Annotated in this window: 52 protein-coding genes and 2 riboswitches (1 of these 54 running past the window's edge); of the genes, 29 read left to right on the forward strand and 23 right to left on the reverse strand. The window is 53.0% G+C overall.

Annotated elements, in window-relative coordinates:
- Positions 1 to 340 precede the first annotated feature (340 nt).
- The 5 genes from HOM51_00185 to HOM51_00205 all read left to right on the forward strand — a co-directional run bounded on the left by HOM51_00185 (position 341) and on the right by HOM51_00205 (position 6,675).
- Positions 341 to 1,282: a tripartite tricarboxylate transporter substrate binding protein gene (locus HOM51_00185; GenBank protein ID MBT5032908.1), complete on the forward strand. Its 942-nt coding sequence runs from the start codon at positions 341 to 343 to the stop codon at positions 1,280 to 1,282.
- A gap of 147 nt (positions 1,283 to 1,429) precedes the next feature.
- Positions 1,430 to 1,942, forward strand: a complete 513-nt coding sequence (locus tag HOM51_00190; protein ID MBT5032909.1) for a hypothetical protein — start codon at positions 1,430 to 1,432, stop codon at positions 1,940 to 1,942.
- A 31-nt stretch (positions 1,943 to 1,973) separates the two neighbouring features.
- Entirely contained in the window at positions 1,974 to 3,467 is a 1,494-nt protein-coding gene (locus HOM51_00195) for a Tricarboxylate transporter family protein (GenBank protein MBT5032910.1), read from the forward strand.
- A gap of 239 nt (positions 3,468 to 3,706) precedes the next feature.
- Entirely contained in the window at positions 3,707 to 6,082 is a 2,376-nt protein-coding gene (locus tag HOM51_00200; GenBank protein ID MBT5032911.1) for a hypothetical protein, read from the forward strand.
- Positions 6,083 to 6,273: 191 nt separating this feature from the next.
- Entirely contained in the window at positions 6,274 to 6,675 is a 402-nt protein-coding gene (locus tag HOM51_00205; GenBank protein ID MBT5032912.1) for a hypothetical protein, read from the forward strand.
- 6 nt (positions 6,676 to 6,681) lie between these two features.
- Here the strand turns inward: HOM51_00205 and HOM51_00210 are convergent, their stop codons facing one another.
- The 4 genes from HOM51_00210 to HOM51_00225 form a co-directional block, all read right to left on the reverse strand.
- Positions 6,682 to 8,208, reverse strand: coding sequence for a hypothetical protein (locus HOM51_00210; GenBank protein MBT5032913.1), 1,527 nt, complete (start codon positions 8,206 to 8,208; stop codon positions 6,682 to 6,684).
- A 32-nt stretch (positions 8,209 to 8,240) separates the two neighbouring features.
- Positions 8,241 to 8,777, reverse strand: coding sequence for a tripartite tricarboxylate transporter TctB family protein (locus HOM51_00215; protein ID MBT5032914.1), 537 nt, complete (start codon positions 8,775 to 8,777; stop codon positions 8,241 to 8,243).
- A gap of 91 nt (positions 8,778 to 8,868) precedes the next feature.
- Complete coding sequence (locus HOM51_00220) at positions 8,869 to 9,855, reverse strand: tripartite tricarboxylate transporter substrate binding protein (protein MBT5032915.1); 987 nt, start codon at positions 9,853 to 9,855, stop codon at positions 8,869 to 8,871.
- Positions 9,856 to 9,994: 139 nt separating this feature from the next.
- Positions 9,995 to 11,632: a UbiD family decarboxylase gene (locus HOM51_00225; GenBank protein ID MBT5032916.1), complete on the reverse strand. Its 1,638-nt coding sequence runs from the start codon at positions 11,630 to 11,632 to the stop codon at positions 9,995 to 9,997.
- 101 nt (positions 11,633 to 11,733) lie between these two features.
- On the opposite strand from HOM51_00225, the gene HOM51_00230 reads away from it, so the two are divergent.
- Positions 11,734 to 13,983, forward strand: a complete 2,250-nt coding sequence (locus HOM51_00230) for a DUF3604 domain-containing protein (protein MBT5032917.1) — start codon at positions 11,734 to 11,736, stop codon at positions 13,981 to 13,983.
- On the opposite strand, the gene HOM51_00235 is transcribed toward HOM51_00230, so the two are convergent.
- From HOM51_00235 to HOM51_00255, 5 genes are read right to left on the reverse strand one after another with little or no spacing between them, the layout of a single operon-like run.
- Entirely contained in the window at positions 13,984 to 14,835 is an 852-nt protein-coding gene (locus tag HOM51_00235; GenBank protein MBT5032918.1) for a taurine dioxygenase, read from the reverse strand.
- A gap of 8 nt (positions 14,836 to 14,843) precedes the next feature.
- Positions 14,844 to 15,824 carry an amidohydrolase gene (locus HOM51_00240; GenBank protein ID MBT5032919.1) on the reverse strand — a complete coding sequence of 327 codons (981 nt, stop codon included), beginning with the start codon at positions 15,822 to 15,824 and terminating at the stop codon, positions 14,844 to 14,846.
- Positions 15,821 to 18,208, reverse strand: coding sequence for a xanthine dehydrogenase family protein molybdopterin-binding subunit (locus tag HOM51_00245; protein ID MBT5032920.1), 2,388 nt, complete (start codon positions 18,206 to 18,208; stop codon positions 15,821 to 15,823). Before HOM51_00245 ends, HOM51_00240 begins: the two co-directional genes overlap by 4 nt.
- Positions 18,205 to 18,693: a (2Fe-2S)-binding protein gene (locus HOM51_00250; GenBank protein MBT5032921.1), complete on the reverse strand. Its 489-nt coding sequence runs from the start codon at positions 18,691 to 18,693 to the stop codon at positions 18,205 to 18,207. Before HOM51_00250 ends, HOM51_00245 begins: the two co-directional genes overlap by 4 nt.
- The gene (locus HOM51_00255; GenBank protein ID MBT5032922.1) at positions 18,690 to 19,574 is read right to left on the reverse strand and encodes a xanthine dehydrogenase family protein subunit M; all 885 of its coding nucleotides are present in this window, start codon (positions 19,572 to 19,574) and stop codon (positions 18,690 to 18,692) included. The genes HOM51_00250 and HOM51_00255 overlap by 4 nt, the downstream gene beginning before the upstream one ends.
- 322 nt (positions 19,575 to 19,896) lie before the next feature.
- Between HOM51_00255 and HOM51_00260 the strand changes: the two genes are divergently transcribed.
- Complete coding sequence (locus HOM51_00260) at positions 19,897 to 20,247, forward strand: rhodanese-like domain-containing protein (GenBank protein ID MBT5032923.1); 351 nt, start codon at positions 19,897 to 19,899, stop codon at positions 20,245 to 20,247.
- Positions 20,248 to 20,255: 8 nt separating this feature from the next.
- Here the strand turns inward: HOM51_00260 and bluB are convergent, their stop codons facing one another.
- A complete protein-coding gene (gene bluB / locus HOM51_00265; protein MBT5032924.1) occupies positions 20,256 to 20,897 on the reverse strand; it encodes a 5,6-dimethylbenzimidazole synthase in 642 nt (213 codons plus the stop codon).
- Between the two features lie 125 nt (positions 20,898 to 21,022).
- Positions 21,023 to 21,230: riboswitch (cobalamin riboswitch) on the forward strand.
- A gap of 86 nt (positions 21,231 to 21,316) precedes the next feature.
- Between bluB and HOM51_00270 the strand changes: the two genes are divergently transcribed.
- The 4 genes from HOM51_00270 to HOM51_00285 are packed head-to-tail and all read left to right on the forward strand — an operon-like array spanning position 21,317 to position 24,087.
- On the forward strand, positions 21,317 to 21,514 hold the full coding sequence (locus HOM51_00270; protein ID MBT5032925.1) for a CbtB-domain containing protein: 198 nt from the start codon (positions 21,317 to 21,319) through the stop codon (positions 21,512 to 21,514).
- Positions 21,515 to 21,529: 15 nt separating this feature from the next.
- Complete coding sequence (locus HOM51_00275; GenBank protein MBT5032926.1) at positions 21,530 to 22,249, forward strand: hypothetical protein; 720 nt, start codon at positions 21,530 to 21,532, stop codon at positions 22,247 to 22,249.
- Positions 22,250 to 22,309: 60 nt separating this feature from the next.
- Positions 22,310 to 23,392, forward strand: coding sequence for a hypothetical protein (locus HOM51_00280; protein ID MBT5032927.1), 1,083 nt, complete (start codon positions 22,310 to 22,312; stop codon positions 23,390 to 23,392).
- A 5-nt stretch (positions 23,393 to 23,397) separates the two neighbouring features.
- Positions 23,398 to 24,087 (forward strand): urease accessory protein, encoded by a 690-nt coding sequence (locus HOM51_00285; protein MBT5032928.1) that lies wholly within the window; start codon positions 23,398 to 23,400, stop codon positions 24,085 to 24,087.
- Here the strand turns inward: HOM51_00285 and cobT are convergent.
- Positions 24,073 to 25,098, reverse strand: coding sequence for a nicotinate-nucleotide--dimethylbenzimidazole phosphoribosyltransferase (gene cobT / locus HOM51_00290; protein ID MBT5032929.1), 1,026 nt, complete (start codon positions 25,096 to 25,098; stop codon positions 24,073 to 24,075). The genes HOM51_00285 and cobT overlap by 15 nt on opposite strands.
- A gap of 66 nt (positions 25,099 to 25,164) precedes the next feature.
- Positions 25,165 to 25,297: riboswitch (cobalamin riboswitch) on the forward strand.
- A gap of 57 nt (positions 25,298 to 25,354) precedes the next feature.
- Between cobT and cobU the strand changes: the two genes are divergently transcribed.
- Genes cobU through HOM51_00315 form a run of 5 tightly spaced genes read left to right on the forward strand, consistent with a single transcriptional unit; the run spans position 25,355 to position 32,765 of the window.
- Positions 25,355 to 25,888 carry a bifunctional adenosylcobinamide kinase/adenosylcobinamide-phosphate guanylyltransferase gene (gene cobU, locus HOM51_00295; GenBank protein MBT5032930.1) on the forward strand — a complete coding sequence of 178 codons (534 nt, stop codon included), beginning with the start codon at positions 25,355 to 25,357 and terminating at the stop codon, positions 25,886 to 25,888.
- A gap of 8 nt (positions 25,889 to 25,896) precedes the next feature.
- Positions 25,897 to 26,928, forward strand: coding sequence for a cobalamin biosynthesis protein CobW (cobW, locus tag HOM51_00300; GenBank protein MBT5032931.1), 1,032 nt, complete (start codon positions 25,897 to 25,899; stop codon positions 26,926 to 26,928).
- Positions 26,929 to 30,681, forward strand: a complete 3,753-nt coding sequence (gene cobN / locus HOM51_00305) for a cobaltochelatase subunit CobN (GenBank protein MBT5032932.1) — start codon at positions 26,929 to 26,931, stop codon at positions 30,679 to 30,681.
- On the forward strand, positions 30,678 to 31,298 hold the full coding sequence (cobO, locus tag HOM51_00310) for a cob(I)yrinic acid a,c-diamide adenosyltransferase (GenBank protein MBT5032933.1): 621 nt from the start codon (positions 30,678 to 30,680) through the stop codon (positions 31,296 to 31,298). Before cobN ends, cobO begins: the two co-directional genes overlap by 4 nt.
- Positions 31,299 to 31,301: 3 nt before the next feature.
- On the forward strand, positions 31,302 to 32,765 hold the full coding sequence (locus HOM51_00315) for a cobyric acid synthase (GenBank protein ID MBT5032934.1): 1,464 nt from the start codon (positions 31,302 to 31,304) through the stop codon (positions 32,763 to 32,765).
- On the opposite strand, the gene HOM51_00320 is transcribed toward HOM51_00315, so the two are convergent.
- Entirely contained in the window at positions 32,746 to 33,717 is a 972-nt protein-coding gene (locus tag HOM51_00320) for a cobalamin biosynthesis protein (protein ID MBT5032935.1), read from the reverse strand. The genes HOM51_00315 and HOM51_00320 overlap by 20 nt on opposite strands.
- A 131-nt stretch (positions 33,718 to 33,848) precedes the next feature.
- Between HOM51_00320 and HOM51_00325 the strand changes: the two genes are divergently transcribed.
- Genes HOM51_00325 through cobM form a run of 6 tightly spaced genes read left to right on the forward strand, consistent with a single transcriptional unit; the run spans position 33,849 to position 39,983 of the window.
- A complete protein-coding gene (locus HOM51_00325; protein MBT5032936.1) occupies positions 33,849 to 34,865 on the forward strand; it encodes a sirohydrochlorin chelatase in 1,017 nt (338 codons plus the stop codon).
- A 22-nt stretch (positions 34,866 to 34,887) separates the two neighbouring features.
- Complete coding sequence (locus tag HOM51_00330) at positions 34,888 to 35,517, forward strand: precorrin-8X methylmutase (GenBank protein ID MBT5032937.1); 630 nt, start codon at positions 34,888 to 34,890, stop codon at positions 35,515 to 35,517.
- Positions 35,514 to 36,725 (forward strand): precorrin-6y C5,15-methyltransferase (decarboxylating) subunit CbiE, encoded by a 1,212-nt coding sequence (cbiE, locus tag HOM51_00335; protein ID MBT5032938.1) that lies wholly within the window; start codon positions 35,514 to 35,516, stop codon positions 36,723 to 36,725. The genes HOM51_00330 and cbiE overlap by 4 nt, the downstream gene beginning before the upstream one ends.
- Positions 36,722 to 37,429 (forward strand): precorrin-2 C(20)-methyltransferase, encoded by a 708-nt coding sequence (gene cobI / locus HOM51_00340; protein ID MBT5032939.1) that lies wholly within the window; start codon positions 36,722 to 36,724, stop codon positions 37,427 to 37,429. The genes cbiE and cobI overlap by 4 nt, the downstream gene beginning before the upstream one ends.
- Positions 37,426 to 39,231, forward strand: coding sequence for a precorrin-3B C(17)-methyltransferase (cobJ, locus tag HOM51_00345; GenBank protein ID MBT5032940.1), 1,806 nt, complete (start codon positions 37,426 to 37,428; stop codon positions 39,229 to 39,231). Before cobI ends, cobJ begins: the two co-directional genes overlap by 4 nt.
- The gene (gene cobM, locus HOM51_00350) at positions 39,228 to 39,983 is read left to right on the forward strand and encodes a precorrin-4 C(11)-methyltransferase (protein MBT5032941.1); all 756 of its coding nucleotides are present in this window, start codon (positions 39,228 to 39,230) and stop codon (positions 39,981 to 39,983) included. The genes cobJ and cobM overlap by 4 nt, the downstream gene beginning before the upstream one ends.
- Here the strand turns inward: cobM and HOM51_00355 are convergent.
- Together HOM51_00355 and HOM51_00360 are read right to left on the reverse strand one after the other, a co-directional pair.
- Positions 39,980 to 40,705: a cobalt-precorrin-6A reductase gene (locus HOM51_00355; GenBank protein ID MBT5032942.1), complete on the reverse strand. Its 726-nt coding sequence runs from the start codon at positions 40,703 to 40,705 to the stop codon at positions 39,980 to 39,982. The genes cobM and HOM51_00355 overlap by 4 nt on opposite strands.
- Complete coding sequence (locus tag HOM51_00360) at positions 40,702 to 41,811, reverse strand: cobalt-precorrin-5B (C(1))-methyltransferase (GenBank protein MBT5032943.1); 1,110 nt, start codon at positions 41,809 to 41,811, stop codon at positions 40,702 to 40,704. Before HOM51_00360 ends, HOM51_00355 begins: the two co-directional genes overlap by 4 nt.
- 77 nt (positions 41,812 to 41,888) lie before the next feature.
- Here HOM51_00360 and cobA point away from each other — a divergent pair, with 77 nt between their 5' ends.
- The gene (cobA, locus tag HOM51_00365; protein MBT5032944.1) at positions 41,889 to 42,668 is read left to right on the forward strand and encodes a uroporphyrinogen-III C-methyltransferase; all 780 of its coding nucleotides are present in this window, start codon (positions 41,889 to 41,891) and stop codon (positions 42,666 to 42,668) included.
- On the forward strand, positions 42,668 to 43,990 hold the full coding sequence (locus HOM51_00370; GenBank protein ID MBT5032945.1) for a cobyrinate a,c-diamide synthase: 1,323 nt from the start codon (positions 42,668 to 42,670) through the stop codon (positions 43,988 to 43,990). Before cobA ends, HOM51_00370 begins: the two co-directional genes overlap by 1 nt.
- On the opposite strand, the gene HOM51_00375 is transcribed toward HOM51_00370, so the two are convergent.
- Complete coding sequence (locus tag HOM51_00375; GenBank protein MBT5032946.1) at positions 43,947 to 44,963, reverse strand: threonine-phosphate decarboxylase; 1,017 nt, start codon at positions 44,961 to 44,963, stop codon at positions 43,947 to 43,949. The genes HOM51_00370 and HOM51_00375 overlap by 44 nt on opposite strands.
- 271 nt (positions 44,964 to 45,234) lie before the next feature.
- The gene (locus HOM51_00380) at positions 45,235 to 45,987 is read right to left on the reverse strand and encodes a Crp/Fnr family transcriptional regulator (GenBank protein ID MBT5032947.1); all 753 of its coding nucleotides are present in this window, start codon (positions 45,985 to 45,987) and stop codon (positions 45,235 to 45,237) included.
- 272 nt (positions 45,988 to 46,259) lie between these two features.
- Here HOM51_00380 and HOM51_00385 point away from each other — a divergent pair, with 272 nt between their 5' ends.
- Positions 46,260 to 46,502 carry a hypothetical protein gene (locus HOM51_00385; GenBank protein ID MBT5032948.1) on the forward strand — a complete coding sequence of 81 codons (243 nt, stop codon included), beginning with the start codon at positions 46,260 to 46,262 and terminating at the stop codon, positions 46,500 to 46,502.
- A gap of 28 nt (positions 46,503 to 46,530) precedes the next feature.
- Here HOM51_00385 and HOM51_00390 read toward each other — a convergent pair whose 3' ends face one another.
- The 6 genes from HOM51_00390 to HOM51_00415 all read right to left on the reverse strand — a co-directional run bounded on the left by HOM51_00390 (position 46,531) and on the right by HOM51_00415 (position 52,851).
- Entirely contained in the window at positions 46,531 to 48,936 is a 2,406-nt protein-coding gene (locus tag HOM51_00390; GenBank protein ID MBT5032949.1) for a phenylalanine--tRNA ligase subunit beta, read from the reverse strand.
- Positions 48,933 to 50,009 carry a phenylalanine--tRNA ligase subunit alpha gene (pheS, locus tag HOM51_00395; protein MBT5032950.1) on the reverse strand — a complete coding sequence of 359 codons (1,077 nt, stop codon included), beginning with the start codon at positions 50,007 to 50,009 and terminating at the stop codon, positions 48,933 to 48,935. The genes HOM51_00390 and pheS overlap by 4 nt, the downstream gene beginning before the upstream one ends.
- A gap of 36 nt (positions 50,010 to 50,045) precedes the next feature.
- Positions 50,046 to 50,408: a 50S ribosomal protein L20 gene (gene rplT / locus HOM51_00400; protein MBT5032951.1), complete on the reverse strand. Its 363-nt coding sequence runs from the start codon at positions 50,406 to 50,408 to the stop codon at positions 50,046 to 50,048.
- Positions 50,409 to 50,426: 18 nt separating this feature from the next.
- Positions 50,427 to 50,630 carry a 50S ribosomal protein L35 gene (rpmI, locus tag HOM51_00405; GenBank protein MBT5032952.1) on the reverse strand — a complete coding sequence of 68 codons (204 nt, stop codon included), beginning with the start codon at positions 50,628 to 50,630 and terminating at the stop codon, positions 50,427 to 50,429.
- Positions 50,631 to 50,845: 215 nt separating this feature from the next.
- Positions 50,846 to 51,199 carry a RidA family protein gene (locus HOM51_00410; protein ID MBT5032953.1) on the reverse strand — a complete coding sequence of 118 codons (354 nt, stop codon included), beginning with the start codon at positions 51,197 to 51,199 and terminating at the stop codon, positions 50,846 to 50,848.
- 44 nt (positions 51,200 to 51,243) lie between these two features.
- Entirely contained in the window at positions 51,244 to 52,851 is a 1,608-nt protein-coding gene (locus tag HOM51_00415; GenBank protein ID MBT5032954.1) for a thiamine pyrophosphate-binding protein, read from the reverse strand.
- A 119-nt stretch (positions 52,852 to 52,970) separates the two neighbouring features.
- Between HOM51_00415 and HOM51_00420 the strand changes: the two genes are divergently transcribed.
- Together HOM51_00420 and HOM51_00425 are read left to right on the forward strand one after the other, a co-directional pair.
- The gene (locus HOM51_00420) at positions 52,971 to 53,744 is read left to right on the forward strand and encodes a cyclase family protein (GenBank protein MBT5032955.1); all 774 of its coding nucleotides are present in this window, start codon (positions 52,971 to 52,973) and stop codon (positions 53,742 to 53,744) included.
- 51 nt (positions 53,745 to 53,795) lie between these two features.
- Positions 53,796 to 54,626 (forward strand): alpha/beta hydrolase, encoded by an 831-nt coding sequence (locus HOM51_00425; protein MBT5032956.1) that lies wholly within the window; start codon positions 53,796 to 53,798, stop codon positions 54,624 to 54,626.
- A gap of 5 nt (positions 54,627 to 54,631) precedes the next feature.
- On the opposite strand, the gene HOM51_00430 is transcribed toward HOM51_00425, so the two are convergent.
- The gene (locus HOM51_00430; GenBank protein MBT5032957.1) at positions 54,632 to 55,348 is read right to left on the reverse strand and encodes an alpha/beta fold hydrolase; all 717 of its coding nucleotides are present in this window, start codon (positions 55,346 to 55,348) and stop codon (positions 54,632 to 54,634) included.
- 196 nt (positions 55,349 to 55,544) lie between these two features.
- Here HOM51_00430 and HOM51_00435 point away from each other — a divergent pair, with 196 nt between their 5' ends.
- Together HOM51_00435 and HOM51_00440 are read left to right on the forward strand one after the other, a co-directional pair.
- The gene (locus tag HOM51_00435; protein ID MBT5032958.1) at positions 55,545 to 57,104 is read left to right on the forward strand and encodes an NAD(P)/FAD-dependent oxidoreductase; all 1,560 of its coding nucleotides are present in this window, start codon (positions 55,545 to 55,547) and stop codon (positions 57,102 to 57,104) included.
- A 40-nt stretch (positions 57,105 to 57,144) separates the two neighbouring features.
- A protein-coding gene (locus HOM51_00440; protein ID MBT5032959.1) for an NAD-dependent epimerase/dehydratase family protein crosses the window boundary here: on the forward strand, positions 57,145 to 57,671 show its 5' portion. It continues 463 nt past the right edge of the window; 527 of the gene's 990 nt are visible here — the first part of the coding sequence; its start codon is at positions 57,145 to 57,147; its stop codon lies off the right edge, out of view.

Raw genomic sequence — 57,671 nt, forward strand, 5'->3', positions numbered from 1 at the left:
CTTCTGTTATCGATTTCAAATCCGGCAATCGAATTCGTAATGACGCCCGTATTCTCGGCCAATGAACAAAACCTCTCTGCAGCACCGGTTAATATCATTACATATTTGAGAGAGTCGTTGCCAGCGAGATTACCATCAGCGACAAAACCGTAGGCTATAAATTTTCGTTGAAACTTGGTATTATCTGGTTACGCACGTTAATCGAATTAGCTGATATTGTCGTCTGGCCGACATGGGCGTTCGATTCCAGATGATACTGTGCTGATAATTCGGCTCCGTTTTTAGAGGCCGGACAATAACGAACAATGACAATTAAATTTGATGACATGGAGGAACCAAGATGAGAAAAATACTTTCGATTGGGCTTGGTCTGATGCTGACGGGTATGCTCGCAGGGCCCACCGTTGCCGCCGATTATCCAAGCCGTCCTATTACGTTTATGACCATGACGCAGCCTGGCGCGCAGATTGATCGCCTTACCCGCGGTTTGTCACAGCGCTTTAGCAAAATTCTCGGGCAACCGATCAACGTCAAAAACATCACCGGATCTCATGGTACCGTGATGGCAACCTCATTGAGCAGGTCCAAGGCGGACGGATACTCCATCGGCGTCACGTCGTTGACCGCCTACACCTATGCGCTTCACCACGCTAAGCTGACATACAAGATGAGCGATTTCGATTATCTGACCCTGGTGGCACTGAACTCCAGCGGCTTCATCGCCAAGGCCGACGCGCCTTGGAAAACCTTGAAAGAAGCCTTCGCCTGGGCCAGAAAGAACAACAATTCGACGATGCCTGCCATGTTCCACGGTGCCGATGACCGTGACGCGCTTATGCGCATGGCCAAAAAGGAAGGCGTGAAACTTGCGCTGGTTCCGAGTAAGGGCGGACCGTCCGTGATCAAGGCAGTGACCGGTGGCCATGTAAAAATAGGCTATGTTGGTGCCATTCTCTACAAGTTCGTGGAAGCCGGTAAGATCAAACTTATCGCAGCCGCGTTGGGCAACAGGCTTCCGCCGATCCCTGACGTACCGACCTTGAAAGAACAGGGCTATGACGAGCAGGTCGAGATGATCGTCGCTCTGGTTGCGCCGAAGGGCATCGATAAGAATGCCAAGGCAAAACTGCTGGCAGCTGCCGACAAGCTGGCGAAAGACCCCGAAACCAAAACCTTTATCACCAAGAACCTTTTGATGCGCCCGGTGAAGTGGGGTGAAGGTCACGCTGACCAGACGGTAAAGGATCTTTACAAGACCTTCGGCGAACAGGCGAAAAAGTAAAATTTGCAACAAATTGAAGTGATCCGGTTGATTTGACCGGGTCACTTCGTTTGTGGCGAATTAATAAAATATCGATGTCGACAACGCTCAATGAGTGCCGGGCGGCACTGGGCGGTCGATAGACGGTCGATTCCGGGGGAAGATGGTTTGACACGATTACAAAGAGACACGGTTGCATACCTTCTGATATCGGCGTTTTGCATCCTGATGCTGTCTTGGGGAATTCCCACCTACACGCCCCCCTATCCGGGCTACGGCGCGTCACCCGCCCTGGTGCCCAATGTTTCCATATCCGTTATTTTGGTGATGTCGTTTCTTGTCTTGGTGCGCAACGCCGTTGCCAAGTTTAAGGACAAACCATTACCGCCCGGAGAGAGTGAATTTCCTGAAGACGCGCAAACAACAGGGTTCACGCAGGTCGGCAGGGTCAAGCTAGGCCATCTTCTCGGCTTCATGGTTCCCTGTGCCTTGCTTGTCATCGGCATTGAATACATCGGGTACGTACCCGCCGCATTGTTGTTTATGCTCGCCATTCAGTATGTGATCGGCACAAGAACATTCGTACAGCCGGTCATCGTCTCTTTTACCGCCGTCGCGGTTTTGTATGTGACCATGCGTTACGGCTTCGGCGTTCCAATTCCGGGACCTCCGCTTTTTTAAACGAATAAATGAACAACCGAGATTTACAACAATGGAAATGATCGTCGCGGGATTGCTGGATTCCATTTCGCCAACCAGTCTGATGTTCGTATTTCTCGGCGTCGCCATCGGCGTTTTGATCGGCGCGATCCCCGGCATCAATGGTCCAATGGCCATCGCGCTTTTTATACCGGTCACTTATTACATGTCAGCTCTGACCGCGATCGGATTTCTAATTGGCCTGAACAAAGGGGCTTTTTTTGGCGGCGCGGTTTCGGCAGTGCTATTGCGAACACCGGGAACGCCCGAGGCGGCGGCAACGGCGTGGGACGGCTATCCGCTGACCCAGCAGGGCAAGGGCGAAAAAGCGCTCAGGATGGCGCTATACAGTTCTGTTGCCGGCGATTTCATTTCGACAGGTGTTCTAATCGTCATCGCCGCCCCTCTCGCCGCGGTGGCGCTGTTCATGGGGCCGGCAGAGATATTTGCGCTGATCTCTCTGGCGTTAACAGTGATCGCAGGTATCGGTACCAGTTCGATTTGCCGAGGCCTGATGGCCGCAAGTTTAGGCTTGGCTATTGGCATGATCGGTACCGAGCCCGTCACAGCATTACCCAGGCTAACCTTCGACATCTATCAGCTAGGTGCCGGTGTGAAGTTAATTCCCGTGGCAATCGGCCTGCTCGCATTTTCAGAGATATTGATCCAGCTTGAAAGAATCGTTCTCAAAGGCGTCAGTGAGCACGCACCGAATGTGTTCTCGAGTAAGAAAGAAGACCGCTTCCTTTCGTGGAAGGAGTTCATTGGCAATTACAAAACACTCCTACGGGGGACCTCCATCGGCATCGGCGTCGGTGCTATGCCGGGTCTTGGCGCGCCGGTCGCGTCGTTTATGTCTTATGACCAAGCGATGAAGCGCTCACCCCACCGCGATGAATTTGGCAAGGGCCGACTTGAGGGAATTGGGGCATCTGAGTCCGCTAATAGCGCGGTCGTCGCAGCCAGTCTAATTCCCCTGTTTGTCTTGGGGATACCCGGCAACCTAGCCGTTGCCATGCTGATGGGTGCGTTCATGATTCACGGGATGCAGCCCGGGCCGTTGATGTTTCAGGAAAATGCCCAGCTCATGTACGGTGTGTACGGCAGCCTCGTCATCGCCAGTTTTTTCCTTTTCATCATCGGTCGGTTCGGGCTGAGATTCTTTTGCAAGGCCGTCGAAATTCCGGCGTCGATCCTTTACCCCGTTATCATTTTTACCTGCATCATGGGATCCTACCTGGGTCAATCATCGATGTTCGATGTTATGGTCATGCTAATATTTGGCGTCATCGGCTACTTCATGCGTAAATTCGATTTTTCGTATGTTGCCTTCCTAATTGGTTTTATCCTTGCCCCCGAATGGGAGCGCGCCCTACAGCAGGTGGTGATAATTTCACAGCTCGACACCTACATGTTCTTCCGTCGCCCTGTTGCAATAGTGCTAATGGCACTGACATTATTCGTTATTGGAAGGACATTCTGGACCGGTGTGAAAGCAAAAGTATAGCTGCGCAATGCTGACAGTGACGATACCTGATCAATCTTGCCTATTTTGTCGTCTACGCGACAGGAGCGTCCGCAACGTATTGGTACAATCGGGCAATTGACTAATTTTAACAACGTCCCCAAAGGACTCGACCAGGCACCACACCTATTGCCCACGGTCCGGCGGATTAAATAAGAAAAAATAGCGAGGATACGAACATGGCAGAAAATCCCCCAGGTGATGGCTGGTTCCAGCCCTATATGACCGACGCGGAACTGAAGGAAAAATTGGGCGACGACTACGTTGCACCCGTGGGCCTTTATAAGAAAACCAAGGAGATGTCATTCCTGGGTAGTGTCAACTGCACAACGACAGAACTGACCTGTGGTGAATGGACTGAGATCGTTCTTGATTACGAGGTGGGTGCGTCCGGCATTGCCGATGGTGCTTGGATCAAGGCGACATTCAAGTTCTATTCCGATTGGGCTCTGTTCCAAACCACCGATCCGGCAGGTGCGAATTATGTGTCCGCCGAATATCAGGCAGGCCCGTGCGCCGAGGGTCAGGTGCCAGCAACGGTCCAGTCATTAAAGGTTCGTTTCGACCAAAAAGGCCATGAACGGCCGTTCCAGAAAGCCATTATCGTCGATACAGTGGATGGTTACGTGAAGCCGGGCGACCACATCATTATGCGTCTGGGCGACCGCCGTGGCGGCGGCGCGGGGACGCGGGTCCAGACCTTTACCGAAAAGGGTTTTCGCTTTCGCTTCTACATCGACCCCTTGGGCACATCCCGTTTTTGCGATATTCCCGGCGACGTGGTCATCGACATCAATCCGGGTGCGGCGGAGCATCTGGTCATTGCTGGAACCCGCATGGTCCGTTCCGGCGAGGCGGCAAACCTAGGTATTCGCGCTGAAGATGCCTGGGGTAACACCTGCTACGATAATGCCTGCCAATTCGCTGTCACGGCTACCCGCGACGGCAAGACCATCTATGAAGGAACGTTGGATGCTAATACCGATGGCTGGTGCTTCGCTGGCATCGATGACATCCCGACGGGAGATCAAGGCGAAATCGAAATCACCGCCTCCATGGTTGGGCGGCCCGAGGTGAAGGGCGCGACTTTCTATCTCACGGTTGATGATGTCGCCCCCGCGCCGCGCCTCTTTTTTGGCGACCTGCACGTCCATTCGGACAACACGGTCGGCATTAACGATACGACCTATAACATTTCCTATGGGCGGGATATCGCACGGCTTGATTACTTCGGCTATACGGCCAACGATTTTCAGATCACCAAAGACAATTGGGATGACGATGTGGAGATCATCGATTCCATTAACGAGGATGGTCGGTTCGTGGCCTATCCGGGCACCGAATGGTGCGGAAATTCTTCCGCCGGTGGCGATCACAACGTGGTCTTCCTGCACGGTAAGAAGCCGGAATTCCCCTTCGACGCCAAGGGCAACATTGCGCGGTCGTTCGAGTGGAACGAAGACATGGACGCCGATACTATTATGCCTGGTGCCTGGCCACTTGAGGAACTGTGGGCGACCTATATCCACGACCCGGAAGGCCATTTGATGATGCCGCATGTCGGTGGGCGGCGCTGCATCATGGATTGGTATCATCCGACCATGGACCGCTTGGTCGAGATCGGCTCAGCCTGGGGGCACTTCCCCTGGCTTTACCAGGATGTTGCGGCGCGGGGCTACAAATTGGGCGTCTCGCTTAACGGGGATGAGCACCGGGGCCGCTGCGGCGGCGGCGTGCCGGGAACGGCCGTATTTGGCACCAAGGGCGGCGTCACCGGCTTGGTCTGCGATAGCCTGGACCGCAAGACCGTCGGCAAGGCGCTTCGCGCACGGCGGACCTGGGGCACCACGGGAGAGCGGCTTGTGGCCTTCAGCTGGTGCGGCGATAACCTAATGGGAGACGAGTTCGACCACAAAGGACCTGCCAAGATCGAATACCGGTTCCTGGGCGATGCCGGCTGGGATGAGATTTCTCTGTTCGATCAGACGGGTATCATCGCCACCCGCAACCTTCAGGAAGAGGCCGGATATTCGGATGGGAAGATCAGAGTCCGGTTCGGTGGCGCGCGTATCCGAGACCGTTACCGCTGGGCTGATTGGCGGGGTAGGATCGACATCCGGAACGGAGTCATCCACAGCTTTAAAGGGCTAGGACTTGAGCATAAGGAAGAAACTGTCTGGCGGGCAGGACCGACTGAGATCGGCTTCCGCACCGACACCTATGGTGATACAGACGCCGTAGAAATTGACATGTCCCATCTGGAACAGGCAACCATCAAGGTCTCGGGCCAGATACATGGTTACGTCAAGGTCGGCAACCCGTTGGATGGCAATCCCTTCGTCCATAGCCCTGAATTCGAGTTGGAAGTTTCTGGCGCTGATCTCTTGAACGAAGGTATCGTTCGCAAGGAACTGGGTGGCGTCGAACTATTCGTTGCCATTGAACGCATGTCTGGCACTGAGATGCAGCGGGATGTTTCCGGCAGTTTCGAGGTGGATGCGGCCAATGGCCCACACGGGCACCGTCCAGTCTGGATACAGGGTCGGCAGCGCGACGATGGCAAGGCCTGGACGTCGGCCATGTATATTACGTTTTAGTTCAGCCGTATACGCTAAGTGTTTGAAGAAACACACCGTCACCGGTGTCTAGAATCTGTTGTTTATCTATCGGACAGGCCTTGCTCCAATAGCGAGGCAAAGATAAACATCGTCTTCGCTCACGTAAAACTATTTTCATCATGTGGGTATAAACATGGGTAACAGATTATACTTAAGGCATGGATATCCCTTTGAATCCTGCACCTGATCAAAACGAAAACGACGAGGCTATTGAGGCCGCCCAGTCTGTTATGGCAGCGCATATCAAGGCTTTGAATGCTGGCGACGAAGCGGCGCTGACTGCGACTCTGCATTTTCCGCACTATCGGCTTTCGGGTGGACAATTAAAGACCTGGGAAGAACCTGCCGATTATTGGCCTGATTTTCTTGCCCGCGCCGGTGACGAATGGCACCACACCGTTTGGGACTCGCTTGATGTTATTACGGCGGAACCGGAAAAAGTTCATTTGAACGTGCGCTTCACACGCTATCGAGAGAACGACTCCGTGCTCAGTCAATTTGGCTCGATTTGGGTAATCACCAAACTTGACGGAATTTGGGCAGCGCAATTACGATCCTCGTTCGCACCCTAAGCAAGGTTACGTCGGAGTCGCGTCAGGATACTTTCGCTTATGCCGCATGACCGAGACAGAGCGGAAAATCATCACGCCAAAGCCAACCACCAGGAATGCCAACGCGACAGGCTCCTTCACAAAAATCAGGATTCCGTCATCAGATAACAAGAGGGCTTGGCGGAAGGATTCTTCCATATTGTTGGCGAGCACGAAGGCGATGACGAACGCAGCCGCACTAAACTCTGTGCGCCGCATGCCATAGCCAACGATGCCAAATATGAGCGCAATTCCAACATCCAAGATACTCGCACGACTCGAATAAGAGGCGGCAATAGATGTGAGAAAAATAAACGGATAGAGCATACGCGGCGGTAGATAGGAAATCATGCGGCCAATAAACGGCCCGCCCCAATAGCCCATGACACCATAGACGGCGATGCCGAGTAGCCCTGCCGCAAAGAGCGCATAAATCAACTGACGGCTGTGAGGCGTGTCAAAGATCGACGGCCCAACTTGAATGCCATGAATAAGAAAGACGCCAATCAGGATGGCTGCCACTGTACTGCCCGGTATGCCGAGCGTTAACAGCGGGATCATCGAGGGACCAGACACCGCGTTATTGGAGGATTCGGGTGCTGCAATTCCTTCGACGATGCCAGTGCCCCATTCCTCAGGGTTCTTGGAGCGGCGTTTCTCCTCGCCATAGGCCACAAAGCAGGCAACCGATGAACCCAGCCCCGGCATCATGCCGATAAAGGAGCCGATAAATGAGGACCGGATCATGATCGGGAAACATCGCTTGAACTCTGCCCAAGTCAAATGATTGGCGTCCGGGTTTCCTATATCTATTTCACCGAGACCATCCAATTTATCTTTTGCAGACTTTTCAGCCTGGATGATGACCTCTGAGATAACAAAGACTCCAATCAACAACGGAACCAACGCCATTCCTTCGTCTAACTCATTAAATCCCATAGTCATGCGCGGTGCATTGGTAATGGTATCAAGCCCGACGAGGGCGACAAAGCCACCTAAAAGAGTCGAGAGAATCCCCTTGATGACAGATTTCCCTACGACAGACCCAATAACGATAAAGGCCATGACATAGATCGCGAAGTATTCGGTTGGGCCAAATGTTTTGGTGTAGCTGGCAATGAGGACCGCGCCAAAGATAAGAATAAACTCACCGATGTAATCACCAATTATGGACGCAATTGTCGCGGTCTTAAGCGCCTTCCCTGCCTCGCCACGAACGGTCATCGGATAGCCGTCCTGCATGGTCGCTGCTGATGCAGCGGTGCCGGGCGTATTAAACAAGATCGCGGCAATAGATCCGCCGTACCGACCAGATTTTCCAATGACGTAGAGAAACGCGAGTGCCGGCAAAGCATCCAAATGAAAAGAGAGCGGCAGCAGCATCGCGATCGCTGCGGCAGCTGTCAGTCCCGGCAAGGCCCCCGCGACAATTCCGACCAATCCGGCAAGAAAAACAAAAAACACTGCCTCAAGATCGGAAAACAAGTGAACGAAACCGCCAAGTAGGTCTAACATTATGGAAAGTCCTTATCGAATTATTTGGGCGATCAATTGCCGGAAATCAAATTGGTTAGAGCCGTTACATCTAAAAGTTCACCTGCCGGATCATGCAGCCCCATCAAGCCCATGAACACATACTGGTAGACCACAGTACCAATCGCCGGAACCAATATAAGTGTACGCGGATTGCGGTTCCCGAAGGCGAACATAATGAGGAAAAGAGATCCCAGCGTTGCCACAAAATAGCCAAACCCAATGAACAAAATAATATAAACAATCCCGCAGCCAATCACGGAGAATACGCGGGTGATGTTTGAATCGGCAAACCCGTAGTCATCTTCTACGTACACATCGTCGTCTGACCCATTGCCGTTTTCAATCGAATTGAATCTCAGTGCGACAAAGGAAATTAGCGCGCCCAACAAGATCATCGTTACGGCGATGAACATCGGAACGGCCCGGGGACCAATTTCATGAGACTTCGGATTAATATCCCAGGCAAGGATTGCAAAAAACAGGCCGACCACGACAACAACCGCCGTTACGCCTAATTCAATCTTAGTTCGGTAACTCAGAGTCGACATATTACTCTTTACCCTTGTCACATGCGAAAGCGACGCAGGTGGACACGAAACTCGTGCCCACCTGCTGCTCAGAAATTAAAACGTGGTTCTTTTATTGATAGCCTTTGATTTTCTTGATGACCGGTCCAAGTGTGGCATAGAGCGCATCAAGCTTCTTAACGCTGTTCGCGGCCGTTACGTGGAAGGCAGCAAGGCCCGATTTTTTCATGTACTTTTTGAAGCCTTTGATAGCAGCGACGCCTTTGACAGCGGCTTCAAGCTTACTCGTGACATCAGCAGGCAAGCCCTTGGGTCCCCAGAGACACATCGGTCCTGCAACATCCAACGCTGGCAAGTTCTGCTCACCGAAAGTTGGTACCTTCTTATTAGCTGGGTCACGCTTAGAGATAGGCACCCCGACTGCATGAATTTCTTTTTCAAAGCCTTTAACCAGATGCACGCCAATGAAACCAACATCAACTTTGCCTGCAACCAGTGCATTACGCGACTTTGAACCGCCCTTGAACGGAATAACTTGGTGTTTGATGCCAACGGTATCAAGGAACAAATGTCCAATTGATGCATGCATGGTTGCCGCACCGGATGTCGACCAGCGAATTGTCTTACCACTCGCCTTGGCCATCTTCACCCAATCCGCCGCCGTCTTTGCAGGGTTTGATTTTTGCAGCAACATTGCCGTGACCAACTGAGTCATGCACCCGATGCTGGTGAAATCTTTACGGGGATTAACCGGTGCGTTCTTACTCGCCATATCCGCAGCCGCGAAGGTGCCCGAATTGATGATGTGCAGGGTGTAGCCATCAGGCTTCGACTTCGCAGCAATCTTCGCCGCTTGCATTCCCGAACCACCAGGTCGATTAACCACAACCATGGGCATTCCATTCATGCCGGCGATCTCATGCACATAACTCGCAAAACCACGCGCGGTGGTATCGGTACCGCCACCAGCGGAAAACCCAACATAGAGCTTGATCGGTTTTGTCGGATAGTCTGCCGATGCGGTGCCTGCAGCACCTATCGCCATTACAACGCCCAGCGATAGGATACCGCTAGATTTGAGTAAATTCATAAATTTCATTTTTTGTCCTCCCAGACAGGTTTAATTTGGAATTCTTAATTTGTCGCCATAACGACGCTAAAGCCGACATTCAGGATATCAAGGTAGCTCTCTCGAAAACGTCTGTCTACGTTTGTAATTTATATTCGATCAAAATCCATCATTCCGGTTCACCCGTATCAGGGTTAAATCGGGATTCAGGTTTTACCCCCGGCCTTTGTTGGCTAAGGCTAATGTTACCGTTCTCAATATAGTCCCCAGCGGCGGCGCGAGTGGCGGCCTCGTCCCATACTGTGTGCCAAGCGCCCAATGAATACCCGTGCCAAGGGGATTGTGGGGTCAGGTGCGGCAACTGCATTTCTTCCCAGATTACCTTCGCCCGTTCCATGTATTCGCGTCCCGGCAGAGCCAGCGGCGGCATGGGTGATTTCATCGTCGCATCTATTAGCAAGGTCGAATCTTCCTCACCCGCGTGCTCCCGCTTGGGGCCATGCCCCTGCCCACGATGCGGCACAAGCTGCATATCCTTGATGGGGTTCGAACGATAGGCCATCGCCCATAAGATCGAGTCAGGACTTTCAACATCAATATCGTCATTCACGGCGATACAGATCTTGCCGCAATCACCCTTGAAGAAAGCCGCGCCGTTGAGGGCACGCCAAATCTCCGTAGGGGCCACACCGTTTTCCATGGTCACGACTGTGACCCGCAGAAGACCCGTTAGGGGTTCATGCAACGATACCTTCTTGACGCCCTTGATGCTCATGGTGTCGCGCAGGTGATGTAGGAACAAGGGCTCATAAGCAACCCGTTTGATCACGCTCGATTCGCTGGGAGCGACTTGGCTAATATAGGACGGCACCACAGCATCACGACGGCGGGTGACGGCCGTGACGCGCATTGGCATGTTATATTCTTCCAGCGCGATATGGCCATGGGATTCACCGAAAGGACCTTCGGGCTCGACATGGGTGACGTCGATATATCCTTCGATAACGATCTCTGCCTCGGCAGGCACCATCAAATCCACAGTCTTCGCCTTAACAATATTGATTGGCGCGCCTGCCAGCCCGCCCGCAACGTTGAATTCATCTAGGTCAATGGGGAGCTTTTGCGGCCCCATGAAAGCGACATAGGGCGGGCAGCCAAGGACGACGGCAATCGGCATTTCCGTGTCGCCATTCTTTTGATGTTTAAGATAATGCTGATACCCGCCGGCGCCGCCAACTCGGGTCGCCATACGCACCACCATGCGATCCGGCGCTTTTAAGGCGGCGCGGTATGTCCCCATGTTCTGCACCCCGGACTCAGGGTCCTTGGTAATGACATTGGTCGCGCTTAGCGTCGGGGCTGCATCAAATCCCGGCGTCGAAATTGGGATCGGCAGGACATCAACGCCGTGGCCTTCTTCGGACAGAACATCCCCGGTTTCAACGATGTCATGGCAGGCGCCTTCATCAACCACCTTAGGTGGGATCGGATTAGCAATCGCATCGGACCATTTTTTGGGGATATCTTCTAGGTCGCAGTCCATGCCGGTCGCATAGATTGCACGGTTTGCGGCAATTCCGCCGACGATGACCGGAATGTCGTATTTGCGCCCTTTGCCATCAAGAATATTGGTAAACAAAAAAGCTTTACGGTCCTCTTCCTTCATGCCGCCGACGAACTGCCAGCGCACCAGGGGATGCATTTCCGTATCCTTATCGATTTCTCTCTCGACCCGGATTAAAAGGTTCTTACGCTCCAACTCATCAATATGCGCATGCAAATCTTTATAATTCGTCGTGTTACTCATTCTCTTGCCTTCTTCGTCATTCCTTGCAGACTAGAGCACACCGTAAGCCGGGATAGCAAAGTAGAGCAAGTTCGATTCCATCAAAATTGAAAGAGTCTTAAATGCCGCATCATACTTACCGCCAAGACCTCATGGGGTCCGCCAGTGTTGAACCTTCAGGCAGTTTTGAGGCGGGCACTTGGCATTCCTTCACAGTGACCTATACCTGCGGCAAGTTCGGCATTGATGATCGCGGTAACATAAAAATGTGTTTCCGCGGCCATGCGGATCAAACCAAGCTGCAGTTCGATGATCCCAAGGCACCAGGTTACACCACCGTTGAAGCTTCGACAGGCATTCCGATAGAGCTTGCTTTTGAGCACCGGCGAAACACCCGTCCCTGGAACTACTCACTCTTAATTCGCTGCAATCGCTATTTGACCGAAGGCGACACGTTGACAATTTGCATCGGTGATCCGAGCCAAGGCTCCCCCGGCATTCGTCTCCAGACCATGGTCGAGCCGACCTTTGAATTCCAAATCATTGCCGACCCGTTTGCGTGTTATGATTTTATTCCACTGCTTCCAGAAAATCAGGCGACGATCAATGTCGTCTCTGGGCCGGCCGTGAGTTGGAAAGCAATTTTACCCACCCTTCGCAGAGCAGGTGAGCCTTTTCGGCTTTGCCTCAAATCTGAAGACGTTTGGGGTAACCCAAGCGATCAGGGAACTGAAACAGTAAAATTAGAAGCCGTTGGGCCTTTGAAAGGCCTGCCTGAAACCATTGCAATTTCCAAAGGCGAATTCACGGTCATCATCGATGATCTTGTGGTCGAGGAAGAAACAGACGTTTATGTGAATATTCTCAGCCAAGACGGCTCTCTCCTCACTCGATCCAACCCGTTGCGGTCGAAAGCAAACACCTCCGTCAGCCATTACTGGTCCGATCTGCATGGTCAGTCCGAAGAATCCATCGGCACCAACTCTTGTCGTGAATATTTTGAATTTGGCCGTGACAAAGCGTTCTTGGATATCTGCGCCCATCAAGCCAATGATTTTCAAATCTCAGATGAATTTTGGGCGGAGATAAACTCACTTACCAAAGAATTTAATGATCCGGGAACGTTCGTAACCCTGCCTGGATATGAATGGTCGGGAAACACCAGCCTCGGCGGGGATCATAACGTTTGGTACCGGGACGAAGGACGCCCCATCTATCGGTCCTGCCGCGCGCTTGTCTACGATACGACACACCCCGAAAATGATGCCCATAGTGCCAATGATCTATTTGTGAAGCTGAAGGACGAAGACGCCCTAGTTACCGCCCACATCGGCGGGCGGTATGCGGATGTTAAGTACGCGCACAATGCCAAGATCGAACCATCGGTAGAAATTCATTCTGCCTGGGGGTCGTTCGAATGGATCGTTCATGACGCCTTCGATGCCAATTACCGTGTCGGCATTGTTGCCTCCAGCGATGGCCACAAAGGGCGACCCGGGGCGAGCTACCCAGGCGACGCGTCCTTCGGATCCTACGGCGGTCTCACCTGCCACCTATTAGAGACCTTTGATCGGGATGGATTATTCGAAGGATTTCGGCGGCGCCATCACTACGCGACGACGGGTGCGCGAATGTATCTGAGCGCGGGCGCGGAGTTTGACAGTGAGGCTACAGTCTTCCTGCGTAATCCCGAACTTGGCGACGTTGAAAGCGAGCCCACGACATCGGCAATCATGGGTGACATTGTTCAAACCAATGAGGACGAGGTTACTTACACCATTGATGTGGTTGGCTCTGCCCCGCTTGAGCGGATCGACCTCAGAGATGGCCACGATACCTTCGAGACCATTCGCGCCTATGATGAAGCATCCTTAGGGAACCGCATTCGTATTGTTTGCGAAGGTGCCAACTACCGCGGACGCGGACGCAACGTAAATTGGGATTGCACCGCGACTTTCGACACCGCAAAAGTTAAGCGCGTCAAAGGATATAATTTCTGGAATGCCGAAAAACAAGCCGGTCAAACATCTGATAACATCGTTCAATGGCAATGCGTCACCACGGGTGGATACTCTGCCGTCGACATTTGGCTTGAGGACGGTGCTGCGGGCACGCTTAAAATTAACAGTAATATTGTCGATGCAGAAATCCCGCTCGCGGACATCGGTCTAGAAGATATTACCTATGATTGCGGCGGTCTGTTTAAGGCGCTTCGTGTCTTCCGACTGCCGGATGAAAACACCACGTATGATATGAAACTTCAGCGAAAGGTGAAACTACGCGAAGACGGTGATACCCGCCTGTATTGCCGCGTCACCCAAGAAGACGGCCACCAAGGTTGGAGCAGTCCGATCTACCTGTTTAAAAAATAGTTAGAGTGGTTTGACACCTTCGACTGTCACGCGATGCATGCGGCGGCGCTGGCCTGCATAGTCATCGACAGCCAAATGTTTGGTACAACGGTTGTCCCATATAACCAGTGTTTGGGGCTGCCAATCTACGCGGCATGTAAACTCAGGAAGCACGGCGAAGGTACTTAGATAATCGATTAAGGGCGTGCTTTCTTCGACCGTCATATCCTTGAATCGCAGGGTATGAGACTTGCTGACATAGAGCGCCTTTTGCCCGGTTTCAGGATGGGTACGCACAACAGGGTGTTCAGATTCAAATGTCTCTATCTCTGCCTGAACGGCATCCTTTAGCCCATCAAGGCTTTTCATTTTCTCAGCTCGCTTACCGTCGTAGCCCTTTTCCGAACTGTAGATCGCGGTAAGGCCTTTTAGCATTTCCTTCATGCCGTCGGATAACGCATCGTAAGCCAGATACATATTGGTAAAAAGTGTATCGCCACCGACGTCCGGCACCTCATGCGCATAAAGCAGTGTTCCCATATCCGGGCACTCGCGGTAGGCCGTATCGGAATGCCAGTTGCCGCCGAAGTTAACTTCGTCCTCCGCCGTCTTCAACAATTCGTGGACTTCCGGTGCGCCGTCGAGACCTTGAAGAAATGGGTAAATTGCCGGTTTCCCAAAAAGGCCCGCAATCTCAACCTGCTTTTCCGGCGTCAATTTCTGATCGCGAAAGACAATGACCAGATTATCCAGAAACGCCTGATGAATTTCGTCGCGCATCTGATTGCTCAGGGGAGCAGACAAATCAATATTTCCGACTTCCGCCCCCAATGCCCCGGCGAGAGGCCTGACTTCGATTGTCTGAAATGTCATTGTACGTCCTAAGAAATACCGAATAATTTTGCTGCGGTTTCGCCAACAATCATATTTCTTTGTGGGTCAGTGAAGCCTGCTTCATCAATCACTTTTAAGGGAGTCATGTCGCCAATCGGGAACGGGTAATCTGATCCCAGAATGACTTTATCGTGCCCACATGATGAACATAAAAAATTGAGCGCGTCTGGTGCAAAGAGAACACTGTCGAAGTAAAGCTTCCGAAAACTTGCCACGGGGTCACTATATTGCCCCGGATGGATTTCATAATTTTTTGCCAGCCGTCCCATCATATAAGGAATGGCCCCACCGCCGTGCGATAGAACAAATTTCATTCCCGAATACTTCAGGAAATGTCCGGAAAATAATAGCCTAGAAACAGCCGTCGTCGTGTCAGTCCCGCGCCCAACGGCGTTCATCAGCGCAAAATCATTTAGGCGCGGATCACCACAGCCAAACATGGGATGCAGATAAACCGTGGCACCCAAGCCAGACGCCGCTTCCCAAAATGGATCGAGATCAGGATCATCCAGATTGCCTGAGATGCCGTTCGGTTGAGTGCCGATCATGACGCCTTTAAACCCACCCGCCATCGCTTCTTCCAAAACTTTAGCGGCACGCTTGCCATCTTGCATCGGAACTGTGGCAAGAGGATATAAACGATTGATGTTGTCTGTGCCCGTCATCTGGAATTCATTCATGAACCGGCACCAGGACTCGCCTTCTTCCGCTGGTAGTTCATACCCAAAGCTATCGAGCCAACCGCCGACGACCTGAGCATCAATCGATTGATCATCCATCCATTCCAGCCGCATGTCGGTATCGCGAAGCTTTGGGGACAAGGGTCGGGTTGGGCTGCCACCACAAAATGCCAGTTGAAACTTGCCGTCTTCCTGCAACAAATCTATGGAAGGAAATCGGTCAATCTGTGTCTTGAGCGCAGCCAGCATGGACTGTGGTGTGTAATGGGCGTGGGTATCGATAATCACGTGTCGGACTCCGTCGTAATGAGTTCATGAATTTTGTTAATGCGCATGGGCAGTTCGTGAATGGATTTCCCCAAAGGCTCAAGCGCATCGTTGATGGCACTTGAGATTGCCGCAGGCGCGCCTAAGTAGCCACCTTCGCCAGATCCCTTTTGACCATGGGATGTCAGTGGTGAGGGCGTGCAATGTTCGACGTCCTGAACCGGCGGCATTTCATAGACCGACGGCATCAGATAATCCGCAAAAGTGGAAGTCAGAAACTGCCCATCCGGCGCATAGGAAAACTTTTCAAACAAAGCGGCACCAATTCCATGTGCGAGCCCTCCGATCATCATGCCGCGGACGATGTCAGGATTAATCACCGTGCCGCAATCGTGGCCAACCACATAATTTAAAATTTCAACTTTGCAGGTACCGGGATCAATTTCGACGTAAGGAATGTGAGCTTGAAAAGAAAAGCAGGGATATATCTGCACGCGGTTCCTCTCATCTGGAAGCTTCCCCCCGCCCGGAACTTGGAAAACGTATTCAGCGTGAAACCCCGGCTCCATTCCGTCGGGCAACTTGTGGTAAGACCGATGCGCGATAAAACAAATTTCCTGCCACGTTAGTTTTTGGCCTGGGTCCCCGCGGACAAATACGTTGCCTTCCGAATATTCTAAATCTTCGACCGGACGGTTTAAGTTGAACGCAGCGATCTTCATCGCTCGGTCCTTAATTTTCTGTGCAGCACCTGCCGCCGAACTGCCGAGCATGATCGCCATTCGACTGGCGACTGGGCTACGGGTCGGCGGACCATTCAGGGAATCCGCATGTACAATACGAATGTCATCAGGATCGAATTCCAGTTCCTCTCCCAAAATAGTGGAAAAAAGAGTCTCGTGCCCTTGGCCCGACGTCGTCGTTCCCATGATACCTGTGATCTTGCCGTGCGGATCAACGCGAACTTCGCAGCCTTCCATATAAGTCGTGATCTCAGCCCCAGGCTCCATCAAGTATTCGAAGATGTTGTTGCCGCCGCTGGGCTCCAAGCAGGTCGTCACACCGATCCCTGCCCACTTCCCATTTTCGCGCGCCGTGTCGCGGCGCTTCACCAGTTCATCATACTTGGCTTTGTCGATGACCTTATCCAAGACCGCATGATAATCACCGCTGTCGTATTTTGTACCGCTTGGAATCTGATAGGGAAATTCATCGTGATTGATCAGATTACGGCGGCGAATTTCCACGCGGTCCATGCCGAGATGGCGGGCGACTTTATCAACCGCTGTTTCGATCATGAAATTGGTGGGCGCTTGGCCGAAGCCCCGAACCGGCACCTGACCCGTCTTATTCGTGGTCACGGAAATGGCTTCATAATCAACGCTGTTAATTTTATAGGGCCCCACGATTGCGCTGATCGGTTTGGCCAATTGATGGGGGCCGCGCCCAGGATAGGCACCCGCATCATCAAGCGCTCTGATCTTTAGGGACTTGATCACGCCGTCTTTGTTGAAGGCTACGTCTGTGTCAAAAATCCGATCCGGCCCATGGGCGTCACCGCTCGACATGTTGACCAGACGATCTTCGATCAAGCGAACGGGAACTCGTAACTTGCGACACAGGTAGCCAACCAAAACTGAATGTTTAATGCCCCGCTTCACGCCATAACTGCCACCAACGTCGACGTCTTGATGCAGGCGAACATTATTCAACGGATAACGAAGTGTGCTTGAAAGCAACTCGACAAAATTTGGCATTTGGATAGAGGCCCAAAGGTCGAGAATTTCTGTCCCCTCATCCCATTGCGCCAGCGCACCGAACGTTTCGATGGGCACGGTTGAGCTACGTCCCCAACGCGCCCGAAACGATAGAGTGTCATCAGCCGCCGCAAAATCGTCGTCAACTTCACCCCAAGTGAAATGTCCATGGTAAAGAACGTTGGAGCCATGGCCGGGATGCACCAATCGTGTCTTTTCCTCGAACGCCTCTTCTGGGTCCATAATTGGGTCCAACGGCTCGTAGTCGACGTCGATCAGTTCAAGCGCGTCTTCGGCGATGTAGGGGTTGTCCGCAACAACGATGGCCACCCATTCACCCACATAACGCGCTGTGCCGACGGCCAGGGGATACCACTTTACCTCTGGCAGTTTGAGACCAAGACGAATTGGATTGATGTCTTCGGCCAGTTCTTCGCCCGTCAGAACAATGTGAACGCCCGGCAATGCTTCGGCTTCCACCTTATCAATCGACAAGATCCGAGCGTTCGGGTACGGGCTTTGCAGAACTGCGGCGTGTTTCATATTCGGCAGCACAACGTCCTGAACATAATTTCCGGTTCCGGAAACAAATCGTTTATCTTCCTTCACGCGTCGTTTCTGCGAAATATAGTGCAGGTTGCTTTTCATGACGGCCCCGCTTCCATCTTGCGGCTGGCCGCCAACTGAATGGCCTCGATGATCTGCACATACCCGGTACAGCGACAGAGATTCCCGCCAATGGCTTCCTTGATATCATCAACCGACGGGTCTTTGTTCGATTCGAGAAGCGCGTGAGCGGAGATCAACATCCCCGGCGTGCAATATCCGCACTGCATGCCATGAGCATCACGAAAGGCATCTTGTAGTTCGCCGGTCGAGCCATCCTCATTACACAGGCCTTCGACTGTAGTGATGGCATGGTTATGAGCCTGCACCGCCAGCATGAGGCATGACCGGAGTGGTACGTCGTCAACCAGCACCGAACACGCACCACAAACTCCGTGTTCACACCCCATGTGTGTTCCCGTCAGGCCGATTTCGCTGCGCAAGAAATCCAGCAAGGACATGCGAGGTTCTACTGACCCCGCGACCTTTTTCCCGTTCACGGTGACGACAATGTCGTGCTTACTCATTGCGCGTCTCCATTTGCATCCGCCACCGCATCATTTATGGCTCTCTCCGCCAAGATCTCCGCTGTGTGTCGCCGATAATCCGCACCGGCGTGTTGATCGTCAAAGGGATCGATGGTCTTTGAAATTTCCTGCAATGCAGACTGAATAACCTCCGCGTCAATCTTATTCCCAACTAATTTGGCTTCCAAACCCGGGATTCTGACGGGTCGATCATGCGCCCCGCCAATGGCAACCGCGGCCCCAGTGCAGACATCCTTATCATTTAGGTGGATTTGCGCAGCCGCAGCGACAATCGCGAAGTCCCCGTGCCGCTCGTTGACTTCGTGAAAGCTCGTGCCAACGCGTTGGTCGTCTACCCGACACGGGAAATGGACACTCACCATAAGTTCATTGCTTTCACAGGCTGTCATCATGGGTCCTAGAAAAAATTCACCCATCGGAACCGTGCGACTCCCCTCAACGCTTCTGAGCGTCACATACGCATTCATGGTCAGTGCCGCCAGCGGAATTTCAGATGCTGGGTCGCCGAGAGACAGGCTACCACCGACGGTGCCGCGATTACGTGTTTGCTGGTGCCCAACGAAGGCTATTGCTTTGGCGAGTAAAGGCAATCGATTCGCAACTAGTTTCGATTCCAACGCAGCTGTCTGGCGCGTGCAGGCCTTGATAATGACTTCGTCCGCGTCCTCACTGATGCCAGCGAGTTCCTCAATTCCATTAATATCGACAACCCTCTCAGGCCGAGCCATGCGCAAGGCCATCATCGGCATTAACGTCTGCCCCCCGGCAATTATCATTGCGTCGCCGTCACCGTCATCAAGAAGGGCTATGGCCTCTTCTACGGTCTCGGCAAGCGTGTACTCGAATGGCGCTGGTTTCATGGTAGGTTAGTCTCGATTGTCTTTGTTGCGCGGCCTGAGGCTTCAAGCGGGAAGCGCAACATGTGATTAGCCGACATCTTGGCGTCAATTCAGGGTGTTTTCAAGACGGCTTGAGATAGTAGGTCTCATGATCGCCGCCGCCATCAATTAATTATTTGATTCTTAGGTGTCCAATGTTAAATACGAATTTAATTTAAAATCACAAAGTCTTAAAATAGCGCGTTCTTGCTTGTTGCCGGACAATCTCTCAATATTATCGTCGAAATGCTCCCTGTTTAGATTGGGGGAATTATTTTCCCAATCAGACGGTACCGGAGGACGCATGACAGATGAATTCATCCAAGCTGATGCCAAAACGGTAAACGCTTGGTACTTAGACAATGACGTCATATTAGTTGACGTCCGTGAAACCCCTGAATATGAGTACGAACATATTCCGGGTGCCCTGCTGTTGCCGCTTTCTTTCCTGGACGAAACCTTATTTCCCCTAACAGATGGCAAAAAGGTGGTATTCATCTGCCAAGTTGGTAAACGGTCCGCTGCCGCCCAAAAACAGGTGGCGAAAGAAGGCATTATGAACACGATTAATTTGATCGGCGGCGTTGATGCTTGGCGCGAAGCCGGATTTGACCTCGAAGGTGCGCGCTACGAGGATGTTGATTACTCGATCTGATTTTACGATCAGCGTTCTAAAATTAAATCACTTACGTCGAGCCGCTGTTGCCAGTCGGCCCGCACCAGTTCCGGGTCCAGGTGTTCTTCCTCTGGATAGCCAACACAAAGATACGCGATCAGGCTCCAGCCCTCGGGCACATCCAGAATTTTCCCAACATTATCAGGGTTCAGGATCGAGACCCATCCCACTCCCACCCCATGAGCGCGCGCCGCCAACCACAAGTGATTGATGGCGCCAACCACTGAAAATTTGAGGGTTTCAGGCATGGTGCGTTGACCCAACCCGTGGCCGACGCTGGTTTCTGTATCTGCAAATACCGCCAAGTGGACGGGCGCATCACGCAATCCTGATAGTTTAAGTGATGCATAGATCCGTGCCTGTTCGCCTTGATAGTCGTCCAAGGCTTCCTTGTTGCAATGTTGAAAGTCTTCGATAATTCGATTGCGCCGGTCCGGGTCCCCAACCTTCACAAATCGCCACGGCTGAGAATTACCGACACTCGGTGCCAGTGCTGCTTGGGCAATCAGTCCCTTCAGTAAATTTTCCGAAACCGGAACGTCTGCAAACCGCCGAACATCTCGCCGCCATTGGAACAATTCCAACAGGTGGTCGCGGAAGTGTTCGTCGAATGTTGGGCCGTCAGCCATGAATTCCAAATCCCACTTCGCCGGTTGAAGAGAGCCTCCCGTAACACAATAGCCGAATTCTGTCCCGGGTAATTTCATTCTAGAGCCAAATCGAACGAACACGCTTGTTTTTCTAAAACCAGCGCGGTACGGTTTGCCGTGACGGTGCCCCGGTTTGGGGTAAAGGGAATACGGTGCGGCTAACAGATATTTGGCCAAATCCGAAGCTGCCCTCGCAACTGTAAGCGGCGAGCCGGCGCCCAAAAATTCCACTGGGACTTTTTGTTCTGGGAAGGAGGGGCAACCGGCAACGACCTGCAAGCCAGGAAACCTGCCGTCACTTAACATCGCGAACCTCCGGACGAGGTCAATTCGGTGGGGCGGGCAAACCGTTTGCGGTGGTTGGATAAAAAATTTTACTGCTTTCGGAGATTTAGAACATGACAAAGATTAAAACTGAAGCCCTTGAAGTCTCCCAGACGGAAGCCGTCGCGGAAGAGTCATCTGTCGTAATGTCAGCCGTTTTGGCATTTTCGATTGGATTATTCCTTGTATTCGGTGCGGCGCTGGCCAATTCATCAACGTTGCATAATGCAGCGCACGATGGGCGGCACGCGTTTACCGTCCCCTGTCACTAAAATAACCCTGTAAAAATGCTTAACCGCATCCTGGCGACAGCGATTGTCGCCGGTGCACTCGCGGGCGTATTTGTCTTCGGCGCGCACATGGTCAAGGTTGTCCCGCTTATTCAGGCGGCAGAGGTTTATGAAAGTTCAAAGTCAGCCTCGACCCCGGACCACGCCCACGGTGACAAAAAAGAAAATGCAAAAGCGACGCCTGTCTCTGCCCACAATCACGAAGCCGACGAATGGGCCCCTGAGAATGGGATGGAGCGCACCCTCTACACCCTCCTCGCAGACCTCATCATGGGTGTTGGTTTCGGCCTGATGCTGACCGCCGTCATTGCCATCAGCAAACGTGAGGTGGATTGGCAAAAAGGTATTCTTTGGGGGTTAGGCGGGTTTTGCGCCGTCACCGCGTTCCCGGCTTTAGGGCTGGCACCTGAAATGCCGGGTATGCAGGTCGCCGCATTGGCCGAACGACATGTCTGGTGGGGGGCGACTGTTGTGGCGTCATCGGTTGGTCTGGGGATGATGTTTTTGACGCAAAGCTGGGCTTTTAGAATTGGCGGGGCAATCCTTCTTACCATCCCCCATATTGTCGGGGCTCCGCATGTGAAACTCGAGGCCGGGATAATTCCTGTCGAATTGGGCTCGCAATATGCGGCGACGACACTAATTATTACATTGTTATTCTGGCTTGTCCTCGGTGGCCTAACTGGACATTTCTATCAGCGCTTCAATCGGGACTAAGCCCAACCAATTTACCTAGACGACCGGCCTTTGCGTCGGCCTCGACCATGGAGTTATGAAATGTCTATAAAACCAGTCGTTTTCGCCGTCACTATCGCAGTTTTCGCGTTCCCAGCGGTAGGCGCGGAACAAACGCCGAGTTACCCCAAAATTTCTGGTTCGGTCGCCTTCGAGCTTGAAAATAATGCCAATTACAATTCAGATGACGCGACGAATGAATTCAACAGTTTGTCCACCAAGATAGAGCCCGCAATCGGCATTCGTTTCACGCCGCAGTTTTCGGTGAACACCACGCTGACATTCGAGCCGGTTCAAGATCCTGCATTTCCCGGTGAAGATCGATTTTTCGATAATCAAGGGCTCATTTTATCTGTATTAACGGCGAACTATGACACCGACAGGTTCTCGCTCTATGGCGGTAAGTTTGGCCCCTATTTTGGGACTGCCTGGGACATTTCACCGGGGCTCTTTGGCGCTGACTTGGCCAAGGGCTACGAATTAGGAAAAAGCATCGGCCTCGGCGGTAGCGTAACAACTCAAAAAACCCGCTTTGGCACGCATGCCCTCTCTGTCGATACCTTCTTTTTAGACTCAACTCGATTGTCTGAAACCGCCTTCACACGGGCGGTTAGAACCCGCGAACGGGATGGTGGGCCCGGTAATACCGGCGATTTGGGGTCTGTTTTGGTCGGGCTTAATGGCCAGAACCTTGGCGGATTAAAGGGATTGAATTATCACCTCTCTTACCTGTCACTCGGCAACGAAACCGCCGCCGCCTCAGATGAAAGCCGCATCGGTGTGGGCGCAAACTATCAGCTAAATTTAACCGATAAGTGGGGGCTCTTCGGGCTGGTCGAATACGTGAACATCGATAATGCGGACGGAACCAATGACCAAGACCGATATTATCTGACCGGGGCGGCGCAAGTTTCCTATGACGCCTGGAATATTGCGCTGTCTTATACCGACAAAGAAACCGAGCCCTCTGGCGGCACGACAACAAACGAAGCACAATTCAAGGTATCGGCGGGCTATGTCTTTGGCTTTGGCTTGGGCCTTGATCTGGGCTGGACGACGGTGCGGAATGATGGCATTGATACTGACACCTTTGGAACTAAACTCTCCTATACAATTGAATTCTAGAATACATGCTCTCAGTCCTCAGCTTTGGTTTCTTACTCGGCTTGCGCCACGCTATAGAAGCTGACCATGTCGCCGCCGTGGCATCATTGGCGAGTGGAACCCGGTCCTTGCGACGGGTACTTCCGATTGGTGTGCTGTGGGGACTCGGGCATACCGCAACGCTGGTGCTTTTCGGGGCGTTGATCTTAGTATTTGATGCCATCGTTCCGGCAGCCTTGTCGCAAGGGCTGGAAGCAGCGGTTGGCGTGATGTTAATTATACTCGGTGCGGACGTACTCTATCGGCTTTGGCGTGAACGCATTCACTTTCATCTCCACAAGCACGGGCCTGACGCCCCCCACTTTCATGCCCACACACATCAAAAATCTACCCGCCACGAAGCTGATCCGCATAATCACAAACACCCAAGTGGCCTACCGCTCCGCGCCTTTTTGGTCGGCTCTATGCACGGTATGGCAGGATCGGCAGCGTTAATCTTGCTAACCCTACAGTCTGTAGACTCAACCGAACTGGGATTGATCTATATCGGTCTCTTCGGTGTTGGATCAATCGCCGGCATGGCGTTGTTGTCCGTGGCCATCGCCGTGCCGATGGCATTTGCATCCAAAGGTTTAACGCAAATTTATGTGTGGTTTCGGGGGGGCATCGGTGCGGCGACGGTTGGCCTTGGCGTCTTCACCCTAGTCCTTATCTGAAACCCCGGCTTCGGCAAAAGTGGCCATGCCTGTGTGACAAGCGACAGCTGCCTTAAGAATTCCCAAGGCCACAGCGGCGCCGGATGCTTCACCCAGTCGCATGTCTAAATTTAGGATCGGGGCCAGGCCCAATTTCTCAAGCAACTTCCCATGCCCAGGTTCAGCCGATACATGGCCCGCAACACAATGATCGAGCGCTCCAGGATTGACTGCATTGAGCGCAGCCGCAGCCGCACCACAAACGTATCCGTCCAGCACGACCGGCACCTTCATCCTTCGCGCCTGAACAATTGAGCCCGCCATCGCTGCTAATTCACCACCACCCGCACAACGCAGTATTTCCAGCCCATCAAACTTCTGCCTTCCATATCGTTCGCCGGCACTCTTCACGACTCGGTGCTTGGCGTCCATCGCCGCCCCGACAACGCCGGTGCCAGGCCCCACCCATTCCTCTGACTGGCCGCCGTAAAGTGCGCAACAAATTGCTGCCGCGACCGTGGTATTTCCAATTCCCATTTCACCGATGCAGACAATGTCCGAGCCTTGATCCACCGCTGCCATTCCCTGGCTAAAAGCGCGGATAAATTCGGTCTCAGTCATCGCAGGTTCGCGAATAAAACTTTTGGTTGGCGCTGAGACATTGACATCAACTGCCTTCAGGGTCGCGCCAAAGGCATTGGACAGTTGGTTAATGGCAGCCCCCCCAACTTCAAAATTCGCCAACATTTGTGCCGTAACTTCAGCAGGATAGGCCGAAACCCCCTCAGCTGTGATGCCGTGGGACCCGGCAAACACGAGAACCGATGGGGCCTCCATCCGCGGCGGATGTGATCCCTGCCAAGCCGCAAGCCAATGGGCGATGTCTTCCAATCGGCCCAGCGACCCCGGCGGCTTGGTCAATGTCGGCTCCCGCGCAGCTGCTTTCTCGGTGGCCTGCTGATTAGGTCCGGGCAATTCTCGCAAAAGAGCGCGAATATCGTCTATATGGGTAAAAGAAACTTCATTTAGCATGGAGCCAACCTACGACTATGCTTTGCCAAGCAAAAGCGAAAATGATAGCTTCAACCTGCCTTTGAGATAGGGAAGTCCGGTGAGAGACCGGTGCTGCCCCCGCAACTGTAAACGGCGAGCCGACACCCCCTTAGTCACTGGATCATTTTTGATCTGGGAAGACGGGTGAGAAGGCAAAGACCCGTGAGCCAGGAAACCTCCTCAGAGGCACAACTGAAACGCTCACCTGTTTCCTCGGGCGGAGGATGGAGTGACCATGTCACCAGCGACCCTAAACGGCAATCTTTCCGGCATTACCCTAATCTTGGGCGGCGCGCGCTCGGGTAAAAGCGCCTATGCGGAAAAACTCGTAGAAGACGCAGGCGGCGGGGTCTATTTGGCGACAGCCACGGCGTCTGACGGGGAAATGAGCGATAGAATCGCCCAGCATCAAGCGCGTCGGGGAAGCACGTGGACGACCCGTGAAGAAACATTAAACATCGCTGGCGCACTTGCAGAATTAAATAATGACTCGGTTCCCGTGCTCGTCGATTGCCTAACACTTTGGATGTCGAACCTAATGGCGGAGGACCGAAAAATTGAGTCCGAAATCAGCTCACTTATCAATGTCCTTCACCACGTTTCAAATCCCATCGTTTTGGTCTCATTAGAAGTTGGCCTAGGTATCGTTCCCGAAAACAAACTCGCGCGGCTTTACCGCGACCATGTTGGCCGTATGAATCAAGCTGTCGCTGAAATGGCTGATTCAGTCTTATTCATCACGGCCGGTTTGCCGCTAAAATTAAAATAGGAAAAAATATGCTTTCACGAAAAATTCCCGTCACAGTTATCACCGGATTTCTAGGCGCCGGAAAGACCAGCCTGATCCGCCATCTTTTGGAAAATGCCGGGGGTCGACGCTTGGCATTGGTGATCAACGAATTCGGCGACATCGGCGTTGATGGCGAAATCCTAAGAGGCTGCGGTGATGAAACCTGCAGCGAGGATGACCTTGTCGAACTGACCAACGGATGCCTGTGCTGCACCGTGGCGGATGAATTTTTGCCGACCCTGGAGATGTTATTGGACCGACCCGAACCCGTTGACCACATCGTCATTGAAACGTCAGGACTCGCGCTACCCAAGCCTTTACTAAAAGCCTTTCAATGGCCGGAAGTAAAATCTCGTACCACAGTCGACGGGGTGATCGCGGTCATTGATGGGCCTGCTGTATCCGACGGATTGTTCGCAACCGATCCTCTGGAACTTGCCCGATTGCGAGAAGAAGACCCTTCGCTTGATCATGACAGCCCGCTCGAAGAGCTCTATGAAGATCAACTCAACAGCGCCGATTTGGTGATCGTCAGCAAACAAGACCTAATGGATGAAAATGTTCAAAGCGATGTTCACGCGCAAGTCTCCGCTAAGATTCGCGACGCGGTTCAGGTATTAGCCGCCAGCCACGGCAAACTCGACCCAGATGTTATATTAGGTGTGGGTGCGGCGGTAGAAGATGATTTGGACAATCGCAAATCCCACCATGATGATGAGGAAGATCACGAACACGATGACTTCGAAAGTTTCATTGTGGAATTGGATGCGGTTGCCGAGCCTGAAACTTTAGCCGAACGAATTGAAAAAGTCCTCAGCCTCGAAGGTGTGCTCCGGGTTAAAGGATTCGCAGACGTCACCGGCAAGCCTGCGCGCCTGATCGTCCAAGGTGTGGGCCGACGACTAAATCATTATTACGACCGCTTGTGGAATGCCAATGAGGACCGTCGGACTCAACTTGTCGTGATCGGGCTCGCAGGTCTTGATCGCACGACAATCGAAGCGGCCTTAAAAATTTAAATGCACCTGCTTGTCACCCAACCCGGCGATATCGCAGATGGCGAAGAGGCCGTTGACCTTGGTCAGTCTCCCGGTGAAATTGTGGTCCTATCTGCGGCTGCTAGCGACCTTTCTCTGCTGGCCAACGTGCGTCAAAGTTTGGGCGAAGGTTTTCCAACCCTCCGGCTCGCCAATCTATTACAACTCAGCCACAACATGTCGGTTGATGTCTACATGGAAGACACTTTAGCGCACGCCAAGTTAGTTGTGATTCGATTGTTAGGAGGAATTGGTTATTGGACGTATGGGATTGAACAGGTGCAGGCATTGGCCCGCGAAAAAGGGTTCTTACTTGCCGTTGTTCCCGGAGATGATAACCCTGACCCCGAATTAGATCGGGCTTCCAACCTACCGACAGATGCCTGCCATAGGCTGTGGCAATATGGCGTTCAGGGTGGACCGGATAATGCCGAACAGTTTTTGCGCTATGCAGCGTCGCTGTTAAACGAAGACGACGATTGGCTGGAACCAAAGCCTTTGATTCGAGCTGGCGTTTATTGGCCTAACGTCGCTGAACCCAACCTGAAGGACATTCGTAATCATTGGATATCTAACGCCCCCGTAACGGCGATTGTTTTTTATCGCGCGCTCCTGCAAGCCGGAAATCTAAAACCCATTGATGCCATGATTGAGGCATTGCGTGCGGAAGGTCTCAATCCTTTGCCGATTTTCACAGCCAGCCTAAAAGAACCGGTTGCGGCAAAAATTGTTGAGACGATTTTGTGTGAGGCACCCCCTGACGTGATTCTAAACTGTACCGGGTTTGCCGTCTCCACCCCTGGCGATAATATTATGGTGACACCATACACATCATCAGATTGTTCCGTCTTGCAAGTGGTCTTGGCAGGCGGCAACCAAGAAAATTGGGCTGACGGTACACGCGGGTTGTCGCCAACAGACCTAGCCATGAACGTTGCCCTACCCGAAGTCGATGGACGCATTCTGTCACGCGCAGTTTCATTTAAGGCCCCCGGCAGATTTGATGCTGCAACCGAAACCACCATCGTTGAATACGAACCGATTCCTGATCGCATCAACTTTGTCGCGGCCTTGGCGTGCGCTTGGGCCAGACTTAAAAATACCGAAGCATCTGATCGGCGCGTCGCGATCATTCTCGCCAACTACCCCAATAAGGATGGTCGGTTGGGCAATGGCGTTGGCTTGGATACGCCAGCTGGTGTGGCGACCACGCTTCATAGGCTAAAGGCCGAGGGTTATAATCTAGGCTCCCAATATCCCAGCACAGGCGAAGACTTAATCAAAATTCTCCTGGCAGGACCTACCAATGCTCCCGGTATTAGACAGGGTGAAGAATATTTTTCTATATCCGACTACGCCAGATATTTTAACGCCCTGCCCGACACCATCCAAAAACAAATGACTGAACGTTGGGGTGACCCAGAAGACGATCCCTTTGTCACTAACAATAAATTTATCCTGCCCGTTCACCGCTTCGACAACATCATTATCGGGGTGCAACCCGCACGCGGCTATAACATCGACCCGACTGAAACGTATCACGACCCTGACCTCGTCCCACCGCATGGGTACTTGGCATTTTATGCTTGGGTCAGAAATACGCTGGATGCTCACGCCATCATTCACTTCGGTAAACACGGTAATTTGGAATGGCTGCCGGGTAAGGCTGTCGCCCTATCAAAATATTGTTTCCCGGAAGTGGCACTTGGTCCAGTGCCTCACCTCTACCCCTTTATTGTGAATGATCCCGGCGAGGGCACCCAGGCCAAGCGCCGATCCCAAGCCGTGATTATTGATCACCTGACGCCGCCGATGACCCGGGCGGAAAGCTATGGCCCGTTGCGTGATTTGGAACAATTGGTGGATGAATATTATCAAGCAGCCGGTATGGACCCTCGCCGACTAAAAGTCTTGGGCAAAGAGATTTTGGACCTAAGTGCCGACATCGGCCTCGACAAAGACGTCGGCATTATCTCCACTGATGACGAGGGGGCCGCGCTGGGAAAACTAGATAATTATTTATGTGAGCTCAAAGAATTACAAATTCGCGATGGCCTGCATATTTTTGGAAAAGCGCCTGAGGGTCGTTTAGCGACGGACCTCTTGGTAGCGTTGGCGCGGCTGCCTCGGGGTGATGGCAAGTCAGAAAACGCGTCGATCATTCGTGCCCTTTGTGAAGATCTAGGCCTCAGTGGATTTGATCCCCTGGACTGTGTGATGGGCGATCTTTGGGAAGGCCCTACCCCCGATGTCCTAATGTCTCAGTCTGATGACCCATGGCGAACTTTTGGGGACATGATTGAACGGCTGGAAATTTTGGCTCAGGCTCTGGTTGCAGGTGAAGCACAGCTTGCACCCGAATGGGTCGCGACAAAGCGCGTCCTAAAATTTATCGAGAGCATACTTCGTCCGACCTTAGAATCCTGCGGAGAGAACGAGTTGAAGGGATTGATGACGGGACTAGAAGGAAGGTTCGTTGTTCCTGGTCCCAGCGGTGCGCCAACTCGGGGCCGACCCGATGTCCTGCCTACGGGTCGAAATTTTTATTCCATCGACAATCGCGCCGTGCCGACATTGGCGGCATGGAAGTTGGGCTGGAAATCTGCGTCCCTGTTGATTGAGCATCACTTCCAAGAATACGGCGACTTCCCCCGGCGGCTTGCCCTCAGCGCCTGGGGAACATCGAACATGCGGACCGGCGGTGATGATATTGCACAAGCCTTGGCGCTGATGGGAGTGCAGCCCGTTTGGGACAAAAATGCCCATCGGGTTACCGGGTTTGAAGTCATGCCGCTGGATGTTTTGGGGCGGCCACGGGTTGATGTGGTCTTCCGCGTTTCTGGTTTTTTCCGCGATGCCTTTCCGGCTCAAGTCAACCTATTGGATTCTGCCGTTCGTGCCGTTGCGGCCTTGGACGAACCTGCCGACTTAAACCCCCTCGCGGCCCAAGTGCAGACCGATGCCAATACATTTGGCCGCGATGGAATGAACAAAGATGAAGCTCTGCGTCGCGCGGCCTTCAGAGTGTTCGGGTCTAAACCCGGTGCATACGGTGCAGGCCTACAAGCCCTGATTGATGAGAGATGTTGGGAGACGGATGAAGATTTAGCCGACGCCTATTTGGCCTGGGGCGGTTACGCCTATGGGGATGGTGCCGACGGCGATGCGGCTGAAGACTTATTTAAGGCCCGGTTAGCTGGCGTGGAAGTCGTGGTTCAAAATCAAGACAACCGCGAACACGATATATTGGACAGTGATGATTATTACCAGTTCGAGGGCGGCATTACCGCAGCCGTCCGGCATTTATCAGGCGCCCAACCTACCCTCTATCACAACGACCATTCACGCCCCGAAAGCCCGCGCATCCGGACCCTGGCTGATGAAATTGGTCGGGTGGTTCGGGCCCGCGCCGCCAACCCAAAATGGATTGATGGCGTCATGCGCCATGGCTACAAGGGCGCGTTTGAAATGGCGGCGACGGTGGATTATTTGTTTGCCTTCGCCGCGACAGCAAGGGTGGTTGAAGATCATCACTTCGATCAGGTTTTTGATGCTTACTTAGGGAACAATGACGTGCGGGAATTTATAAGGCAGCATAATCCCGCAGCGCTTAAGGAAATGGCAGAACGGTTCGATGAAGCCGTGCGACGGGACCTCTGGCGGCCACGATCCAATTCAGCCCATAATCTTTTGAACAGCCTTTTAGAAAGCCCAACAGAAGGAGCGACACCGTGACCGATGACTTATCGGAAGAAGAACTCAACGCCCGCGCCAACGAAAAGCGCCGCAAACACAAACAGGCGAAAGATCGTATCTTGGCAAAAAAAACCAAGGAAGGCAGCCTGCTAATGGTTCACACCGGCAAAGGAAAAGGCAAGACCACCGCTGCCATGGGCTTAGCCATGCGCTGCATCGGTCACGGTATGAAGGTCGGCATCGTGCAGTTCGTGAAAGGCAAATGGGAGACGGGTGAACGGGCGGTGCTTGATAAGTTTCCGGACCTTGTCACGATCACGGCCATGGGCGAAGGCTTTACCTGGGAGACCCAAGACCGCGCCCGCGATATCGCCGCCGCCACCGCTGCGTGGGACCGGGCACAACAAATGATCAATGACCCTGACTACGGCCTCGTCGTATTGGATGAGATTAACATCGTGCTTCGAAACGACTATCTGGACATTAAAGATATCGTTGCGTTTTTGACATCAAGGCAACCCGGTGGGCATGTCATGTGCACGGGCCGAAATGCCAAACCGGAATTAATCGAGGCCGCTGATCTGGTCACGGAGATGACAGAAATCAAGCATCACTTTCGTGCGGACTTTAAAGCTCAGACCGGGATTGAGTTTTAAAGAATGACGGCAAAGGCATTGATGTTTCAGGGTACGGGCTCTGATGTTGGCAAATCGCTGATGGTCGCAGGGCTCGCTCGAGCATTGGTTCGACGCGGTCTCAAAGTTTTACCGTTCAAACCACAAAACATGTCCAACAATGCAGCCGTGACAAAAGAGGGTGGTGAGATCGGACGCGCCCAAGCGTTGCAAGCGCAAGCCGCCAAAGTTGACGCAACCGTAGATATGAACCCGGTGCTGCTAAAACCGCAATCGGATGTTGGGGCGCAGGTTGTGGTGCGCGGTAAGGTGCGCGGCAATGCCAAGGCGCGGGACTATCAGAAATTAAAACCGGACCTTTTGCCCGAAGTCATGGAAAGTTTTGAACGTCTGAAAGAAGATGCGGACATTGTCTTGATCGAAGGGGCTGGCAGCGCGTCGGAAATTAATCTGCGGGACGGCGACATCGCCAACATGGGATTCGCCACTGCAGCAGATGTCCCTGTTGTCCTGGTCGCGGACATTGATCGAGGCGGCGTAATCGGCAGCCTTGTCGGTACATGGCATGTTGTCACTGACGCAGAAAAAAAATTAATCGCGGGCTATATCATCAACAAATTTCGCGGCGACCAAAGCCTGTTTGATGATGGAATAAAAATTATTGAGGAACAGACAAGCTTAAGCTGTTTCGGAGTCGTCCCCTATTTACCCATCGTCGCTCAACTGCCTGCAGAAGACAGCATGGCTTTGGAACAGACGCGTCCAGACGGCATCGATGGGACGGTCAAAATCACCGTGCCGCGCCTTGCCCACATTTCTAATTTTGACGATTTCGATCCGCTGATTGCCGAGCCTTCCGTCCAATTGGATTTTATTCCCCCAGGCCAGGCCCTGCCGGGGGACGCCGACTTGGTTATCCTGCCGGGTTCCAAAGCAACGATTGCGGACCTTACAGATTTCCAAGTTCACGGATGGGATTTGGATTTGAAAACCCACATTCGCAGAGGTGGTTCTGTCCTTGGCATTTGCGGCGGCTATCAAATGCTGGGGACCCACTTGTTCGATCCAGAAGGAATTGAGGGGGCATCCAACGATGTTCCCGGCCTTGGGTACTTGGAACTTCAAACCATTTTAACCAGCGACAAAAGTCTTTCGGAAGTTAGCGGCACGGCGTTTGCCTCTCTTGGCAAAGTCCGCGGCTACGAAATGCATTCGGGTCAAACGATGGGATCTGCGATTAACCAACCGTTTGCGACCCTAGAAGGTCACGCTGATGGCGCTGTTTCCGAAGATGGGAAAATCATGGGCTGTTATATCCACGGTCTGTTCGCCGAAGATGAATTCCGCAGCGCCTTTCTAAATCGATTGAGGCCAGGGAGCGGAAGTGGTCTGAACTACGAGGCAGAGGTTGAACGCGCCTTGGAATCTCTAGCGGACAGTTTGGAAAATGCACTTGATATAGACGCGCTCATAAAAGCAGCCCGCTAAGCGCGCCACAATCCAGCGCCAAAATAGCTAGTGCGACCCAATAGACCCGAAGCGCTTGTCCAATGTCATCAGGCGTTGCCTCTTCCCGACCGTCCCCCATCCATGCATCCTCAATCATTTCATCACCGTACTGGCGGGGACCCGCAAGACGCACCCCCAAAACCCCCGCCATGGCGGCCTCTGGATACCCGGCATTTGGCGAACGATGATGGCGTGCATCCCGAATGATGGTGCGAATTCCGCCCGTAGCACTCAGTCCTCGGCTAAGTGCAGCGCCTGCAACGATCAGAAATCCGCTTATCCGCGCCGGAATTAAATTTAATAGATCATCCAGGCGCGCAGCCGCCCAGCCAAAATCACGGTGTTTTTCCGTTTTATGACCGATCATGCTGTCTGCAGTATTAATCGCCTTGTAGACGAGGATGCCGGGCAACCCGAACAGCAAAGCCCAGAATACAGGCGCCACCACACCATCAGAAAAATTCTCAGCCAAGGACTCGATCGCAGCGCGGACCACGCCGGCCTCATCAAGTGCCTCCGTATCACGCCCGACGATGGCAGAAACGGCGACGCGGCCTTCTTCCAAGTCTTCGTTCACCAGAGCATAGCGAACAGCCGCAACATGATCCGCCAAGCTTTTTCCGGCTAAAAACATTGAGATCACGAATGCTTCTGCGACCCAGCCCCAATAATGCTCGGCCAAGGCACCAGAAATTAGAATCCCAATTATGGCCATGCCTGAGCAAAGGCTGATCACCAAAAGAATACCTAACATCTTTTTCAAACGTGATTTGATCTCGTCCCGGTTTAGAACTTCATCCATCGCCCCGATGATCCGCCCAATCAAAACCACAGGATGGGGAACGAGGGCATAAAGGCGCTTTGGATCACCAATCGCCACGTCCAAAAGCAGGGCGAGAGTAACGACAGCAAAGATTTCCAGCGGCAACATCGTTCTTATATGTCTTAGACCGGCAGAAAGGTAAAGGGAGCCTCTGAATTCACCGCTTTTGCTTTCATGACCCGCGCAGAAGAGGTAAGTTCCGGGGCCGGTAATTGAGGGCAAATTTTTAGGGAAAAAACATGGCGAAGTTGGGAATTATGGTCTGCGGACACGGCAGCCGCAACGTTGAGGCAACCGATGAATTTGCCCGGCTTGTTGAGGGTATAAAGAAACGTTTTCCGCAACATCCGGTGGATTACGGATTCTTAGAATTTGCCACGCCGATTCTCCACGATGGCCTGGAAAACCTACGCGCCCAAGGCGTGGACCACATCATCGCCGTGCCCGGCATGCTGCTGGCTGCCGGTCATGTGAAGAATGATTTACCCTCAGTGGTCAATGAATACGCCGCCGAACATCCTGAGATCAAAATTGAATTTGGCCGCGATTTGGGCGTAGACACCAGGCTTCTGGTCGCCGCCCGCCAGCGTATCGAACAAGCCTTGGAAAAGGCCAGCGATGACGTTTCCCGGGAAGAAACATTATTAATGGTGGTCGGGCGTGGCACGTCTGATCCAGATGCCAATTCCAATGTCTGTAAAATCGCCCGCATGTTGTGGGAGGGTATGGGATTCGGTTGGGGCGAAGTTTGTTATTCTGGCGTGACTTTCCCCTTAGTAGCTCCTGGCTTGGAACACGCCGCCAAGCTTGGCTACAAACGCATCATCGTTTTTCCCTATTTTTTATTCACTGGCATTTTGGTCAAACGTATTTATTCCATCACCGATGAAATTACCGATCGCTACCCAGACATTGAATTCCTAAAAGCAGGATACTTAAATGACGACGAATTGGTGATCGACACCTTCGCCGATCGCATCGAAGGCGTGTTGGAAGGCGATACCAACATGAACTGTCAGCTCTGCAAATATCGTGACCAAGTGATCGGTTTCGAAGCCCAAGTCGGAGAAGCGCAGGCGGGTCATCATCATCACGTCCAGGGTATTGGCACGGAAGCTGATCAGCCACACGAGCACGATCATGATCACCAACACGACCATGATCACGGGCATGACCATGGGCACCACCATACGCCGCACCCATTTGCCGATCACCCACACGGGCCGGCCAAACGTAATCCGGAAGCCGTCGATTAAGGCTAACGCTCGGGGATAAAAATTGGAATACCTTCGCGATCCAGCGGAAATTTATCGGGCATCGTTTGCCGCCATTCGTGCGGAATCGGATTTAAGCTCTGTGCCGACGGAACTACATGACGTGGCGCTTCGTATCGTCCACTCTTGCGCTGATCCCGATATCATAAAAGACCTGAGGTGGCGGGGCGATGTCGTGGGCGCAGCGCGGGATGCCTTAAACTCAGGCGCACCTATTTTGGTTGATTCGCGAATGACCGAGACTGGAATTATCAAATCTCGCCTGCCGCGGGACAATCCTGTCATCTGCACCTTAAACGAACCGGGCGTACCCAACTTGGCAGAAAAAATCGGCAACACCCGATCCGCGGCTGCGATTGAACTTTGGCCGCCTAATTTGAAAGGGGCCGTGGTCGCCATTGGCAATGCACCGACCGCTTTGTTTCATTTGATGGAATTGTTAGATGATCCGGCGACTCCCGCCCCTGCCGCTATTTTTGCATTCCCCGTCGGTTTTATCGGCGCTGCTGAATCTAAAGACGCCTTAGTTTCGTTCAAACCTGATACCCCTTACGTAACGCTTCAAGGAAGACGGGGTGGCAGCGCTTTCGCCGCAGCGGCGGTCAATGCGGTGGCTGGAGGATTGGAATCATGAGCACCACGCCTTGGGTCACAATTGTCGGCATTGGTATGAATGGTGTTGAGGGTCTAACGCCTGAGCAACGCCAAGCCATCGACGACGCAGACATCCTGGCCGGTGGAAAACGCCACTTGGAAATGATCCCTGATAATGGGAGTGAACGCTTACAATGGCGCGCGCCGTTTATTGAGTCATTAGAAAAAGTCCTAGCATACAAGGGCCGAAAAGTTACCGTCTTGGCTACGGGCGATCCCATGTGGTTCGGCATTGGTGCGACATTGAGCCATAGGGTTGGAGAGGATGAAATGAAAGTCCTGCCCGCACCGTCGGCTTTTTCTTTGGCAGCTGCACGGATGGCCTGGCCGCTTGCCGACATTGAATGCCTGAGCACACATGGCCGTCCGATTGAGACGTTGATTTCCTTCCTAACCCCAGATGCAAAATTATTGATACTCACTGCCAACGGTGACGCACCAAAAGACATAGCAAAATTATTGGTGGCGCAGGGGTTCGGTGAAAGCCGGTTCACGGTACTGGGAAATTTAGGTAGTGATGATGAACTAAAGATTGAATCACCTGCTGCTGAGTGGGGCGGCAAAGAAGCACCTGACCTCAATACCGTTGCTGTGATTTGCCACGCCGGACTGAACGCTAGAATCTTTCCACGCACAGGTGGATTACCTGACAATGCTTTCATCCACGACGGCCAAATAACCAAGCGCGAAGTTCGTGCCGTGACCCTATCATCGCTGCAACCCTTGCCCGGCCAATTATTGTGGGATGTCGGGGCCGGATGCGGATCAATCGCAATTGAGTGGATGCGCAGTGCCCGCAATGCCCGCGCTTTTTCTATCGAGAAAAACCCTAAAAGAAGGGACATGATAAAAAATAATGCACTTGGATTGGGAACGCCAAGTTTGGAAATAGTTGCGGGATCCGCACCAGATGAATTTAGGGACTTGGAAGCACCGGACGCGATTTTCATTGGCGGTGGACTAACGACAAACAATGTCTTGTCATCCTGTTGGAAAGCGCTCAAGTCCGGAGGGCGCATCGTCGCTAACTCGGTTACGTTGGAAAGTGAGGCCATGCTAATTGACGCTCAAAATAACTTTGGCGGCGAGCTGATTAAAATATCCATCGACCGAACCCGTGAAGTCGGCAGCTTTAATCGCTGGAAGCCACTGGCCCCAGTGACTCAGTGGCAAGCGATCAAGCCATGACCGCAAAAGGTAAATTATGGGGGATTGGATTGGGTCCAGGTGATCCTGACCTGATAACCCTGAAGGCGCTAAAAATTCTGCAAGCCGTTGATGTTGTTGCCTACCCGGCACCGTTGGAAGGTGAAAGTTTTGCCCGCTCCATCGCCGCCCCTCATTTAGCGGGCAAACAAGTTGAATACCCCATTCGAATTCCCATGGTAGCGGACCGAGGCCCGGCACAAGATGTATATGACGTCGCCGCGAAAGATTTGGGGACACATTTAATTGCTGGGCGCACGGTGGCTGTGCTCTGTGAAGGCGATCCGTTTTTCTATGGATCGTTCATGTATCTGTTCCAACGGTTGATTGATGATTTTGATGTCGAGGTCGTGCCAGGCGTTAGCTCCGTCATGGCGTGTGCGGCGGAAGCGGGCATGCCGTTAGGCGAACGAACAGATGTCATTACCATTTTACCGGCATCCCTTTCCGAGATTGACCTGGAAAATAAACTTAGAGATACCGACACTGCCGTGATTATGAAGGTAGGGAGACATCTCTCTAAAGTGCGTACTATTGTGGAAAGGCTGGGGCTTATTGCCGAAGCGTGCTACGTGGAACGGGCGACGTTACCTGAGCAAAGAATTATTCCCTTGGCAGAAATATCCGATGATGCAGCACCCTATTTTTCAATGATTTTAGTTCAATCAAATGGGGGGAGATCATGAACCCTGTTTTTGTTTGTTTGACGTCCACGGGTGTGGCGTTGGCGAGGCAACTTGCGACGAATTTTCCAGGTTCTGTTGTTCACGGGTTGGAAGGACGGGCGGCGGATACAGATGTTTCCTTTGCCAAGACCCTACCCCATCTACAAGAACTATTTCAGAACGACCGTCCAATCATCGGTGTTTGTGCCGCCGGCATTTTAATTCGTGCCGTGGCCCCTTTGGTGCAGAACAAGAAAATTGACCCGCCGGTAATAGCGCTTGCTGATGATGGCAGTTGCGTTGTTCCGTTATTAGGGGGACACAGGGGTGGGAACGCCTTGGCGGAAAGAATCGCGAAATTATTGGAAATTGACGCATCAGTAACAACAGCCGGTGATCGCCGGTTTGGCTTCGCCTTGGATGATCCTCCAACGGGCTGGCGGCTTGGCGACCCTCGCTCGGTCAAACCGGTAACCGCTGCTTTGTTGGCGGGCGAGTCGGTGGGCTTAATCGATGAAACCCCTACAGGCATTAACGCCGACTGGCTAAACGACAGCCATGTTGATTTTGCGTCGACTCCACAAGATTTAAATATTCGACTCACGGCTAACGCGATTGAGGCGGACAAAAATTCTGTGGTTCTACACCCGGTAATTTTGGGCTTGGGTGTAGGGTGCGAAAGAGGTGCTGATCCTGATGAATTATTGAACTTGGTGGAAGAGATTCTCCAGGCCCAAGGTCTGTCCCGTCACGCTATCGCCTGTGTTAGCACGATTGATTTGAAAGCGGACGAGCCCGCTGTTATTGCGCTCGCGGAAACTTTGGGTGTCCCCTTGCGGTTGTTTGCGGCGGATGCCTTAGAACAAGAAACACCGCGTGTTGCCAATCCATCTGATTATGTTTTTGAAACCGTCGGCTGTCATAGCGTGTCTGAAGCGGCGGCCCTTGCTGCCAGCGGACCAAAAGCAAAATTGATCGCGCCAAAATCAAAAGGCGCACGCACCACCTGCGCCATCGCCCAATCAACTGAATTAATAGATGTAAAATCCGTGGGACAAGGCCGAGGTCGTTTGACGGTCATCGGCATCGGACCCGGCACCGCAGATTGGCGAGCCCCTGAAGCAACCAATGCGGTTGCACGGGCCAGCGACCTTGTGGGTTATGGGCTTTATCTTGATTTGCTGGGTGACCTTACGTCTGGGAAACAGCGTCATGACTATCCATTAGGGAAGGAAACTGACCGTGTCGCTGCCGCGTTGGACTTAGCCGCAGAGGGGCGAGAGGTCGCGTTAATCTCCAGCGGCGATGCAGGCATCTATGCCATGGCGAGTTTGGTGTTCGAATTAATCGACACAGAAGATCGCGGCGACTGGAACCGTTTGGACGTGCAAGTGGTCCCTGGCATTTCTGCATTGCAAGCCGCGGCCGCCCGGACCGGCGCGCCGCTGGGTCATGATTTTTGCACGGTTTCGTTGTCTGACTTGCTGACTCCCTGGTCGGTTATAGAGAGACGATTGGAAGCCGCGGCCCAAGGTGATTTTGTGATAGCACTTTATAATCCGGTCTCTAAAAAGCGGCGCGATCATTTGGAAACTGCACGAATTATTTTACTTAAACATCGCCCCGCCGGAACCCCCGTAATCATCGCGCGGAATTTAGGGCGGGCGGATGAAAAAGTTGATGTGCTTCCTCTGGAAGATTTGAAAGTGGATATGGTTGATATGTTGAGTTTGGTGATGATTGGGTCGTCGGAAACCCGGACAGTTTCCATTGCGGGTGAGACGAGGGTCTACACGCCGCGCGGTTATGGGGATAAAAAATGACGGTTCACTTCATCGGCGCGGGACCTGGTGCGCCGGACCTAATTACGGTCCGGGGATTAAAATTCATCCAAGCCTGCCCGGTTTGTCTGTACGCCGGATCTTTGGTTCCGGCAGAGATTGTCGCCGCCGCGCCCGACGGTGCCGATGTCATTGATACCGCACCCATGACCCTGGAGGAAATAATCGCCCGGATCGAAGCCGCCCATGCGGAAGGTCACGATGTCGCTCGGGTCCATTCCGGTGATCCTTCCCTATACGGTGCCATCGCTGAACAAATGCGAAGGTTGGATGGGTTGGAAATTCCCTATGATGTAACCCCTGGGGTTCCCGCGTTCGCAGCGGCAGCGGCTTTGCTGAAACAAGAACTGACCCTGCCCGGCATTTCCCAATCGGTCATCGTCACCCGCACCGACGGCAAAGCATCGCCCATGCCGGAAGGCGAAGACTTAGCGACGCTGGGGGCCACGGGCGCGACCTTGGCCATCCATTTGTCGGTTAGAAATTTAGCCAAAGTGGTCCGCGAACTCAGCCCCCATTATGGCAACGACTGTCCTGTTCGAGTCGTCTATCGAGCGAGTTGGCCGGATGAAAAAGTAATTTCTGGAACGCTCGAGAATATTCGTGAAAAAGTTCGGGCCGAGAAAATTACCCGCACAGCGCTCATCTTGGTGGGGCATGTTTTGAACCACGAAACATTTGCCGATAGCAAACTTTATGATGCAGACCACCGGCATATTTTAAGGCCGCGCTAAAGCCACGCCATCACTGCATCAATAGACTCAGCAATTGTTCCCGTGGGCGCTTGCGGTCGATTGATCATAACCACGGGCAAGCCCAATTTCCGCGCCGCTTCAATCTTGGCATAGGCGCCACCGCCACTGTTCTTCGATACGACCGCACCAATTTGGTGATGGCGAAACATTTCTTTCTCGGCCTCCAGGGCGAAGGGCCCTCGGCCCAATACCAACTGATGGTTCGCTAAAGGAATATCCTCCGGCGGTGCATCAACCAAGCGAACCAGAAACCAAATTTTTGACAGGGGCGCGAAAGCTGCCAGATCTTTTCGCCCGGTTGCGAGGAAGACTCTGTCTGACAAACCCTGAAGCAATGCCGCTGCTTCTGCAGCATCATTTGTAATCCGCCAATCATCTCCAGGCATTGGTGTCCACTCAGGTCGCATGAGCTTAATCCGCGGAATGTTTTCTAGCCCACAGGCGGCTGCCGCATGGGCTGCCATGCGCGCGGCATAGGGGTGGGTCGCATCGATTACTTTGTCTATACTTTCTTCCCGTAAAAAATCAGCGAGGCCGTTGATACCGCCAAATCCGCCGGTTCTGACTTGGCAGTCAGGCACCTTGGGAGATCGGGTTACACCGGCCAAGGAATAAATTGCCTCAAACCCTGCCTTTGCCGAAATCGCTTCGGCCAACTTTGTGCCTTCTGCCGTGCCGCCCAAGATTAGAGCCCGGATCATGGTTTGGAAAATCCAGCACGGCCGACGGGAATGCCCGCTCGATCAATCACAATGACTTCTATGTCGATCGCATCGTTCACTTCACCAAGCGCCGTATCTCGCGCCCGTGCCGCCACTGTATCCCCTAAGGATACATCTTCGCGTTTAGCAACTAACAGCGCTTGAGCTGCTGTTTCCGTTGCTTCAATTTCTTGGATTATTTTTGAGGAGGCTCCCGCATTTTTTGCAAGTCCTGCCAAAAATTCCATATCAACTTGCGAACGCTTGGAATGAAGGTCTAAGTGACCTGCAGCCAGCTTCGCCAATTTACCGAACCCGCCCGCCAACGTGATGCGGGGAACAGGGTTATCGCGCAGATATTTTAAAGCGCCGCCAGCAAAATCACCCATGTCGATAATTGACGTTTCATCAAATCCGTAAATTTTAGACACTGTTTTTTCAGAAGTAGATCCGGTGGTCGCGGCCATGTGTTTGAGCCCAGCAGCACGACCGACGTCAATCACTTGGCGGATCGATGCAATCCAGGCCGAACACGAATAAGGCACGACGATCCCGGTGGTACCCAGAATTGATAACCCACCAACAATTCCCAATCGGCCATTCCAGGTTTTTTGGGCCAGCGCTTCGCCATTCCGGACTGAAATCGTTACCTCCACATTCAGTGCAGACTTATGGGTCGTAGCAATTTCGCTCAGGTTATCGATGATCATCTGCCGAGGTGCCGGATTAATCGCGGGCTCCCCCACCGCCAAGAGCAAGCCCGGTTTGGTCACGGTGCCAACACCTTCACCCGCCTTGAAAACAATTCCCTCGTCCGCGCCCCATTGGACCCTGGCTTCAATCGTCGCACCGTGGGTGACATCCGGGTCGTCGCCGGCATCCTTAATGATGGCAGCAGTGGCAAACCCGTCACCCAATTTACTTTCCGCAAGATCGAAAGCCGGTGTTTTGCCCTTGGGCAGGCGAATTTCGACGGGATATGGAAAGTTTCCGGTTATCAGCGCCTGAAACGCAGCCTTAGCCGCAGCCGTAGCACAAGCCCCCGTCGTCCAGCCATACCTGAGCGGCTTTTCATCATCATCTTGAAAGGTATTCGAATCATCCATCCCCTCTATGTAACAACGCTTGCCGGTTACGGGAAGGGAGAGTTGCCTTAAGCCCCGGTTCTGATACATTTCGAACCATGAATGATCTGCCATTTACATTGCCAAATTTTGAGCCCGGATGGGTCTGGCTGGCTGGTGCGGGGCCCGGTGATCCAGCGTTGCTGACACTCGGGACGGCGCATGGCCTACGGCATGCCGATGTTGTGGTTTACGATGCGCTGGTAAATCCAGAAATTCTGAAACTGGCGCCGGATACGGCGGAATTGGAATACGCGGGCAAGCGCGGTGGCAAGCCGTCTGTAAAGCAAGACGATATTTCCAACCGCCTTGTCGAGCTGGCCAAAGATGGCAAAAAAGTTCTGCGGCTGAAAGGCGGCGATCCATTTGTCTTTGGGCGCGGGGCTGAAGAATGCATGGTTCTGGTAAACGCCGGTGTGCAGTTCCGTATCATCCCCGGCATTACCGCAGGCGTTGGGGGCCTTGCCTATGCCGGCATTCCGATGACCACGCGCGGGACCAATACAGCCGTTACCTTCATCACCGGCCATACTGTGACGGGCGATGTTCCTGACGATATTAACTGGCAAGCCTTGGCCGAAGGATCGCCCGTCATGATCTTTTATATGGCCGCCAAACATTTGGCGCAGATTTCTTCTCAGCTCATTAAAGCCGGGCGAAATGCTGACGAACCAGTTGCCATTCTGCAAAAAGCGACGTTTCCGGAACAGGTAGTTCTGGAAACCACCCTTGGGTCCTGCAACGAAGATTTGAAACGCGCCGGATTGACACCGCCGGTCCTGATTGTTGTCGGTCCTGTGGTTTCGCTGCGTGAAAAGCTTAATTGGCTGGACGACTGATGGGCGGCGTGGTCATTGCCGCGCCCGCATCGGCAAGCGGTAAAACACTCATCACCTTAGGGCTGCTCCGCGCCTTTTCCCGACAGGGAATTCGGGTGAGCTCACTAAAAGTCGGTCCCGACTATATCGACCCGCAATTCCACCACAAGGCATCGGGTCGGCCCTGCGGCAATCTGGATATCTGGGCGATGCGCCCTGAAACGTTCCTGCGGCAAGTCACCCAAGCGCAAACTGACGCCGAGCTAATCATTGCCGAAGGCGTGATGGGATTGTTCGACGGCGCCCGTAGTGGTGATGGCAGCACCGCCAATGTCGCGGCAAAATTAGACTGGCCGGTAATATTGGTGGTGGATGTTCGCGGCCAAGCCGCATCTGCTGCGGCCGTAGTTGAAGGATTTGCCAATCATCGAAAAGATGTGCAAATTGGTGGCGTGATTTTTAACCGGGTCGGCAGCGATCAACATGCCGCAATTCTGAATGACGCCATGGCGGGCTCGGCAATCCCCGTCTTAGGGTATCTTCCTAGGAGTGAAGAACTTTCCCTGCCGGAACGCCATCTGGGATTGGTTCAAGCAGGCGAATCATCTGAGACCGAAGATCGCATTAATGCTGCTGCTACTCATATAGAAACGCACATCGATTTAGATCAACTTCGGGAGTTAGCTGGGGAGGTTACTTCTCCCGTCCCAACAAATAACGATCCCACCGTACCGCCTTTGGGCTGTCGGATCGCCATCGCCCGGGACGACGCATTTTCTTTTGCCTACCCCTTTCAGCTTGATGGCTGGCGGCGCGCGAGTGCCGACATCACGTTCTTTTCGCCCCTAAATGACGAGACTCCTGACGAGTCAGCGAATGCGGTCTTTCTACCCGGTGGCTACCCTGAACTTCATGCTGAGCGACTCGGGCATTGCAGCAAATTCATTGATGGTATTCGCACAGCAGCAGAACGAGGCGCAATCATTTACGGTGAATGCGGTGGCTATATGGTGTTGGGTGAGGCGCTAACCGACAGAGATGGCAAAACCCATCCCATGATTGGCCTGTTGCCAGTCAAAACTTCATTTCAAGATGGTCGTTTGCATTTAGGATATCGGTCTCTAAGTCTCGCAAGTGACAGCCCCCTCGGCCCAAGGGGCGCAACATTTCGCGGCCACGAATTTCATTATTCTCGGATACTTCAGGAAGAAACTTCATCGCCGCTTTTCGAGGTATCCGATGCCCTTGGTCAGAACTTACCCGCTGCGGGATGCAGATCAAATTCGGTAATGGGGTCGTTTATTCACCTGATAGACCGCCAAGCGCCGCTGCAAGACGACTAAAGGCCACGTCATTACCAGGCAGGCCAAAACGCAGCCACTTCGGATAATCGGGGAAAGGCCGTACCAAAATGCCCGCTTCTCCCAACAGATGATAAATCTGCCCAGCTTTCTCATGCGCCCCAAGGCGAAATAAATCCGTCCCACCTATGATCTCAAAATCATTTTCGCTCAAAATTTGGTCCAACCGCGCCCGATCCCGTGCCAGACGGGATCGAGTCTCCGTCGCCCAATCCTCATCTCCATAGGCGCGGGCACCAATTTCCAAAGCGGGGCCGGAGACAGCCCAAGGGCCAAGCTTTCGTTTTAAGAGAGAGATCGTTTCTTGGTTGCCAGAGGCAAACCCTAAACGCAGTCCTGCCAATCCGAAGAATTTCCCAAATGAATGCAAAAGTATCAGCCCCGAAATATCGGCTTTTGATGCCAAACTGAGTTCTGGCGTGGGATCAGTAAAGGCCTGATCAACGACGAGAAGGCCCCCTTTCGCCGCAAGTTTTTCGGCCCAGGATATCAGTACTCCTGGCGAATAAGTCTGTCCGTCCGGGTTGTTAGGATTGACTACAACGACCACATCGGCAGGTTGAGCGTCATCCAAATTACCAACCATCCGCACCCGATGCCCGCCTGCGCGCCAGGTCTCTGCGTGCTCTTCATAGGTTGGCGCCAAAATCGCGACATCAGAGGGACCCCGAAGGCTTGGCAAACATTGCAAAATTGCCTGAGTACCAGGCGCTGCAACGAAGCCCGCATCTGCCGTTACACCATAGAAATTACGGGCGGTCCCAAGCAATCCATCCAAAACCGTCTGTTGCGGTAAATTCCAAAGGTTGGAAGGATCAACCGCTGTATTGGGATAGGCCACGGGATTTATCCCCGTAGATAAATCCAGCCACCCCCCTTCAGGCATGCCAAACCGAATGATCGCATCGCTCAGATCACCGCCGTGCACCAATTTAGGAGTATCGCTTGCGTTCATAGTCCAACTTATACGCTCCAAATTGACCTATCACCATGTAATCTTGACCTAGGTCAAGGAATGCCCACAGGCATTTAGCTATAACAAACCTGTCGCCGGGTTTTTCCCCTTAGAACTCCGCGACATTATTCCGAAGCACCGTTCGGAATTGGGATGATCGAGCCCTACGTCGTTTATGACGCGAATCCTCCCTACAATAAAAACTTGCCGGGAATCGGTTGATTCCCGGCTTTTATTTTTTTCGGTTAAATGAAATCACTAAAGTCTGAAATTACAGGAAATGTTCCATTTCCAACTCATCAAACAGTTCGTCGAGCTTGGGCACGTGTACAGTTCTGCCATTAAAATGTGCAATGCCATCAGATTCTAATTGTTTGATGGTTCTCGACATTGTTTCCGGACGAATGCCGATCATCGCCGCAAGGTCTTGACGCGACAATGGTAGTTCAAGTGTGAATTCGCCATCCTCCGCTTTTTTCTGGTAGCGGTCCTTTAGAACCAAGAGCAAATGGGCGAACCGAGCGCGGACGCTCAAGGTTACACTTTGTAAAAATTTTTCTTCTGCCACGTCCGCTGCTTCAACCGCCCGACGCAAATATTGCAATCCCAGCGCTGGGTTTTGGTCCAACAGCTTCCGCACGGTGGCCTTATCAACGAAACAGATTGTCGTCGGTTTTAAGGCTTCTGCACTGACGTGATGTTCGCCCCCAGTTAGGAGTGCGCGATAGCCCAAAGTATCCCCCGGAAAGGTAACACCTAAGAGGATCGAGTTACCTTCGGCATCAACCTTTCTGACACCCACCATCCCCTGTTCAAAGCAATATAATCCCTTACACGCATCACCCTGATGGAATAAGACTTCGCCCGGCAAATACTCCCGTGTTTGCTTTGTATCGTTGATAATACTTAATTCATCATGCGTTAGCGCGCACCATTCCGCCCGGTCCCGCGCTGCGCAAGCAAAACAATCGGGCCGTAATGATGATGATTTCTTAGCGTTGGGTAACTTGCCGGAACTGGACATATTTATCGTTGGTATACCTATTTTTTTGGAAATTTTCGCAGGGTGAAAGCGTATTTCCAGATTCTACATTCTCATATAGCGATTAGACCCGAAATTGCACCCTCTGTCCCGCTGTTTTTTCCTGATTTCGAACCGAAAGAAATCTACTTGACTGAGGTCAAGGACGGTCAGGATATCTTTCGTCTAGCATTAAGCTTCATAAATGTTGCCCTGAAGCGGCCTCAAAAGGGCCTATTCAGGTATTACACAGGGAATAATATCGAGGAATACTGATGGCAACTCAGACATATTCAGCCCCTGTCGAAAACAGGCGATCACAAGGGTCGGCTAAGCACATGACGGAAGAAATGGATATACAGCACGCCGCAGAACGATTTATAGAACGGTTTGGAAACGACGCCCCAAGAGAAGCTGCCATGCGCATGAATGAACTTCGGGACTCCGGTGATCACGACGGACATGATCTTTGGCAAAAAATCTACCAGTGTGTCAGCGATATCGTTGGCAAAGGGTAGTGTCGAGAATTATTAGCTGAAAACAAATTCAGCCCCGTAGCGTTCCGCCGGTCGCTTTTTCAACTGAGGCCACAATGCTTTGCGCGACGTTGTCTATGTCCGCATCTGTCAGGGTTTTATCAACTGGCTGGAGCGTGACGTTCACCGCCAGTGATTTCTTTCCTTCGCCCAAGCTGCCGCCAGTAAAGACATCAAAAACATTCACCGCCACAATAATTGACTTGTCAGCAGACATTGCCGCACGAACGACTTTCCCTGCTTCTGTATCGACATCTACCACAAAGGCAAAGTCTCGCTCTACCGGATGAAACTGCGACAAGGTCAAATGAGGTTTGGCGGCGTTCTTCTTGGCTTTCGGCTGAGGAATTGCGTCCAAAAAGACCTCAAACCCAACCATGGCATTTTTGACGCCTAATTTACGCAATACACCTGGATGAATTTCACCGAACCGTGCGAGCACATTTTTAGGTCCCAAGCGCAACACGCCTGATCGGCCAGGATGATAGAAATTCGGTGCATCGGTCGTGACCTGAAGATTAGAAACGGGCGCGCCAGCGGCTGCCAATGCGGCCAAGACATGCGCCTTCGCATCAAAGGCGTCTACGGCGCGGGGCACTTCTGCCCAATTGCGGGGGCCTGTTTTGCCAGAAAGGATACCTGTCGCCATCATCGCCTGATCGCCGGGTCCATCGCCGGAAAATTGCGGGCCGACTTCATATAAGCACGCATCGGGAATTCCCCGATCTGCATTACGGGATGCCGCCTGAATAAGGTTCGGCAGAATGGAGGGTCGCATGACATCAAGATCGCTGCTGATCGGATTGACCAGCCGGACCTCTTCAACGATGTCACCAAACAACTTGGCCAAATTCCCGTCCATAAACGAAACGGTCACGGCTTCGACCAATCCGCGCTCCGCCAACACTCGGCGCGCGGCAATCCTACGCTGCTGCAGCGCGCTTAATGCAGGACGTGGCAAAACGGTTTCGCGCTCCATGGCGACGGCCGGAATTTCATCCAAGCCATTAATTCGGATAATTTCTTCGACCAAGCAAGCTTCGCCAACAATGTCACTGCGCCAGGACGGGGCTTGGGTTTTTAAGGTCTCGCCATCGCCTGAAATCGAAAAGCCCAAGACATCTAAAATTCGTTTTTGTTCGTTGGCGGCAATGTCTACACCAGCCAAGCTTTTGGTCCGGGACAGTCGGAAATCAATGTCTCGCTGCCAAGCTGGTTCTGCGCCTGCGATGACAACTTGGGATGCCTCGCCACCACAAATATCTAATATCAACTGGGTTGCGATTTCCGTTGCATCATCCAAGAACGCCGGATCAACGCCGCGTTCAAATCTGAACCGGGCATCGGACTGAAGGTTCAGCTTTCTCCCTGTTGTCGCTGATCGGATAGGATCGAAGAAGGCGGTCTCCAAGAATACATTGGTCGTTGTCTCGGTGCAGCCGCTTGCCTCTCCGCCCATAACACCGGCCAAGGCTTCGGGCTTTTTGTCATCAGCAATCACGGTCATGTCGGGCTCAAGCGTGTATTCTTCGCCGTCCAACGCCTGAAGCTTTTCACCGGCACGGGCGAGGCGAACGTGAATGTCACCATCAAGCTTATCCGCATCAAACACATGCAGGGGCCGACAATGTCCGATGCTCATGTAGTTGGTGATATCGACCAGCGCCGATATCGGCCGCAGCCCCACTGCGTTGAGCTTATCTTTTAACCAGCCCGGACTTTCGACATTTTTGACGCCCTTAATCGAACGCCCAATAAAGTAAGGACAGGCATCGGCGGTATCAGCATCGAAATCCAGGTGAACTTTTATAGGGCTTTCAAAACTACCTTTAACAGGCGTCGCATCCAGCGGCTTCAACGCGCCGATCCCGGTCGCGGCCAAGTCCCGGGCAATTCCGCGAACGCCCAGGCAATCGCCTCGGTTCGGCGTGATCTCAATATCAATGACAGGATCGTTCAGGCCCATGATGTCGATGGCCGGCGCGCCGATGGGGGCGTCCTCGGGCAATTCAACGATGCCGTCGTGATCATCCGACAGGTTCATCTCGCGTTCACTGAGCAGCATACCGGTGCTGGCGACGCCGCGAATTTCAGTCTTTTTCAAGGTGATATCGGTGCCGGGGATGTAAGCCCCTTCGGCAGCAAACACGCCCTTCAATCCAGTCCGCGCATTGGGGGCGCCGCAGACGACCTCAACGGTTTCCGTCCCGTTATCAACTTGGCACACCCGCAACCTGTCCGCATTCGGATGTTGCTTGGCCTCAAGCACATGGCCGACGACAAAGGTCTCTAATCCTTTTGAGCGGTCTTCGACCGTATCGACTTCCAAGCCGATGGCGGTCAGGCGCTCAACGACTTTGTCCAACGAGGCATCGGTTTCCAGATGCTCTTTCAGCCACGAAAAAGAAAACTTCATGGGTTAAGTCCTCCCACCATGGACGGGGAGGACAGGCTGGAAAATCCATAATGCCTGAGCCAGCGTAAATCAGATTCAAAGAACGTGCGCAGGTCAGGGATGCCGTATTTCAACATCGTGATCCGTTCCAACCCAATACCAAAGGCAAATCCCTGGTATTCATTAGAGTCGATGCCACAATTTTCCAGCACCTTCGGATTGACCATGCCGCAACCGAGAATTTCCAGCCAGTCATCGCCGTGACCAATGCTGAATTCACCGCCGTCGCGGGTGCAACCAATATCCATTTCCGCCGATGGTTCGGTGAACGGGAAATAACTTGGACGGAAACGCACCGGCAAATCTTCAACACCAAAATAGGCGCGGCAAAATTCCTGCACGCAGCCTTTCAGGTGACCCATGTGGCTGGTCTTATCAATCACCAAGCCTTCGACTTGATGGAACATCGGCGAATGGGTGGCGTCATAATCGCAACGATAGGTCCGGCCCGGCACAATAATGCGAATTGGCGGCTCAGACTTCTGCATGGTGCGAATTTGCACGGGCGATGTATGGGTCCTGAGCACCATCCGGTTACCATCTTTTTCACCCGGCAGATAGAACGTGTCGTGTTCTTGGCGGGCAGGATGTTCCGGCGGGATGTTGAGGGCGGTAAAGTTATACCAATCTTCTTCGATCTCTGGCCCTTCGGCGACGGTAAAACCCATTTCGCCGAATATCGCCACGACTTCGTCAATGGTTTGGCTAATCGGATGGATGCGGCCTTCGCTTTCGGGGCGGGTTGGTAGAGTCACATCGATGCGTTCGTCCATCAATTGCGCATCAAGGGCTGAAGATTCGAGATCAACTTTACGCGACTCAATAGCCTCAGCGATTTCAGATTTAACGACGTTCAGGGCTTGGCCCGCTTCCCGGCGCTGGTCCGGGTCCATGGCGCCGAGGCCCTTCATCATCGCGGTAATGAGACCTTTTTTGCCGAGCGCTTCGACCCGCACCTGTTCAAGCGCAGCCGTATCTGCCGCAGCAGAGACCGCGCTTTTCAGTTCGTCCCGAAGTTTTTCTAGATCGTCCATGCCTCTCCCCTTTTTCCAACGCCAAAAGGCGTAGATTTAGGCAGCAGAGAGTGCAGTCTGAGCCTGTTCGACGAGGGCCTGGAATGCTTCCGGCTCACGCACGGCAATGTCGGCTAGAACTTTCCGGTCCAATTCGATCCCTGCCTTCGAAAGGCCATTCATGAATTTGGAATACGTAAGTCCGTGCAAGCGTGCGCCTGCATTAATGCGCTGGATCCAAAGCCGACGGAATTCGCGCTTTTTGACGCGGCGATCCCGATAGGCGTATTGCTGGGATTTCTCGACCCGCTGGATGGCGGCGCGGAAGGTGTTTCGGCTGCGGCCGGTAAAGCCTTTGGCAGCCTTCATTACTTTACGGTGACGGGCGTGGGTTGTGACGCCCCGTTTGACTCGTGCCATTGTTCTGGTCTCCTAAAACTATTTAGCGTTGGGCATGTAAGATTTGACGATCCGTGCATCAGGTGCGGACAGGATCATCCCGCGACGAGCCTTGCGAATCATCGATTGCGGGCGTTTAGACATGCCATGCTGTTTTCTGGCGACATTGGCGCGGACCTTACCGGTCCCGGTCAATTTGAAGCGCTTTTTGGCGCTGGACTTAGTCTTCAGCTTATAGGGCATTTGATTTTCCTTATGCTTAATTTGAAACGTCTCTAAAGCGGCTGGGCATACCCATTAGCCGGACCACTCGATTAACAACGTTCACGAAGACGCGGTTTATAGCGGGGGTGAGGGGGGAATGCAAGGCGCACGCGCTCAAGGTCTTCGGCTCTGCTTTTATAGTGACGAAGCCCAAGTAATTGAAGCCGTATAATTAATCGCGCGCGCCGACTGCATCAAGACGACTTGGCCGCATTAACAACGATTTCCACCAACACACCGGGCTCCAACTCGGTTTGGCCGACACATGCGCGAGCCGGACGATTTAGATCACCGAGCCAAGCCTTCCAAACTTCGTTCATTGCAGGCTTCAATTTCAACTCGGTTAGATAAATAGTGGCGCTCAGCAGCTGAGATTTATCACTGCCGCACTTAGCCAATCGGTCGTCGATCTTGGCGAGGACTTCTTCGGTTTGGCCGGTAATATCGAGTTCGCGGTCTGTCGCAGTGAGGCCGCAGACATAGACTGTATCGCCATGGACGACAGCTTGGCTCAAGATCTCTCCGGAATCGAGGTGTTCGATGGTCATGGTGGGTCTCCTTTAAGTGTTTTGGTCAAGGGTTAGTATTGCAATCAATGACTGGGTCCGGCAGGGGCGGCGAGGCCTTCGATCTCCACATTGATGCAAGCGGGCAGGCCGCTTGCTAAGGCGCGTTGCAGAGCGTCCGCCAACTGATCAAGGTTTGTTACGTATTCGCCGTGCCCGCCAAGACCTGCGACCGCCAAGTCATAGCGGGTTGGGGACAGTTCGCAGCCGATCAATCGGTTCTCCCCAAAGTCCCGCAATTGGATTTGGTATTCGGCATTCCACCGTGCGTCGTTACCGATGATGGCGACAAACGGCAGGTTGTTGCGAACGGCAGTTTCGAATTCGCTCAAATGAAAGCCCGCAGTGCCATCGCCCATTACCGCGATCACTGTGGCATCCGGGCGGTTGGCCTTGGCCCCAATGGCATAACCGATGCCACCGCCGATAGCCCCAGCAGGGCCGTTGATCAGACGCCTCGGCGCACTCAGCAGCGCCATCGCCCACTGGCCGAATTCACCACCATCCAAGACCAGTACGGGATCATTAGCTTGGTCCAAAACCTTCTGGACTTCGCGACAGACAGCTATCGGCTGAATTCGTCCTTCCGGTGAGACATCTTCCGTCGGCGACACCCGCGCCGCAATCGCGCCCGCGACCTTAGCGCGCCAGTCTTCACGATTTTTGGTATCTGAACCGTGGCTGATAAGCGCTTCAATAGTCGGCCCCGCATCCGCTTTCCAAGCCCCGATCAAACGATCCCCCAAGGCGTTTCGAGCGCGATCCAAGTGATCAGGTTCCGGATCAACGACTAGGAATTTGCATGCGGGGTCGAACACTGGCGTGCGCCCAAAGTTCACCGCGAAGTCGACTTTTTTGCCCAAGCACAGAACCGCGTCCGCAGCGGCGAATATCCCGGGGAGATCGCCCAAGGCTGGGTCTTTTAATCCGCGTGGACTTTCCAAACTCAGAACCGGCGCGCCCAAGGCATTGGCCGCCTGATCAAGCCGCCCCTTCGAACGCGTGGTGTTGAGAAACGGCCCCGTCAAAACCAAGGGTCGATCCGCTGCTGATAAAGTTTCGAGGATCGTCTCCAACGCGCCCGCTTCAAGGGTTTGTGGTTGCGAATCAAGATCGCCCGCGACTGCCGTATCGACGACGTCTTCATTCAACACATCAAACGCCAACGCCACCTGCACGGGACCCGGACGACCCGAACGCGCCGTCTTCAGGGCTGCGGCCATATCACGGCCGAGGGCGACCCCATCGGTCGGACGGTAGGCGGCCTTAACCAAAGGTGCTGCAACCGCCGCTTGATCCAATTCCTGAAACGGGCCGAGACCATCTGCGGCCACAGGTGAATCGCCACTCAGCAGCAGCACAGGACTTTCCGACGCCCGCGCCGTATACAAAGGACCCAACGCATTCGCGAAACCAGGCGCCGCAGTCACCAGCGCAACACCAACTCCCCCCGTCAGCTGCGCCCAAGCATCCGCCATAAACACAGCGGCGGCTTCGTGGCGGACATGGATTAGGCGAATGTCCGCATCGATACAGGCATCGAAAACCGGCATAATCTGGTTGCCCGACAGGGTGAAAATTGTTTTGACCCCGGCGGCGGACAGGGTTTGTGCGACAACGTCTGCACCTCTCATGAATTCTTCTCCGATTAGATTTGTAGGTTGAAATTTCACCCACCGAGGCGGAAATCGCAAGACATCCTTGGAATGTCAGGGTTTAATGAGTTGGTTTAAACAAGGAGCCTGCCATGCAACTGCCGTCCAAAATTATTGATATCTCCATGCTTCTCGACAACGAGACAGTATCCGACCCCGAAATTATGCGCCCGCACATTGAGTATCGCAGTGGTGCCGATAACGCCGAAATGGTGTGTGAGTTTTTTCCAGGCCTAACGCCGGAAGACCTGCCTGATGGCAAAGGATGGTCGTGGGAGAAAATCACGCTGGTGACCCACAACGGCACCCACCTGGATGCGCCCTATCATTTCCACCCGGTGGATAAAGAAGGCGACGCGATGATGACCATCGACGAGGTGCCGCTGGATTGGTGTTTTCGCCCCGGTGTTAAACTTGATTTTCGGAAAATGCCGGATGGTCATGTGGTCACCGCCCAAGAAGTCGAAGACGAACTCGCCCGCATCGGCCATGAGCTACAACCCTTCGACATCGTCTTGGTTAACACCCGCGCCAGCGAATGCTATGGCACGGATGAATATTTGACGGCGGGTGCCGGCATGGGCCGGGAAGCGACACTGTACCTCACCGAACGCGGCGTGCGCCTCACAGGCATCGACGCCTGGGGCTGGGATGCACCGTTTTCGCATACCAGAGAACGCTGGCTCGAAACCAAAGACCCCTCCATTATATGGGAAGGTCACTACGCCGGGATCGATACGCCGTATTGTCATCTTGAAAAGCTGCAGCATCTGGAGAAATTACCGGGCGATGGATTTACGGTGGCGTGCTTCCCCTGCAAGATTAAGGACGCATCGGCGGGCTGGACTCGGGCTGTCGCGTTATTTGATTAGGCTGATTTGGATTAGTCCCTCACCCTTTGTACAAATTTAGGAGGCGCACATATGCGCACGGAACTCGTTACGATTGAAACAAATACCGCGCAACCGCTGGACGGTGCTTGGTACGAACCAGATGGAGGAGCAACAGCGGGAGCTGTGATGCTTTGCCACGGGAATACCATGAACTTTTATGTCGGCGCACCTCGCTTCCTGCCGCCGGCGTTAACTGAACTTGGATTTGCCTGTCTCGCCTTTAACCGGCGCGGTCACGATATCCTGTCCAACCGCAACAGCCGCGCGGTTGAAGGAGCTGCCTTTCAGACCACCGCGGAAGGGATTGAGGATAATGAGTTCGCGGCTGCATGGATGGCTGAGAAAGGCCACAAAGCCCCGGTTGTTATAGGTCACAGCAATGGCGGTTTCCTGGGTGTGCAGCATGTGGCACGCCACCCGGAGACCCCTGCCCTGGTTATGCTTTCGGGACACGCCGGTGGCAAGGCACAGGAAAATCTAGCGGCCAAAACAGGGTTACTTGGCGGTGCCCGGACACCGGAGTTCAAAAAGGAAGCGGAGCAAATGATTGCGGAAGGTCGGGGGGAAGACCTGATATTTCTTCCCGGATGGTGGTATGTTGCAACTGCCAACAGCTATTTTGATCGGATGACGACAATGCCGGACACCGTGGAAACGGCACCGCAAATTACCTGTCCGACCCTTTTCATACGGGGTGATAAAGAAATCGCAGCGGCCTATCCGGCAGAGGACTTTGCGGCCAAGTCCGGCGGTCCTGTCGATATCGAAATTGTCGAAAATTGCGACCACTACTACAACGGCCGGGAAGACGAAATTATCAAGTTGGTGGCCGGTTGGCTGAAGAACCAGTTCAGCTTATAGCCGGGTTACCGTAACGCATGGAGATGATCCGCCAGCGCCTCTGGCTCAGACATAAAGGGGGAGTGACTGGTGCTCATCTTAATGACCGGGTCACACGGGTGATTTTTGCAGAAATATTCCTGATTTTTCAGCGGTATTGCCTTGTCGTCCGTGCATTGAATGTATGCCCGAGGAAGGCGGCCCCAGCGCTCCGGCGTTGTAGATACCGGCGTTTTCGGGATGATCGTCCCTTGCGGACTTAATCGTTCAATAACCCAAGCTACCGTTGCGTCGTCGCAATCGGCATAAAATGCGGGCTTAACGCCGTCTTCTTGAACGGTCATCGTTTTGCCGTCCTCCGAAAGGATTCTGAACTCCTCCAAGCTGGACCCCTCGGCCCCTTCCCGAACATCTAACCTGCACTGCCCATTCCCTGGAATGGCGGCAGTGAGATAAACCAACTTGGAAATGCGTTCAGCATAGTTTTCACCCGCTTGCGTAATCGTCACGCCCCCCAAAGAATGACCAACGAGAACGGCTGGCTCCGACGTACTTTGAAGAACGCTGCCGACCCGCGATACGTAATCGTCCAGCGTGACATCTTCCGGGCTTGCAGGATCATCACCATGACTGGGCAAATCGGGCGCAATCACCGTATGCCCCTTATCTTCTAGTAACGGTTTAATACGGTCCCAACACCATCCCCCGTGAAACGCCCCGTGGATCAGAACAAATGTCGACATTTCACTTCCTTTTGGTTGGTCCGAGAAAAAATATACTACCCGTTTCTCAAGGGCGGTACACCCTTGTCCAAGAGAGACAGCATATAAATTCCTTGTCGAGCATGATCTCGCGTCCCTACGATCTAATTGTAGAATACTTTGACTAAAATTTTGCAGAATTCGATGGCTTCATTAGCCTTCGTGATGGATCGCGTGAATGTCAGATTATAATGTGATCATCGTTGGTGGCGGACACAATGGATTGATTTGTGCCGGTTACCTTGCGCGGAGTGGGCTTAGCACCCTCGTCTTGGAGCGCCGCTCGATGCTAGGTGGCGCATGCGTGACGGAGGAAATACTAGGGGCACCCGGATACTTGGTCTCAACGGGTGCCGCACAATTGGGAAACATTCCCCCGGAAGTTATTCATGACTTAGGATTGAGCCAGCATGGGTATGAATTGCTCTTGCCCGACCCCCTATCCGTTTTTCCATTTCCGGATGGGCGTCATATTTCGATTTGGCAGGATATAAATCGTACTCTAGAAGAAATTAGCGCCTTCTCAGAGAACGATGCTCTGGCCTTTCCAAATTTTTACAAGGACTGCGTTGCGTTCTGTGATCTTATTGAACCGATACTCTACGCTGATGAGACTCCTTCTCTCGGGGTGATTGAGACTGCCTTCATTGATGCGGGTCGCACCGATCTTTTTCAAGATTTCATGATTGGAAGTGCGTGGGATTTACTGAGCAATCGGTTCGAATCTGACGCTGTTCGGGCCATAGCTGGATTTACCGCCACCTTTGGCACAAATGCCGGTCCGAAGACGCCGGGCACAGCCTATGTATTGGCACATCATATGTTCGGTGGCACGGCGGGAGTTCGCGGACGGACAGGCTACGTCCGGGGCGGCATGGGAGCGCTTGCCGATGCCTTAAGTCGGGCCGCTTCTGGGCTAGGCGCGGAGCTTTGGACCGATGCAGATGTTTCGCGAATTATGATCAAGCAGGGTGTCGCCTGCGGGGTAGAACTTTCTGATGGCCGGAGCATAATTGCGGATGTCGTTATTTCGAATGCGGATCCGCAGCGCACCTTCCTAGGGCTCGTCGGAAGGGACCAGCTGTCGCCAAGTTTTGCAGCATCAGTTGACAACATCGAAATGCAGGGCGTCGCCATCAAAGTCAATTGCGCACTTGAGCGCCTGCCACGCTTTACCGCCATCCCGCCCGAAATTACACCGGCTCGTGTTACCCTATGCCCCTCCCTCGACTACGTTGAAACGGCATGGGGTCAAGCCAAGCGGGGCCAACCATCGTCTGATCCGTTTATGACCGTGCACATGCAATCTGTGATTGACCCCTCCCTTGCGCCCGCTGGCCGACACACGCTGACCTGCTACGCGCATTACTTTCCCTATAATTTAGACCCGGCATTAAAAGGTTGGGACAAAATGCGCGATGCAGTTGGTGAGACAGTCCTAAATACCATCGCAAAATTTGCCCCCGATATCTTTGACGTCGTTTCTAAAGTTGAAGTGATGACACCATTGGATATCGAAAATAGATTTGCCATGACCGGAGGGCACCAGTTTCATGGCGATCTTTCCCCGGCTCAACTTTTTGACAACAGGCCAACCCCTGGAAGTGATGGCGCGATTACACCAATCAAAGGACTCTATCTGTGTGGCGCAGGAGCTCACCCTGGCGGTTGTATCTGGGGAGCCCCGGGTCAGCGAGCCGCGCGCACAGTTTTAATTGGCCTCGGACACGCCGAATAAATGTCCGGGCCGTGATTGTTTATTTTTTTCGGAGAATTTAATGAAAGTTGTGATTACGGGGGGGACTGGTTTTATCGGTCAGATGTTGGCGCGGCGGTTGTTGGCGAAGGGGACTTTAATCAGCGCGTCGGGTCGGCCTGAGATCATCGACGAAATTGTGTTGTCGGATTTTTATTTGCCGGAAGTGCTGCCTGAGGAGCTGGATGATCGGGTTTCGATTGTATCCGGTGATATTAGTGACCCCGCAACCATCAACGCCCTTGTCGATCGCGATGACATTGCCGTTTTCCATTTTGCCTCCGTGGTCAGTGCCGGTGGCGAGAAGGATTTCGATATGGCCATGCGGGTGAATCTGGATGGTGCGCGGCATGTGCTTGAGGCACTGCGCAACAGAGGTGGCATGCCGAAACTGTTGTTCACGAGTTCCTTGGCGACCTTTGGTGGCGATGCCATGCCGTCACGGGTGAGCGACACGACAAAGCCAAATCCGCAGACCACCTATGGCATGACTAAGTTCATTGGTGAGCTGATGATTAACGATTATGCCCGCAAGGGTTTTGTCGATGG

This window comes from Rhodospirillaceae bacterium (genome assembly GCA_018660465.1).
Lineage (GTDB): Bacteria > Pseudomonadota > Alphaproteobacteria > Rhodospirillales > JABJKH01 > JABJKH01.

Excerpts from the sequence above, each read along its gene's own strand:
- HOM51_00185 (MBT5032908.1), top strand. The coding sequence starts at position 341 with ATGAGAAAAATACTTTCGATTGGGCTTGGTCTGATGCTGACGGGTATG.
- HOM51_00195 (MBT5032910.1), top strand. The coding sequence starts at position 1,974 with ATGGAAATGATCGTCGCGGGATTGCTGGATTCCATTTCGCCAACCAGT.
- HOM51_00200 (MBT5032911.1), top strand. The coding sequence starts at position 3,707 with ATGACCGACGCGGAACTGAAGGAAAAATTGGGCGACGACTACGTTGCA.
- HOM51_00210 (MBT5032913.1), bottom strand. The coding sequence starts at position 8,208 with ATGTTAGACCTACTTGGCGGTTTCGTTCACTTGTTTTCCGATCTTGAG.
- HOM51_00215 (MBT5032914.1), bottom strand. The coding sequence starts at position 8,777 with ATGTCGACTCTGAGTTACCGAACTAAGATTGAATTAGGCGTAACGGCG.
- HOM51_00220 (MBT5032915.1), bottom strand. The coding sequence starts at position 9,855 with ATGAAATTTATGAATTTACTCAAATCTAGCGGTATCCTATCGCTGGGC.
- HOM51_00225 (MBT5032916.1), bottom strand. The coding sequence starts at position 11,632 with ATGAGTAACACGACGAATTATAAAGATTTGCATGCGCATATTGATGAG.
- HOM51_00230 (MBT5032917.1), top strand. The coding sequence starts at position 11,734 with ATGCCGCATCATACTTACCGCCAAGACCTCATGGGGTCCGCCAGTGTT.
- HOM51_00235 (MBT5032918.1), bottom strand. The coding sequence starts at position 14,835 with ATGACATTTCAGACAATCGAAGTCAGGCCTCTCGCCGGGGCATTGGGG.
- HOM51_00245 (MBT5032920.1), bottom strand. The coding sequence starts at position 18,208 with ATGAAAAGCAACCTGCACTATATTTCGCAGAAACGACGCGTGAAGGAA.
- HOM51_00250 (MBT5032921.1), bottom strand. The coding sequence starts at position 18,693 with ATGAGTAAGCACGACATTGTCGTCACCGTGAACGGGAAAAAGGTCGCG.
- HOM51_00255 (MBT5032922.1), bottom strand. The coding sequence starts at position 19,574 with ATGAAACCAGCGCCATTCGAGTACACGCTTGCCGAGACCGTAGAAGAG.
- HOM51_00260 (MBT5032923.1), top strand. The coding sequence starts at position 19,897 with ATGACAGATGAATTCATCCAAGCTGATGCCAAAACGGTAAACGCTTGG.
- bluB (MBT5032924.1), bottom strand. The coding sequence starts at position 20,897 with ATGGCTGACGGCCCAACATTCGACGAACACTTCCGCGACCACCTGTTG.
- HOM51_00270 (MBT5032925.1), top strand. The coding sequence starts at position 21,317 with ATGACAAAGATTAAAACTGAAGCCCTTGAAGTCTCCCAGACGGAAGCC.
- HOM51_00275 (MBT5032926.1), top strand. The coding sequence starts at position 21,530 with ATGCTTAACCGCATCCTGGCGACAGCGATTGTCGCCGGTGCACTCGCG.
- HOM51_00280 (MBT5032927.1), top strand. The coding sequence starts at position 22,310 with ATGTCTATAAAACCAGTCGTTTTCGCCGTCACTATCGCAGTTTTCGCG.
- HOM51_00285 (MBT5032928.1), top strand. The coding sequence starts at position 23,398 with ATGCTCTCAGTCCTCAGCTTTGGTTTCTTACTCGGCTTGCGCCACGCT.
- cobT (MBT5032929.1), bottom strand. The coding sequence starts at position 25,098 with ATGCTAAATGAAGTTTCTTTTACCCATATAGACGATATTCGCGCTCTT.
- cobU (MBT5032930.1), top strand. The coding sequence starts at position 25,355 with ATGTCACCAGCGACCCTAAACGGCAATCTTTCCGGCATTACCCTAATC.
- cobW (MBT5032931.1), top strand. The coding sequence starts at position 25,897 with ATGCTTTCACGAAAAATTCCCGTCACAGTTATCACCGGATTTCTAGGC.
- cobN (MBT5032932.1), top strand. The coding sequence starts at position 26,929 with ATGCACCTGCTTGTCACCCAACCCGGCGATATCGCAGATGGCGAAGAG.
- HOM51_00315 (MBT5032934.1), top strand. The coding sequence starts at position 31,302 with ATGACGGCAAAGGCATTGATGTTTCAGGGTACGGGCTCTGATGTTGGC.
- HOM51_00320 (MBT5032935.1), bottom strand. The coding sequence starts at position 33,717 with ATGTTGCCGCTGGAAATCTTTGCTGTCGTTACTCTCGCCCTGCTTTTG.
- HOM51_00325 (MBT5032936.1), top strand. The coding sequence starts at position 33,849 with ATGGCGAAGTTGGGAATTATGGTCTGCGGACACGGCAGCCGCAACGTT.
- cbiE (MBT5032938.1), top strand. The coding sequence starts at position 35,514 with ATGAGCACCACGCCTTGGGTCACAATTGTCGGCATTGGTATGAATGGT.
- cobI (MBT5032939.1), top strand. The coding sequence starts at position 36,722 with ATGACCGCAAAAGGTAAATTATGGGGGATTGGATTGGGTCCAGGTGAT.
- cobJ (MBT5032940.1), top strand. The coding sequence starts at position 37,426 with ATGAACCCTGTTTTTGTTTGTTTGACGTCCACGGGTGTGGCGTTGGCG.
- cobM (MBT5032941.1), top strand. The coding sequence starts at position 39,228 with ATGACGGTTCACTTCATCGGCGCGGGACCTGGTGCGCCGGACCTAATT.
- HOM51_00355 (MBT5032942.1), bottom strand. The coding sequence starts at position 40,705 with ATGATCCGGGCTCTAATCTTGGGCGGCACGGCAGAAGGCACAAAGTTG.
- HOM51_00360 (MBT5032943.1), bottom strand. The coding sequence starts at position 41,811 with ATGGATGATTCGAATACCTTTCAAGATGATGATGAAAAGCCGCTCAGG.
- cobA (MBT5032944.1), top strand. The coding sequence starts at position 41,889 with ATGAATGATCTGCCATTTACATTGCCAAATTTTGAGCCCGGATGGGTC.
- HOM51_00370 (MBT5032945.1), top strand. The coding sequence starts at position 42,668 with ATGGGCGGCGTGGTCATTGCCGCGCCCGCATCGGCAAGCGGTAAAACA.
- HOM51_00375 (MBT5032946.1), bottom strand. The coding sequence starts at position 44,963 with ATGAACGCAAGCGATACTCCTAAATTGGTGCACGGCGGTGATCTGAGC.
- HOM51_00380 (MBT5032947.1), bottom strand. The coding sequence starts at position 45,987 with ATGTCCAGTTCCGGCAAGTTACCCAACGCTAAGAAATCATCATCATTA.
- HOM51_00385 (MBT5032948.1), top strand. The coding sequence starts at position 46,260 with ATGGCAACTCAGACATATTCAGCCCCTGTCGAAAACAGGCGATCACAA.
- HOM51_00390 (MBT5032949.1), bottom strand. The coding sequence starts at position 48,936 with ATGAAGTTTTCTTTTTCGTGGCTGAAAGAGCATCTGGAAACCGATGCC.
- pheS (MBT5032950.1), bottom strand. The coding sequence starts at position 50,009 with ATGGACGATCTAGAAAAACTTCGGGACGAACTGAAAAGCGCGGTCTCT.
- rplT (MBT5032951.1), bottom strand. The coding sequence starts at position 50,408 with ATGGCACGAGTCAAACGGGGCGTCACAACCCACGCCCGTCACCGTAAA.
- rpmI (MBT5032952.1), bottom strand. The coding sequence starts at position 50,630 with ATGCCCTATAAGCTGAAGACTAAGTCCAGCGCCAAAAAGCGCTTCAAA.
- HOM51_00410 (MBT5032953.1), bottom strand. The coding sequence starts at position 51,199 with ATGACCATCGAACACCTCGATTCCGGAGAGATCTTGAGCCAAGCTGTC.
- HOM51_00415 (MBT5032954.1), bottom strand. The coding sequence starts at position 52,851 with ATGAGAGGTGCAGACGTTGTCGCACAAACCCTGTCCGCCGCCGGGGTC.
- HOM51_00425 (MBT5032956.1), top strand. The coding sequence starts at position 53,796 with ATGCGCACGGAACTCGTTACGATTGAAACAAATACCGCGCAACCGCTG.
- HOM51_00430 (MBT5032957.1), bottom strand. The coding sequence starts at position 55,348 with ATGTCGACATTTGTTCTGATCCACGGGGCGTTTCACGGGGGATGGTGT.
- HOM51_00435 (MBT5032958.1), top strand. The coding sequence starts at position 55,545 with ATGTCAGATTATAATGTGATCATCGTTGGTGGCGGACACAATGGATTG.